Source organism: Enterococcus sp. MSG3299 (assembly GCF_050555765.1).
In the GTDB taxonomy this organism is placed as follows: Bacteria; Bacillota; Bacilli; order Lactobacillales; family Enterococcaceae; genus Enterococcus; species Enterococcus faecalis.
In genome coordinates this window covers 287,494-345,164 of record NZ_CP187869.1, presented here as the reverse complement: position 1 = coordinate 345,164, position 57,671 = coordinate 287,494, and the positions used below count along the sequence as shown (strand labels likewise).

At 38.0% G+C, this 57,671-nt stretch carries 50 protein-coding genes, 1 pseudogene and 1 other annotated feature (2 of these 52 only partly in view); of the genes and pseudogenes, 17 read left to right on the top strand and 34 right to left on the bottom strand.

Annotated features, from left to right (window positions below; genetic code table 11):
- Both IGL23_RS01845 and IGL23_RS01840 read right to left on the bottom strand, forming a co-directional pair.
- Positions 1–931, bottom strand: the 5' portion of a protein-coding gene (locus IGL23_RS01845; protein ID WP_002355267.1) for a DUF979 domain-containing protein. The gene continues 14 nt to the left of window position 1, outside the view; the window shows 931 of its 945 coding nt (coding positions 1–931); its start codon is at positions 929–931; its stop codon lies beyond the left edge, outside the window.
- Complete coding sequence (locus IGL23_RS01840) at positions 928–1,614, bottom strand: DUF969 domain-containing protein (protein WP_002355265.1); 687 nt, start codon at positions 1,612–1,614, stop codon at positions 928–930. The genes IGL23_RS01845 and IGL23_RS01840 overlap by 4 nt, the downstream gene beginning before the upstream one ends.
- Positions 1,615–1,806: 192 nt before the next feature.
- Here IGL23_RS01840 and IGL23_RS01835 point away from each other — a divergent pair, with 192 nt between their 5' ends.
- Together IGL23_RS01835 and IGL23_RS01830 are read left to right on the top strand one after the other, a co-directional pair.
- Positions 1,807–2,322, top strand: coding sequence for an HdeD family acid-resistance protein (locus tag IGL23_RS01835; RefSeq protein ID WP_002381189.1), 516 nt, complete (start codon positions 1,807–1,809; stop codon positions 2,320–2,322).
- Positions 2,323–2,337: 15 nt separating this feature from the next.
- Positions 2,338–3,522: an AI-2E family transporter gene (locus IGL23_RS01830; protein WP_002355262.1), complete on the top strand. Its 1,185-nt coding sequence runs from the start codon at positions 2,338–2,340 to the stop codon at positions 3,520–3,522.
- A 51-nt stretch (positions 3,523–3,573) separates the two neighbouring features.
- On the opposite strand, the gene IGL23_RS01825 is transcribed toward IGL23_RS01830, so the two are convergent.
- Positions 3,574–4,701 carry a 5-methyltetrahydropteroyltriglutamate--homocysteine S-methyltransferase gene (locus tag IGL23_RS01825; RefSeq protein ID WP_033594271.1) on the bottom strand — a complete coding sequence of 376 codons (1,128 nt, stop codon included), beginning with the start codon at positions 4,699–4,701 and terminating at the stop codon, positions 3,574–3,576.
- Positions 4,702–4,761: 60 nt separating this feature from the next.
- Positions 4,762–4,991 (bottom strand) — a binding site (T-box leader).
- 117 nt (positions 4,992–5,108) lie between these two features.
- Positions 5,109–6,476, bottom strand: a complete 1,368-nt coding sequence (locus tag IGL23_RS01820; protein ID WP_002410455.1) for a PcsB-like coiled-coil domain-containing protein — start codon at positions 6,474–6,476, stop codon at positions 5,109–5,111.
- Positions 6,477–6,661: 185 nt separating this feature from the next.
- Here IGL23_RS01820 and IGL23_RS01815 point away from each other — a divergent pair, with 185 nt between their 5' ends.
- Positions 6,662–6,841, top strand: coding sequence for a hypothetical protein (locus tag IGL23_RS01815; protein WP_016632398.1), 180 nt, complete (start codon positions 6,662–6,664; stop codon positions 6,839–6,841).
- A gap of 91 nt (positions 6,842–6,932) precedes the next feature.
- On the opposite strand, the pseudogene IGL23_RS01810 reads toward IGL23_RS01815, so the two are convergent.
- The 9 genes and pseudogenes from IGL23_RS01810 to fdrA form a co-directional block, all read right to left on the bottom strand.
- A pseudogene (locus IGL23_RS01810) lies at positions 6,933–9,226 on the bottom strand (WxL domain-containing protein).
- Between the two features lie 448 nt (positions 9,227–9,674).
- Positions 9,675–10,898, bottom strand: a complete 1,224-nt coding sequence (locus tag IGL23_RS01805; protein WP_033594272.1) for an amidohydrolase family protein — start codon at positions 10,896–10,898, stop codon at positions 9,675–9,677.
- Between the two features lie 24 nt (positions 10,899–10,922).
- Complete coding sequence (locus IGL23_RS01800) at positions 10,923–12,344, bottom strand: hypothetical protein (protein WP_002389832.1); 1,422 nt, start codon at positions 12,342–12,344, stop codon at positions 10,923–10,925.
- On the bottom strand, positions 12,344–13,405 hold the full coding sequence (allD, locus tag IGL23_RS01795; protein ID WP_033594273.1) for an ureidoglycolate dehydrogenase: 1,062 nt from the start codon (positions 13,403–13,405) through the stop codon (positions 12,344–12,346). Before allD ends, IGL23_RS01800 begins: the two co-directional genes overlap by 1 nt.
- A gap of 89 nt (positions 13,406–13,494) precedes the next feature.
- Positions 13,495–14,715 carry a dicarboxylate/amino acid:cation symporter gene (locus IGL23_RS01790; protein WP_033594274.1) on the bottom strand — a complete coding sequence of 407 codons (1,221 nt, stop codon included), beginning with the start codon at positions 14,713–14,715 and terminating at the stop codon, positions 13,495–13,497.
- A 6-nt stretch (positions 14,716–14,721) separates the two neighbouring features.
- Positions 14,722–15,660: a carbamate kinase gene (gene arcC, locus IGL23_RS01785; RefSeq protein ID WP_002355252.1), complete on the bottom strand. Its 939-nt coding sequence runs from the start codon at positions 15,658–15,660 to the stop codon at positions 14,722–14,724.
- A gap of 134 nt (positions 15,661–15,794) precedes the next feature.
- Entirely contained in the window at positions 15,795–17,048 is a 1,254-nt protein-coding gene (locus tag IGL23_RS01780; protein WP_002355251.1) for an MFS transporter, read from the bottom strand.
- Between the two features lie 9 nt (positions 17,049–17,057).
- Positions 17,058–17,891, bottom strand: coding sequence for a DUF2877 domain-containing protein (locus IGL23_RS01775; RefSeq protein WP_033594275.1), 834 nt, complete (start codon positions 17,889–17,891; stop codon positions 17,058–17,060).
- Positions 17,884–20,895, bottom strand: a complete 3,012-nt coding sequence (fdrA, locus tag IGL23_RS01770) for a DUF1116 domain-containing protein (protein ID WP_002355249.1) — start codon at positions 20,893–20,895, stop codon at positions 17,884–17,886. The genes IGL23_RS01775 and fdrA overlap by 8 nt, the downstream gene beginning before the upstream one ends.
- A gap of 122 nt (positions 20,896–21,017) precedes the next feature.
- Here fdrA and IGL23_RS01765 point away from each other — a divergent pair, with 122 nt between their 5' ends.
- Both IGL23_RS01765 and IGL23_RS01760 read left to right on the top strand, forming a co-directional pair.
- On the top strand, positions 21,018–22,610 hold the full coding sequence (locus tag IGL23_RS01765) for a PucR family transcriptional regulator (protein WP_002355248.1): 1,593 nt from the start codon (positions 21,018–21,020) through the stop codon (positions 22,608–22,610).
- Positions 22,585–23,397, top strand: coding sequence for an alpha/beta hydrolase (locus tag IGL23_RS01760; RefSeq protein ID WP_033594276.1), 813 nt, complete (start codon positions 22,585–22,587; stop codon positions 23,395–23,397). The genes IGL23_RS01765 and IGL23_RS01760 overlap by 26 nt, the downstream gene beginning before the upstream one ends.
- 38 nt (positions 23,398–23,435) lie before the next feature.
- On the opposite strand, the gene IGL23_RS01755 is transcribed toward IGL23_RS01760, so the two are convergent.
- The 5 genes from IGL23_RS01755 to IGL23_RS01735 form a co-directional block, all read right to left on the bottom strand.
- Positions 23,436–24,647 carry an amidohydrolase family protein gene (locus tag IGL23_RS01755; RefSeq protein WP_033594277.1) on the bottom strand — a complete coding sequence of 404 codons (1,212 nt, stop codon included), beginning with the start codon at positions 24,645–24,647 and terminating at the stop codon, positions 23,436–23,438.
- Positions 24,648–24,698: 51 nt separating this feature from the next.
- Positions 24,699–25,502: an ankyrin repeat domain-containing protein gene (locus tag IGL23_RS01750; RefSeq protein ID WP_033594278.1), complete on the bottom strand. Its 804-nt coding sequence runs from the start codon at positions 25,500–25,502 to the stop codon at positions 24,699–24,701.
- Positions 25,503–25,675: 173 nt separating this feature from the next.
- Positions 25,676–26,719 (bottom strand): DUF4822 domain-containing protein, encoded by a 1,044-nt coding sequence (locus IGL23_RS01745; RefSeq protein WP_033594279.1) that lies wholly within the window; start codon positions 26,717–26,719, stop codon positions 25,676–25,678.
- A 218-nt stretch (positions 26,720–26,937) separates the two neighbouring features.
- A complete protein-coding gene (locus tag IGL23_RS01740; protein WP_010821353.1) occupies positions 26,938–27,903 on the bottom strand; it encodes a DUF4822 domain-containing protein in 966 nt (321 codons plus the stop codon).
- Positions 27,904–28,087: 184 nt separating this feature from the next.
- The gene (locus tag IGL23_RS01735; RefSeq protein WP_002358366.1) at positions 28,088–29,065 is read right to left on the bottom strand and encodes a DUF4822 domain-containing protein; all 978 of its coding nucleotides are present in this window, start codon (positions 29,063–29,065) and stop codon (positions 28,088–28,090) included.
- Positions 29,066–29,388: 323 nt separating this feature from the next.
- On the opposite strand from IGL23_RS01735, the gene IGL23_RS01730 reads away from it, so the two are divergent.
- Entirely contained in the window at positions 29,389–30,732 is a 1,344-nt protein-coding gene (locus IGL23_RS01730) for a sensor histidine kinase (RefSeq protein ID WP_050443313.1), read from the top strand.
- Positions 30,729–31,421, top strand: coding sequence for a response regulator transcription factor (locus tag IGL23_RS01725; RefSeq protein WP_002355236.1), 693 nt, complete (start codon positions 30,729–30,731; stop codon positions 31,419–31,421). Before IGL23_RS01730 ends, IGL23_RS01725 begins: the two co-directional genes overlap by 4 nt.
- A gap of 51 nt (positions 31,422–31,472) precedes the next feature.
- Here IGL23_RS01725 and IGL23_RS01720 read toward each other — a convergent pair whose 3' ends face one another.
- The 3 genes from IGL23_RS01720 to IGL23_RS01710 all read right to left on the bottom strand — a co-directional run bounded on the left by IGL23_RS01720 (position 31,473) and on the right by IGL23_RS01710 (position 35,353).
- A complete protein-coding gene (locus IGL23_RS01720) occupies positions 31,473–32,618 on the bottom strand; it encodes a cysteine desulfurase family protein (protein ID WP_010777364.1) in 1,146 nt (381 codons plus the stop codon).
- A 126-nt stretch (positions 32,619–32,744) separates the two neighbouring features.
- On the bottom strand, positions 32,745–34,481 hold the full coding sequence (ezrA, locus tag IGL23_RS01715) for a septation ring formation regulator EzrA (RefSeq protein WP_002355233.1): 1,737 nt from the start codon (positions 34,479–34,481) through the stop codon (positions 32,745–32,747).
- Between the two features lie 185 nt (positions 34,482–34,666).
- Positions 34,667–35,353 (bottom strand): HAD family hydrolase, encoded by a 687-nt coding sequence (locus tag IGL23_RS01710; RefSeq protein ID WP_002355232.1) that lies wholly within the window; start codon positions 35,351–35,353, stop codon positions 34,667–34,669.
- A 186-nt stretch (positions 35,354–35,539) separates the two neighbouring features.
- Here IGL23_RS01710 and IGL23_RS01705 point away from each other — a divergent pair, with 186 nt between their 5' ends.
- Positions 35,540–36,892 (top strand): aspartate kinase, encoded by a 1,353-nt coding sequence (locus tag IGL23_RS01705; protein ID WP_002391510.1) that lies wholly within the window; start codon positions 35,540–35,542, stop codon positions 36,890–36,892.
- Between the two features lie 22 nt (positions 36,893–36,914).
- Here IGL23_RS01705 and IGL23_RS01700 read toward each other — a convergent pair whose 3' ends face one another.
- Genes IGL23_RS01700 through IGL23_RS01690 form a run of 3 tightly spaced genes read right to left on the bottom strand, consistent with a single transcriptional unit; the run spans position 36,915 to position 39,086 of the window.
- The gene (locus tag IGL23_RS01700) at positions 36,915–37,451 is read right to left on the bottom strand and encodes a cof family protein (protein WP_010709191.1); all 537 of its coding nucleotides are present in this window, start codon (positions 37,449–37,451) and stop codon (positions 36,915–36,917) included.
- Positions 37,452–37,467: 16 nt separating this feature from the next.
- Entirely contained in the window at positions 37,468–38,301 is an 834-nt protein-coding gene (locus tag IGL23_RS01695; protein WP_033594671.1) for a DUF72 domain-containing protein, read from the bottom strand.
- A 50-nt stretch (positions 38,302–38,351) separates the two neighbouring features.
- A complete protein-coding gene (locus IGL23_RS01690; RefSeq protein ID WP_002355227.1) occupies positions 38,352–39,086 on the bottom strand; it encodes an acyl-ACP thioesterase domain-containing protein in 735 nt (244 codons plus the stop codon).
- A gap of 274 nt (positions 39,087–39,360) precedes the next feature.
- On the opposite strand from IGL23_RS01690, the gene IGL23_RS01685 reads away from it, so the two are divergent.
- Both IGL23_RS01685 and IGL23_RS01680 read left to right on the top strand, forming a co-directional pair.
- Positions 39,361–39,945 (top strand): lytic polysaccharide monooxygenase, encoded by a 585-nt coding sequence (locus IGL23_RS01685; protein WP_002355225.1) that lies wholly within the window; start codon positions 39,361–39,363, stop codon positions 39,943–39,945.
- A 42-nt stretch (positions 39,946–39,987) separates the two neighbouring features.
- Complete coding sequence (locus IGL23_RS01680; protein WP_002364979.1) at positions 39,988–41,034, top strand: chitinase; 1,047 nt, start codon at positions 39,988–39,990, stop codon at positions 41,032–41,034.
- A 95-nt stretch (positions 41,035–41,129) separates the two neighbouring features.
- On the opposite strand, the gene IGL23_RS01675 is transcribed toward IGL23_RS01680, so the two are convergent.
- Both IGL23_RS01675 and IGL23_RS01670 read right to left on the bottom strand, forming a co-directional pair.
- Positions 41,130–41,441, bottom strand: a complete 312-nt coding sequence (locus IGL23_RS01675) for a DMT family transporter (protein WP_002361148.1) — start codon at positions 41,439–41,441, stop codon at positions 41,130–41,132.
- Positions 41,438–41,794 carry a DMT family transporter gene (locus IGL23_RS01670; RefSeq protein ID WP_016622053.1) on the bottom strand — a complete coding sequence of 119 codons (357 nt, stop codon included), beginning with the start codon at positions 41,792–41,794 and terminating at the stop codon, positions 41,438–41,440. Before IGL23_RS01670 ends, IGL23_RS01675 begins: the two co-directional genes overlap by 4 nt.
- A 265-nt stretch (positions 41,795–42,059) precedes the next feature.
- Here IGL23_RS01670 and IGL23_RS01665 point away from each other — a divergent pair, with 265 nt between their 5' ends.
- Positions 42,060–43,034: a ring-cleaving dioxygenase gene (locus IGL23_RS01665; protein ID WP_002355221.1), complete on the top strand. Its 975-nt coding sequence runs from the start codon at positions 42,060–42,062 to the stop codon at positions 43,032–43,034.
- Positions 43,035–43,055: 21 nt separating this feature from the next.
- Positions 43,056–43,676 (top strand): flavin reductase family protein, encoded by a 621-nt coding sequence (locus tag IGL23_RS01660; RefSeq protein ID WP_033594670.1) that lies wholly within the window; start codon positions 43,056–43,058, stop codon positions 43,674–43,676.
- A 44-nt stretch (positions 43,677–43,720) separates the two neighbouring features.
- Here the strand turns inward: IGL23_RS01660 and IGL23_RS01655 are convergent, their stop codons facing one another.
- On the bottom strand, positions 43,721–45,049 hold the full coding sequence (locus IGL23_RS01655) for an aminopeptidase C (RefSeq protein WP_033594669.1): 1,329 nt from the start codon (positions 45,047–45,049) through the stop codon (positions 43,721–43,723).
- Positions 45,050–45,198: 149 nt separating this feature from the next.
- On the opposite strand from IGL23_RS01655, the gene IGL23_RS01650 reads away from it, so the two are divergent.
- Both IGL23_RS01650 and IGL23_RS01645 read left to right on the top strand, forming a co-directional pair.
- Positions 45,199–45,588 (top strand): GntR family transcriptional regulator, encoded by a 390-nt coding sequence (locus IGL23_RS01650; protein ID WP_002358356.1) that lies wholly within the window; start codon positions 45,199–45,201, stop codon positions 45,586–45,588.
- Positions 45,588–46,958 (top strand): PH domain-containing protein, encoded by a 1,371-nt coding sequence (locus tag IGL23_RS01645; RefSeq protein ID WP_033594667.1) that lies wholly within the window; start codon positions 45,588–45,590, stop codon positions 46,956–46,958. The genes IGL23_RS01650 and IGL23_RS01645 overlap by 1 nt, the downstream gene beginning before the upstream one ends.
- Positions 46,959–47,002: 44 nt before the next feature.
- On the opposite strand, the gene IGL23_RS01640 is transcribed toward IGL23_RS01645, so the two are convergent.
- From IGL23_RS01640 to IGL23_RS01615, 6 genes are all read right to left on the bottom strand, one after another.
- Positions 47,003–47,209, bottom strand: a complete 207-nt coding sequence (locus tag IGL23_RS01640; protein ID WP_002355215.1) for a heavy-metal-associated domain-containing protein — start codon at positions 47,207–47,209, stop codon at positions 47,003–47,005.
- 21 nt (positions 47,210–47,230) lie between these two features.
- Entirely contained in the window at positions 47,231–49,717 is a 2,487-nt protein-coding gene (locus IGL23_RS01635; protein WP_033594665.1) for a heavy metal translocating P-type ATPase, read from the bottom strand.
- A gap of 15 nt (positions 49,718–49,732) precedes the next feature.
- A complete protein-coding gene (locus IGL23_RS01630) occupies positions 49,733–50,173 on the bottom strand; it encodes a CopY/TcrY family copper transport repressor (RefSeq protein ID WP_002379040.1) in 441 nt (146 codons plus the stop codon).
- A gap of 128 nt (positions 50,174–50,301) precedes the next feature.
- Complete coding sequence (locus tag IGL23_RS01625) at positions 50,302–51,465, bottom strand: cation:proton antiporter (protein ID WP_002355211.1); 1,164 nt, start codon at positions 51,463–51,465, stop codon at positions 50,302–50,304.
- Positions 51,466–51,485: 20 nt separating this feature from the next.
- The gene (locus IGL23_RS01620) at positions 51,486–52,853 is read right to left on the bottom strand and encodes a TrkH family potassium uptake protein (RefSeq protein ID WP_080279869.1); all 1,368 of its coding nucleotides are present in this window, start codon (positions 52,851–52,853) and stop codon (positions 51,486–51,488) included.
- Positions 52,854–52,984: 131 nt separating this feature from the next.
- Positions 52,985–53,575 carry a dihydrofolate reductase family protein gene (locus IGL23_RS01615; protein ID WP_002386047.1) on the bottom strand — a complete coding sequence of 197 codons (591 nt, stop codon included), beginning with the start codon at positions 53,573–53,575 and terminating at the stop codon, positions 52,985–52,987.
- A 198-nt stretch (positions 53,576–53,773) separates the two neighbouring features.
- Between IGL23_RS01615 and genR the strand changes: the two genes are divergently transcribed.
- The 3 genes from genR to genA all read left to right on the top strand — a co-directional run bounded on the left by genR (position 53,774) and on the right by genA (position 57,500).
- Positions 53,774–54,535, top strand: coding sequence for a MurR/RpiR family transcriptional regulator (gene genR / locus IGL23_RS01610; protein WP_002355208.1), 762 nt, complete (start codon positions 53,774–53,776; stop codon positions 54,533–54,535).
- A 173-nt stretch (positions 54,536–54,708) separates the two neighbouring features.
- The gene (gene genB / locus IGL23_RS01605; protein WP_375812644.1) at positions 54,709–56,043 is read left to right on the top strand and encodes a PTS sugar transporter subunit IIC; all 1,335 of its coding nucleotides are present in this window, start codon (positions 54,709–54,711) and stop codon (positions 56,041–56,043) included.
- 26 nt (positions 56,044–56,069) lie between these two features.
- Entirely contained in the window at positions 56,070–57,500 is a 1,431-nt protein-coding gene (gene genA / locus IGL23_RS01600) for a 6-phospho-beta-glucosidase GenA (protein WP_002364989.1), read from the top strand.
- 36 nt (positions 57,501–57,536) lie between these two features.
- Here genA and IGL23_RS01595 read toward each other — a convergent pair whose 3' ends face one another.
- Positions 57,537–57,671: the 3' end of a cystathionine gamma-synthase gene (locus IGL23_RS01595; RefSeq protein WP_002358342.1), read on the bottom strand. 1,002 nt of this gene lie beyond the right edge of the window; the window shows 135 of its 1,137 coding nt (coding positions 1,003–1,137); its start codon lies beyond the right edge, outside the window; it ends in the stop codon at positions 57,537–57,539.

Below are 57,671 nucleotides of genomic sequence, written 5' to 3'. Positions count from 1 at the left end.
TCATATAAACAATTTGGAAAATTAACATGAAAAGTGCAATCGGCAATTGATTTTTAATGACGCCGTACTTATCTTTCATTTCCAACATGGCTACAGGTACGATATTAAAGTTCGCAGCCATCGGTGTTAACAGTGTACCACAAAAACCACATGTTAAGGCAACCATCCCAACTAATGCGGGATCTGCACCTAAAGAAAAGACAAACGGCACACCAATTCCGACTGTCATCACGGTTATTGCTGCAAAGGCATTGCCCATGATAGCCGTAAAAATAACCATTCCCACAGCATAAATAATAATCCCTACATTGACATTTCCTGCTGGTACTACGGCACTAACCCCTTTTGAAATAATCTCACCAACACCAGCGCTAGTAAAAACAGCACCTAAACAAGCTAATAGCATTGGCAACGTACTAAGAGGACCGACTGTTTCTAACATTTCCGCCGCATCATCAAAAAATACTTTCGGCGTATTATTTTTAGAAAAGAACATCATGATGAAAATCGCTACAAAGACACCAACACCGACACCGACTAAAGCTCCTAAAGTAGTCAATGTGGCAAAAAGAATTGCAAAAACCCCGATACTTAGTGCGGGAATAAAAATCTTCATTCCTAATTTTTGAGACATTTTTTCCATGTATTCTTTCGAAGGTAAGCGACTTTCTCCTTTTGTCACTTTTTGAAGAATTGCCGGAATTGTCATCACAAAAATAAGTACGCCACAGGCAACTGGTGGGATAAACCGACCAAAACCGATTAAGATCCCTAAAATTCCCCAGAATAAACTAGTCCCATACGCATGTTGATTGGTTTTATCACGAAAACTACGAAAACTTGTATATAACAAGATAATCCCCATAAAAATATAAAGGACTTCCAATAACTTTGCACTCAAATCAATACTTGGATCTGTGAAAAAACTCATTTCAGTCCCTCCTGTCCATAATATTTTTTACGTAATCTTTTTTCTTTTAAAGTAAAGTAAATACTTGCCGAAATTAAGGCAACTAAGGCGACTGGTACTTCCACTAAAGCCAATTTACCTAATGTCACTTCATAGCCTAAATCTTTTAATGTTGATTGAACAAGTAATGCCCCAGCCCCACCAACAAACAGAACTTGACCAAAGAACCAACAGATATTTTCCATGGCTGAAGCCATCCCTTTTAGTTCTTCTTCATACTCTGGCACCATTGGTAAATTTTTTGATTCAATTGTTCCTAACGCCATTGGCAAAATAATCGGACGCACAAAACCTGCTACCCCACCGAAACTTACGTTAAAAGCGGCGAAGATAATCCGAAAGACACCATAAATGTCAATAATCACACCAGCAGATACCTTTTTGAATCGTTTAATCAACGTAGCCGCTGACTCTTTCAAGCCATTTCTTTCTAACGTTCCTGTTGCTAACATAATAATAATAAAGATAGCCATGCCTCGATTATTCACAAAGGTTGTTCCTAGTGTTTCTAGCATCGATGTCAAACCAAGTCCGCCAGTAAAAGCCGTCACTATTAAAGCAACCATCACAATCAAGATAGCATCAAATTTCAATGCGAAGCCGACAATGACGATCAATACGCCTAATAAAGGTAATAAATCCATCAAATCTCTCCTTCTTAAAATAAAATTTCACTTTCCATTATATGCCAATTTTCGCTCATTTGTAAGACTTTTTTAATTTTTAATGTTATTTTTTCTAAAGACACAGTTTCCAACACTTTTTAGAGCTACCACTCGCACTTTTTTCTTTTTTCCGCTAGAATAAAAGAAACAATAACATTGAGGAGGATTTTTATGTTCCAAACTTTTAGAGAAAATTTTCGGCGCCATACCCTATTGCGCGACGCCGTCTTTATCGTTATCGGAAGTGCCATTGTCTTTAATCCCGGTGCTTTCTTCCAGTTCGTCGGTTATTTAATTGCTGGTTATTTGATGCTTTTAGGGTTAATTAATATTTATGATGACTACAAAATAAAAAAACAAACGGGTAGCTGGGGACTTGGTTTCGTAACAGGTTTAATCTTTGTCGTCTTAGCAGTAGCCTTTTTATTTTTTGCACCGGTGATTGTTTCGATTCTGCCGTTTTTATTAGGGATTAGCATTGTTATAAACGGCCTCGTTCAATTGACTTTTGCTTTAAATACTCGTCAAACAGGCGCGCTTATCTACAGTATTCTGGTTTTAATCGCTGGAGCCGTTTTAGTTTTTAATCCCTTCAAAAGTCTCTTAGTTTTGATGCAAGTCTTTGGATTTATCCTGATTTTCATGGGTGTCATTGAAATTATTGGTCATTTTAGAAATAAAGCTTAACGAAAGGAGCAACTTATGGATAAAGAAAGTACCAAGTGGATCCGCTTTTTAGGTGGGAAAAATTTACTTTACACATTAACTATCCTTTGTCTAATTGCTGTAACTATCTTTTTATTCAACACTGTTTCATTTATCTTTAAACCAATTTTTGTTATTTTTAGTGCCGTCTTAGGCCCGGTACTTTTTGGTATTATTCTATTTTATTTGCTTAATCCAATGGTGAAACGCCTTGAGAAAAAAATTCCCCGTGTTTGGGCGATTGCGATTCTCTATGTCTTAATTATTGCATTACTAGTGTTAGCTGGACTGCAACTTTTCCCAATTATCCAAGACCAAACGGAAGAATTAATCAAACAATTCCCAAGTTTTTGGAAAAGCACGCTCCAAACAGTACAAGAATTTATGGCTAAAACACCTTTTGCAAAAGATTTAGAATCTGCTAATGAGTCGATTAATCAGCTCTGGGGCAAACTTGCAAACTCCTTTAAAGACTTTGCAGGGGATTACCTACAAACAGGCGCACAAGGTCTGGGAAGCGTCTTTTCTGCAGTCTCTTCTACTTTCCTAACCTTGTTTACAGGACCTATCATCGCCTTTTTCCTTTTAAAAGACAAAGAAAAGTTTTATCGCTTTGTAAAAGGCATCATTCCCCCAGCTTTTCGTCCTGATTTTGATGAATATAGCCAAATTGCCAACATTCAAATTGGCGATTATCTAAAAGGTCAAGTCATTGCTTCGTTGGTTTTAGGGATTATGTATTGGCCAGCTTTTCTATTAATTGGTTTACAATTTGGTAGCATTTTAGCTTTAGCTGCGGGTATTTTATGTATTATTCCTTATATCGGGCCATTTATTGCCTTTATTCCAGGATTGATTATTGCCTTTCAGGATTCCACATTTATGGTAGTAAAATTCGTTATCGTCTGGTTTGCCATCCAATTGATTCATGGTGATTTTGTTATTCCTCGTGTGATGGGCGATAAATTAAAAGTCCATCCGATTACTATTTTACTTGTCTTGTTAGTTATGGGTGAACTGTTTGGTTTAATGGGCGTTATCTTCGGGATTCCAATGTATTGCCTAGTTAAAGTGACAGTCATTTATTTATTCCGCAAATTCAAACAACGCTATAACCGCTTTTATGGTGACAACGGCGAGTATGAACACACGAATTTTACTAAAGATCAATATTTAAAATAATACAATGAAAAAACTGGGACATAAGCCGTTTAGACTTATGTCCCAGTTTTTTTACCATACTTCTCTAGCAATTTCTTGAAGTAATTGAACTTTGCGCCATTGTTCTTTCTCCGTCAAACGATTTCCTTCTTCCGTTGAAGCAAAACCGCATTGCGGACTAATACTTAAGTTTTCTAAAGGAACAAACTGTTGGGCTTCTTCAATTCGTGCTTTCACTTGTTCAGTCTCTTCTAATTCAGGAAACTTAGAAGTAACTAAACCTAAAACGACTTTGCTGCCATTATTTTGCCAATGTCTTAATGGTGAAAAGTCCCCTGCACGATCTGAGTCATATTCCAAGAAGAAACCATCATAATTCGTAGCAAATAATTCTTTTGCTATCGGTTCATAACCACCTGAAAATAACCAAGACGAAGCATGGTTCCCACGGCAAATGTGCGTGGTTACAGTTAAATCTTCTGGCTTACCAGCTAAGGCTTCATTAATAATCGTGGTACACACTTGTGCAATTTCTTCTGGCTGTATTCCTTTTGCTCGTAATTCTTCTTGTTTTGTCTGATCCGCTAGAAACGCCCAATTTGTATCATCAAATTGCAAATAACGGCAACCTCTCTCGTAAAAGGCCGCAATTGCATCTTTATATGTTTGTGCTAAATCCTTATAAAAATCACCAATCTCTGGATAAATTGTTTGAATGCGCGAGGTGCCGTCGTTGGATAAAATTTCTTGACGTAAAATCATGGTCGGACTAGGGATCGTTGCTTTGGCTACCGTGCCATCACCAACTTCCGCCACCTCTTTTAAAAATGAAAAGTCCTCTAAAAATGGATGTTGCGCAGGAAAAGATATTTTATCCACTACGCGGATATTATAGGCTGGAGCTGCTTTTCCATGAAAGGTTTGGTTATACCCCGTTTCTGGGATATAGCCTGTCACACCATTTAATCCTTCTAAGAAATCAATATGCCAAAAACCGCGACGAAATTCACCATCTGTGATTCCCCGTAAACCGCCAGCTTTTTGTTTTGCTACTAATGCTTTGATTTCCTCATCTTCAATAAGACGTAGCTCTGCTTGAGATAAAGCACCTGCTTGGACCTTTTTCCGTGCTTTCTTAATTGTTTCCGGACGTAAAAAACTTCCCACATGATCAACTGTAAAAGGAATCTGACTACTCATTTGCCTCACTCTTTCCTATTTTTATTTATAAAAAAACGCCCTTTTACTAGCCGTAACTAGTAAAAGGGCGATTATTATCGCGGTACCACCTTTTTTCGGAAAGATGACTCTTTCCCTTCAACTGACAATCATAATCAGCGGTCTTGTTAACGAAAGACATTACGTTTTTGCCTACGTTTCGACAAAAATTCCTCCTAGGCCATTTTTCGATACAGACATCTAACTTTTTTCACCAACCAAAGTCTCTCTACCAACTGTCTTGTATTTACTTTCCTATTCAACGGAAATTATTAGATTATAATTAGAATACCACGTTTAGCAAATTTGTCAACGGAGATGGATGAAATAGTAATGAAAAAAGCAGCTTCTTTTCAGAAGCTGCTTACGTCTATTTTTATCATTGCTGATTAGGCTGAGTGTCCTACGATTGTGCTACCTGAGTAACCAAAACCGACACGCGTAATACCTGGGTTAATTTCCCAATCACGGTGACCGCTTCCTGAAGCTGTTACCATGTTTGTTTCGTTGTACCACGCCATGATTACTGAGTTACCTGGCGCCCACATAATTGCGATAACTTCATCTCCACGAGACCAGTGATCATTTGGAATACCACCTGCTTCAACTTGTGCTGCACGAGCAGTTGCAGAAGCTGCTAAGCCTGCATCCCATACTACTGGACGTAAACCTAATGATTGACGTAGAACGTTCAATGCATTGATTGTTGGATCAGCAGAAGGCGCTGGTGTTGGTTGCTCTGGTTCTGGTGTTGGTGGTGTAACTGTTCCACCACCAGTTTGGCCACCATTATTTCCATTATCACTTGGTGTTGTAGGTTGTACTGGTTGTTCTGATGAAGAAGAGCCAGTATTTTCTGTTGCACTATTATCTGTACTTGGTGTAGTTGTTTCAGTTGTTTGTTGCGTGCTTGATTCAGTTGCTGAGCTTGAGCTTGCTGGTGCTTGCGCTTCTGTTGTTGAAGAAGAGGCAACTGGTGCTTCTGCTTTTACTTCAGCTTTAGCTTGAACTGGTTTTGCAGCAGCTTGTTTAGCTTTTTCAGCTGCAGCTTTTTGTTCAGCAGCTAAGCGTGCTTGCTCTGCTTCAGCAGCTGCTTTTTGTTTTTCTAAGCCAGCTTTAGAACTTTCAGCTGATGATTGTTCTAATGCTAATGAAGCTTTCATTACATTTAATTCAGATTGTTTAGAAAGTAAATCTTGACGTTTTGTTTCTAATTCAGCTTCTGTTGCTTCAAGTTGTTTCACTTTTTTCTCGTTTTCAGCTTTTTTATCAACAACCGCTTGTTTGTCTTCTTTTTGTTGTTGCATTAAGTCGTTGTTGGCACTTACGATTGTTGAAACAGCTTGAACACGGCTGATTGCATCTGCAACTGAGTCCGCATCTAAAACTGCATCTAGCATTGTTGTGCTTTGTCCATTAACTTGAACATCACGTGCTTGATTTTTGATTGCTTCGTTACGTTTTTCAATACGTTGATTCAAGTTTGTAATTTCTTGTTGTAATTGTTCTGATTTTGCTTTTAGTGTTTGCTTTTGTTCACGTAAAGCCATGCTTTCATCAAATACTGAAGATACTTCTGCTTCTAAAGAAGATACTTGTGAAGCTAAATCCCCTTGTTTTGCTTTTAATGATGAAATTTCTTGATTTTTTTCTTCAATTTTTTTATCAACATTGTCCGCCAAAGCGATGCTTGGGGTAGCAATTGCTGATAGCGTTAATGAACATAGTAATACTGATGCAAATAGACGTTTCTTCACTTGTCATTCCTCCGAATTAATTTCTAAAGTTTATTTAAAATATCTTAATCTTTTCTTACGACAAAAACATTCTACCACACCCATATTTCAATTAAGCAATAGAAATGTTACAAAAACATTTCAGATCACTCGTTCTTTCTCCATAATAGGTAAACTTACCTTTTGTAAGGCTTTTATGCCTTGTCATGACTGGTTTTCATGTGTTTTCAATTGTTAAACAATTCTTCGATTTTTTTTCATATTTTTTCTTTTTTTATTCAAATTTTGCTTCTTTTTTGTCGATATATGCTTTTTTTCGTAAAATTAATCATTTTTCCTTCTTTTTAGCAAACTTTTTTGTTACAAAATTCGTTATATTTTGGTAATGAATCAAGAAAAAGGCCGCTTCGTTGAGCCGCCTTTTATTATTTCTATGCAATGTTTTTGATCAAACTATTCAACTTATTTTTTATGGACTTATGGGCCTGTCACTAAATTCCAAGTCACCATTGCTTGATAAGTTTGATCTTTTCTACCTTGATTTGCTGGAATTTCTAATTTGATTTGATCAAAAGAAAAATCAAATTGATAAACATCACTTTCGTCAAACTGACCATTGGCAACAATATGGCTAGCTACACCGTTGGCAACTAATTGAATAGCGGTTGTTTTGCCAAGAGCAACTTTAGTTTCCGTTGGTTGATTGTACTGAATAAAACCTGAAACATTGGTTGTTCCTAACAATAACTTTGTCATTGATGATAGTTGATCCACTCTTCCTTCAAAGGGGGATAGTTCTGCAGTTAGTGCCCAATTGGGTTGTGATTTTTTCAAACGTAAATATGGATTTTCCTGACCATTTTCATAATAATCTGCTGCTTGCTTTAAACCATGTTGCTGCGTGTTGCTAGAAATGGCGACTTTACCAAAATCAAAAGTTGGTGTGCTGATAAAACCTTCCTCATCTGGTGCCACAATTTCTTGATTTTTAGGTTGGATTCTGACAGTATCAGCTGCGTGAACAGCAGAAAAATTTCCATTCATTTCAACAGCCGCTTGTAACACTTGATCTGGTTCACCTGTAGCAATTGTTGTCATCATAATAGTTGCTGTCTGACCAATAGGCACTTCCGTATTTAAAGCAATGCCAACTCGCCAATTTTCATCAGTAATAGGAACAATTTTGTTTGGTTCAGATCCAACACGAATCGTGACTTGGATTGGCCGAGCTAGACCTGGTGACCAACCAATTGCTGGCTTTAAGTTTATTTTTTTAACGGTACTTCTCCCACTTTTGTAAGCATAATCTGCCAAATTTGTATATAACCACTTGGCATGACTTTGACTAGTCCTTCTATTTGCATTTCAGCTTTTGCAGTTATTTCCTTATACACTGCTGTAATAGCGTTCATTTCATTAAAAACAGGGGAGTTTATGGGTCGCTTCGTTTTTTCTAAGCTCTCTTGTTTTGTTTTATCTTGATACCAACCTTGATATAAATAAGTTTTACCGTTAACGCTGTATTGTTGTGGCAGTTTTTTTCCAGCTAAATAGCGAAAGCCATCCGTAGTTATTGGTTGTTGGTGATCCTGAATAAAATCAGATGGTGGTGCAATTTCAACACCATTGACATCCTCAAATGTATAATTTTTTTGAGGTATCTCCTTATAGACAACAGTTAAATCATCATTGTCGTCATAGGTAATATCATAACTGGGCGTTACGCTTTTTTCTAAATTTTCAGGTTTCGTTTTCCCTTTATACCATCCTTGAAATTGATACGTTTTTGAGTCAATTTCATAGCTACTTGGCAAAAGACCTTTCTGTTTAAAGGCGTAAGGGTCACGCTCAATAAGCGTTTGCTTTCCTTGTCTAAACCCCGGTGGTGGAGGGATTGGTTTCCCTTGAGTATCCACAAAATGTTCTGTCACTATGCGATTGGTAACATGATAATAAACCGGCCCTGAAAATTTAAAGTAATTCAATAGCCCAGATTGATTCGATGAATCAACCTTCACTTGGTTGTACAAAGGAACGATTAGTTTTTGGCTCTCGCTAATGTTAAACGTTACTCCTGTTTTCTGACTATATTGTTGTGCAGACATTTTTTCCAATTCAAATTGCGAAATTGTTGTTGGATATTGGTTTCCTGATGCGTCGGAAATAGTTGGCAGCGGATAATTGGGATCAATTTCCCCTTTCTTATTGTATAAGCTTAAAGAAGTATAATATCTTGGTAAAAAAAATGTTTGATTACTCGCTGCAAGCACCGTTGACATGTCGGAATAGACGGCTACTTTCTCACTTGGAATTACCACTTCTTTTAAATTAGCCACTGTAGATGCTGTCACTGGTTGACTTTCACCTTCCCACACATTTATGCCATTTGGGGAATTGCCTTGCCAACTATGATACTGTAGAAGGATCTCATTGGCGTTTACTGGCTGCCCCTCTTCATTAATAAATCCATAACGATAAGTTAGGTTAGGCGTCTCAATTCTTTCTCTAATCGTTTGACTTGTAACATTAGCCCCATTATCGATTAACTCACTTTTTGGCAATGCTAGTGGTTCTTCATCATGTAGTTTATCCTTTGTCTGTGGTTGTTCACTTTCGGCTTTTTCTGCTGTTAATGAATGATTGGTTCCTTCTCTTACTTGTTTTGTACTTGGTAATGTTTCTGCAAAAACAGTTGTCTGTATTAGTATGGGGAATACTAATATATGGCAGATGCCCGTTACTATCAATTCTTTCCATTTACTTCGCTTCATATTGTCCCTTCTTTCTAAAGAACAATCCAACAATTCTTAGTTTAACTAAACATTAAGACACTAAACTTAGCAGAATGATCACTTACCATTTTCAGCAACAGTCTTGTCTTGTGGTATCGGTTTCATTTTTCTTTATACTTTGGATCATTCACTTGTTTCAGCGCTATTCGTCCAATACTTCTTTTTACTAACCAGTTATAACTAGTTTAGCAAAAAAGAATAATTTCTGAAATTCCGAATTTTAAACAGACAGGAGCATTTCCTGAAGATTCTATATATATCAAGGAAAATCGACCAAAAATAAACTGAAAATAAACTTTTCAATAGAGAATCATAGCTAAAACAGGATAAATTAATCATATTTTCACCTTCCTAGCTTTACCTTTATCAAAAAAAGCTCAAAATGTTAGTTTTGACAACTAACATTTTGAGCTTTTTGTTTTTTTTCTTAACGAATGATTTCGACTTTTTTGTCTGTCTTGACTGTAACACGGCCGTTTTTAATAACATATAACCGTTCTGGAATATCAATAATCGCATGTTCAACCACTTTTGTATCTAATAGGACTAAATCTGCTTTATTCCCAACTGCGACACCGTATCCTTCTAGTCCCATCGCACGAGCAGGACTTGTTGTTACCATTGGTAGCACTGCTTTTAAGTCATCCGCTCCACCTAGGTGTCCAACAGGAATGGCTAGCATCGCTGTTTGAACAATATCCCCTGTGCCATATGGTGTAAAAGCATTGCGAATATTATTTGTAGCAATACAGACATTCACGCCACCATCGCGTAATTTACGGATTGGCGTAACCGCACGTCGAACATTGTACTGATCACCACGAGCCCCTAAATGTAAATCCGTTGCTGGTAAAGCCATCACGCTAATATTTGCTTCCGCCATTTTTGCAATAATAGGCGCCAATTCTGCTTCAGGTAAGGCATGCAATGCCGTTAAGTGGCCCACTGAAACACGGCCTTGGTAGCCTTCAGCGATGGTTTTTTCACATAAATATTCAATACTCATATCATCAGCTTCATCGGCAAAATCTTGGTGTAAATCTACATCTTTATCATATTTTTTAGCAATTTCAAACACTAAATCAATATGTTCTTTCGCTGGTGCATCATTATAAGGAATACCGCCGACAACGTCTGCGCCCATATCCATTGCTTCATACATCATTTGTTCTGTTCCAGGGGCTTTAAAAATTCCTTCTTGCGGAAACGCAACTACTTGCATGTCAATTAACTCTTTGTATTCTTCTTTCAAACGCATAATTGTTTTGAAGCCAGTAAAACCTTGCGCTGGGTCAAATTCTGCATGCGTTCTTAACGCCGTGGTTCCATGAACGATTAACATTTCTAAAGCACGTTTGGCACGGTCGTAAATGTCTTCTTCGGTAAATGTTGGTTTTAATTCTGCGGTTACTTCAATTGCTTCTTTCAACGTACCTGATTTATTTGGTTTACGATCAGCGATTAATGCCTTGTCCAAATGTAAATGGCTTTCTACAAAACCTGGGATTAAAACACGACCATCTGCTTCGATGACTTCTTTGGCATCGCCAGTAATAACTGGGGCGATTTCAATGATTTTTCCTTCTTTAATAGCTACATCTTGTAATGCTTCACCGTCTTGAAGACGAACTTGTTTAATTAATAAATCCATGTTTTCCACTCCCTAAATTGTTTTTTATCCAAAGATTAAACCGATAACTAATAATAGTACAGAGGCAATACTTAACCATTTCACGTTTCCTTTAACAACATCCAAAATTGGAATTTGGAAGCCTGAAGATAAAGCTTGCATAGTAATATTAACGAAACTCATTTGACTACCTAAACCAACACCCATTGCTACAAAACCTAATGCTAACGGCGGGAAGTTCAACGATACAGCAACTGGTAGCACTAAAGTTAAAACAGAACCTACGTAGGCCCCAGCTGGAATCCCAATTAAAATCCCTGTTAAAATAGCAACTGGCACGACAATAAAGGCTGGTGCATTTTCAGCAACACCTGCGATTACAGCAAACGTTCCTGTTTCCGCAATAACATTAATAAAGGCTAAGAAAATCCCTACTTGGAATAAACGAGTCAAAATATATGTAGACCCATCTACCATCGCTTCGACAGATTTGTTCATTGAGAAATCTGTACATAAGAAAATTAAAACTAATGTTAAAATCATGTATACAAGTGGCGTAAAGAAGGCAAAACCAATTAAATCATTCACAATTGGTCCAAAAATTACAGCAAACAATAAGAAAATGGCTGGCAAGGTAATTTTAAATAATTCACCATTGCTCTTTTTATCAAATTCATCATCTGCCGACTCTTTAAAGCCAACATTTCTATGTTTCGTTCCCCAAAAGGCTAACACAATCGCTAATGCTACGAAGAATAACCAGTAAGGTCGCATGGTTGAAACATATGAACCGACACTGATATCGCCTAATTTTGAAACAATACTTGATTCTAATGAAGCGGGTGATGTTGTAAATGATACCGCAGCAGCTAAAGACATTGCTGCAATTAATTCAGGAACAACGCCAACTGCAGCAAAGGCCAATGGTGCAATAACCATCGCACTTCCGCCACCAATTCCTGACATATATGTGGCTGCGGCTAATAAGATAACAATAAAAGCTGAAACATACTCGACTTTTCCTTTTGTGCCTCGTTTGGCTAAAGTTAATGCAGCTGAATAACTACCTGCTTTAAAGACCGCCATCGCAACAGCTGAATTAATGATGGGAACGGTAATTCCTAACATCATTGGGATAGCTTCCAACATCTGTTTATTCGCTTCTTCTAGTCCAATGCCGCCAATCAGCATCGCTAAGACGCCACCAATTAAACCAGCGATAATCATATCGACTTTCATAAACAATAGAACCAAAACAACAATCAATGGAATAATCACAACTAATGCCATGATTCCTGTCGGGGCAACTACATCCCCAATCTCATCAGCAAAGGCCGCAACTGGCACAAAAATACTAACTAAAAATGCAAAAATAAGTGCTACTTTTGACGATTTTTTCATTTTACTTTCCTCCAATAGAAAGAAGGCGAGAGCAACGCAGTAGCGAATACTCTCTGCGCTCCTCATTATTTGGCAAAGGCACCTTGCCCGCCATATTTATCGTAATGTACAATCTCACTAACTAAATAATCATAAATACTTTGTGGAATTTCAATGCCTTCTGACATGGCTTTTTGATAGTTTAGCTGACCAAATTCTCCTGGATAGTAAACTTGTTGAAACCCTTCTGCTGTAGGCACACTATGAAGTTCTTCCACCATTTGATTAATATTTTCTTTAAATCGTTCAGAATCTGTAAAGCGGCTTGGATCAATGACTAAAAACATCTGACCCAGATTCCGTTTCTCCGTTAAATCCGCATACATGGAACTGACATGTTTACCAAAAGGTAAGCCTAACAACGAACCAGCTAAGACATCGACCATCATCATTAGTCCATATCCTTTTGGTCCTGAAATCGGCAATAAACCTCGTACTTCATAAGGATCAGTCGTTGGCTGGCCTTTTTCGTCTACTGCCCACGTGTCGGGAATTTCAACATCTCTTGAACGTGCATCTAAAATTTTCCCCCACGCCTGTACTGTCGTAGCCATATCAAACACGACTGGTTCATGACCTGCTCTAGGTGCTGCAAAAGCGATTGGATTTGTTCCAAAATAATTGCTTGTACCACCAAACGGTACCACCATTGGATCAGATTGACACATCGAAAGAGCAACCATGCCTTGTTCCGCTGCTTTTTTAACATAATACGATAACGTCCCGCTATGACTCGTTTGAGAAACGCCAACATATGCTAACCCTGATTCTTTGGCTAGGTCAACTGCAGCAGCTAATGCTTCGTTACAAACAAATTGACCCACGCCATTATCGCCATGAAAAATGGCAGTGGACGGTCCAGTTTTTTCAAATGATAATTCGGGATCAATCGTGATCCCGCCTTTTGCAATCCGTTCCGCATAATAATCCATGCGAACCGCCCCATGTGAATGAATACCGCTAGCATCTGCAAAAGTTAAATGTCGAGCAACTTCTTCGGCATGTTCAGAATGTAAACCAGCAGCTTCTAATTTTTGTTTCATCAGCTTTTCTAATTTTTCCGGTGTAACGACAACCATTTCTTCCATTGCGCTTGCTCCTTTATCATTAATCTTAAAAAAGGGAAAGAAAACAAGTGATTTTCTTCTTCGTCCTTGCATTTCCTCCCCTTTTTTCACTACTTATTGCTACTGTTAAAGACAGTATAGTCAATTTCATCCACTGATTTTGCAACTAGGATAGCAGAGTAAACATCTGAATTGACATTTAAAATTGTTCGTAACATGCCAACAAACCATTCGACGCCTGCAAAAATTGCAATACTCTCAATGGGTAAACCCATTTGCGGAACAATCACTGCCAGTGAGACTAAGCCCGCACCGGGAACAACTGCGTTTGCTAGTGAGACAAACGTTGCTGTAATTGCTAAGTAAATCATTTTCGTAATATCAAACTCTAGCTGATACATCTGAGCGATAGTCATTACAGTAAAAGCCATATGCATCGCTGAGCCGTTACTGTTTAATGACATACCTAACGGCAACACTAAGTTAGTAATTCGCTTACTTAAACCTAATTTTGTTTCTGTTTCTTCCAAAGCTACTGGTAAAGTAATTGCTGAAGAAGTTGTCGCCAAGGCCATCACAGACATATTTTTCATGTTTGTAATTAAACGTAGTGGACTTACTTTACAGTACAATGTGATAACCAAAATCCAGATGCCCAAAAATAAAATAGTTCCTAATCCATAGACCAATAGATACTTCACTAACGGTAAAATAATTTGAAGGCCTAAGTGACTAATTGTTGAAGCAATTAAAGCAAAAATCCCCAGAGGTGCTAGATACATGACGTATCGAATGACTGTAATGATAACTTCATTAAAGTCCACAATTATTTGGAAGAGTTGCGTCTCTGGATGGCTTTGTAAGTATTTATTCAGTGCTAAACCAAAAAATAATGCAAAGACAATAATTTGAATAATCGATCCTTGAGTCAGTGAATCAAAAATATTTTTCGGAACGAAATTTAAAATCGTATCAGTGATTGAGATTTCTTGCGCTTTAATAGAAGCATCTTGGAAGCCAGTCATTTTAACACCGTATCCTGGATTAAAAATGACTGCCATTAGGACGCCCCATAAAGCGGCAGCTAAGGAGGAAATCCCGAAAACAGCGATTGTTCTACCCCCAAGGCTCGTTAATTCTTTTGGATTAATACTGCCAACTGCTTGGACAATTTGCCCTAAGATCAAGATAGGAATAGCCATTTGCATCAGTCGCAAAAAGACATCTCCAACTATTTTCAAGTAATTGCCGCTAGCAGGAATCAAGAGTCCTACGAGGATTCCTACGACAACAGCAATTGCAATTTGGGTGATCATGGACAGTTTTTTCATGGTAAACTACCCCTTTTGACTGATCACAGTTCCTGCTTCTTTATCGATGTTTTCTAAGTTTTCGATAGAAGTAATGATTGCTTTCCGTTTGTCATCACCTTTTACGAAGTCTAAGGCAGCTTCGATTTTTGGTAGCATACTACCAGCAGCAAAGTGACCTTCTTTAATGTATTCTTCTGCTTCGGCTACACTGATTTGTTCTAATGCTTTTTGATCTGGTTGATTGTAATTAATGTAGATGTTATCAACGCCTGTCAAAATAATCAAACGGTCTGCATCAACGTTTTCAGCTAAAACACGTGCAGAGAAATCTTTGTCGTTAACCGCTTCCACACCTACGTATTGTCCGTCTTCTGCTACGACCGGAATGCCCCCGCCACCAGAACAGATAGTTAAAACGTCCGCCTCTACTAAAGCACGAACCGCCTCTTTTTCAACAATTTCTTTAGGCATTGGTGATGGAACAACTTTTCGGTAGCCACGGCCAGCATCTTCCACATACGTAGAGCCATCTTTGGCTGCTTCCGCGTCAGCTTCTTCTTTTGTATAGAATGGACCAATTGGTTTGGATGGTTTTTTAAACGAAGGATCTTCTTTGTCCACACGTACTTGCGTAACTACAGAGATAACTGGTTTAGCAATGTTACGTTTTTCAAACTCATTAGTTAAAGCATTTTGTAACCAGTAACCGATGCTTCCTTGTGTCATCGCAACACAAGTATCCAATTTCAACGCTGGATTTTTTTCACTTTCGCCTGCTTTTTGTTGTAAAAGCAAATTCCCTACTTGTGGTCCGTTTCCGTGACAGACAATGACTTGTTCCCCTTTAGCAACAAATTCTGCAATATATTTGGCCGCGTGATTAACGACGGCTTTTTGGCCTTCATCTGTTGGATCCGTATCTAAAATAGCATTCCCACCTAGGGCAATTACGTTTAAACTCATTGATTGATTCGCTCCTTTTTAGTAAAGCAAAGACAAAATCTTTTCAGTATCGACGGATAAGAAATAATTTGTTTACGAAATGAAAGATTTTGTCTTGCTCATTTTGATTGTTTCAGTCATTATCGAAGGGATAATTAACCTAATTTCGGTTTACTCTCATCTTTAGCTAAGAAAGCAAAAGCTAGTAAACCAATAACTAATAGTACACAAGAAAGATAGAAGCCAACTTGCATTGAGCCTGCTGTATCTGCTAAATATCCTGTGACATACGGTGCTAGGATTGACCCTGACATCCCGATAAAATTATAGGCACTTAACGTTGTTCCTAAGGCCGCTTTTGGTGCATGTTTGGTAACAAAAGTCACCATAATTGGATCTAACGCTAATTTCCCTGTTAACCCATAAAGAATTAAAACAGAAATTAACAATGTCCGATTTGTTACAAAAGCAATCGCAAAGACAGATAGGATTGCTAAAGGTACTAATGTAAAGACTAATTTTTTCGTCGCACCTGTTTTATCATTCAAACGAGCGAAGATTAAGGCGCCTGGAATAGAGGCCCATGGTACAAGTGATGAAATGAAACCAACGCTCGCTCCTGTAAAGCCACGTTCAGCAATTAAAAATTGTGGCAACCAAGTAATAATGACAAAGTTTGCATAAATACTTGTGAAACATAAAATAAATGCGGCTAATAAATTACGATTTGAGAAAATTTCTTTTAATGAGATCTTTTCTTGCGGTCCTTCTTCAGCAGCTGCTCGTGCAGCTTCTTCACCAGGACGAATCACTTTTTCTTTCAAAATTGTATAGAAAAGAATTCCTACGATAAACGTTGGAATCGCCATGATAAAGAATGGTTTGCTCCAATGTTCACCATTTTCTAAAACCAACTTACTTGAAAGTAAGTACCCACCTGATGTACCGAAGGCCATCCCACTATTGATGATGGCATTACCGATGGTCCGTTTACTTGCTGGAATCGCTTCTGTCGATAGCGCATATTGCGGGCCATAGTAAGCGCCTTGACCAATACCAGCAATTGCACGAATGACTAAAAACATAACAAAGGTTGTCGCTAATCCACTAAAATAAGTAGAAATAGCAAGAACGATAAACCCAACAGCAATGACTAATTTCCGCCCAATTTTATCGCCAATCATCCCAAAAGGAATCTGTGCAACAGCATAGGTTAGAAAGAAGATACTATTGGCTAAACCAAGTTGTGTGTTACTTAGACCAAATTGTTCTCCAATGACCCCCATCACTGGATTAAAAATAGTTCGTGTTGCGTACATTAAAATCCAGCCTACGAAGAAAATGGCTACGACTTTAATCCAGTAACTATTGCTCACTTGCACTGCTTGATTTTTTTTACTATTCTCCATGTCTTCTCCTCACTTCTCATCTAACTCTACAGATTGTAAAGCTAGTAACATTCCAAATGACATATCTTTACCAGAGGAATGTCCGATTTGTATAATTCTGTCAATATTTTCGTCAACTCTATTATCCCGATGGTTCTCCAAATCCAAGAGTAACTGATACAACAATGAATTTACATATCCTTTAGCCGAGCTTGCAATATAGCCTTTACTAACATCTGTTGTGGATAAATTTGCTGCCGAAAGAGTAGCGGCTAACGCCGCAACTCTTTCATCAGCAAGTATGAACAGAATTGTTTGATACGCTACTAAAATGTCATCACCACTCGGGGTTAACCCTTTGCCCCGACCAATCAGATAATTCGTTACTTCTTGCCATTCCGATAGTGTCCAAACTTTTTGTTTTTGGCTCATTTTTTTGAAAATATGCTTTGCTCGTTCGTCTAAAGGCAGGCCAATTCTACGTTCTAAGTTTCTCGCTAATAAGCGGTCTCGCAACAAGCGTAATTGGTCTTTTTCTAACTTGAAATGAGTAATGTTTAAAGAAACGACCTCGGCAGGTGTGAGTTGGATCGTTTTCACGCCGACTGTACTGTAAAAGGTCAACTGATTTTCTGTGATTTTGACTTTATTACCTTGTTGTACATACGGAAAGATTTCTTGAAACAATTGATCTGGCAAAAACATACCAAAGCTTGATAAATAATTATGGAAGTTTGCAACATTGATTAATTGATCCTGGACTTTCAGATTAAATGAACGTTCAAAAACACTGTGAATGGTTCCCATCTTGCCATATTGGTGGATAGGAAAAATGTAGTCACTAATGACTAGTTGGTTATTCAACCGTAATGCCTAGTTTCTCAGCATACGCTTCTAGGGCTTTTTCAAAACAGCCTAGAGGTGCTCTAACTGTCCCTGCACCAATTTGACCAACACCGGCATTTTTGTGTGCAATCCCTGTATTGATGATTGGTGTAATTCCTAATTCCACCACTTTACGGATATCAATTCCTAAACAAGTTCCTTGGAAATCCCAAGTTGGAATTGAGAATGTTGGGTTGTGTCCTTCACAGATTTTTGCCATTTCATTTGAGGTTGCTAACGCATCTTCAAAGCCACCTGCACCAACAAACCGTGTTACGCCAGGTGCAGCTACCATAGCCATTGCTCCAACGCCTACTGTTTCAGTAATTGCACTATCCCCGACATCAGGATTTCCGTCTTCTTCGCTGAAACCAGTGAAGTAAAGACCTTTTGGTGTATTTACTGGTGCGGTATGCCATTGATCGCCTGTTTCTGCAATCCGAACCCCAAAGTTCACGCCGTTACGAGTCATAGTTGTGACAATCGTTCCGTTGGTATCTTTACGGGCACCATCAACAATTGCTTTTCCAGTTGCCATCATGACATTTAAGAAGAATTGATCTGTGTCAGCTAAGAATTTGATTACTTCGTATTTTTGATCTTCTGGAATATCTGTTTTGATAATTAATGGAGACAATTCTTTTAAGAAGTTCAAAGATGCGGCAATATTTCTTTGGTGGAACTCGTCACCCATTGTAATAGAGCGCGCAATCAATACGTTTAAGTTCAAGCCTTCTTCAGAAAGTTTCAAGGCTTTCGCAATAGTTGGTCCTAAAACATCTTTAATCCAATCTAAACGATCAACTACTTCTTGTGAATAAGCACCAAAACGCAATACTTTACCGATACCTTCATTCAAGATACAGTATGCTTCGTTACCTTCTAAGCGATTTTCTACAACAAAGACTGGCATATTACCAGAAGTAATACCGCCCATTGGTCCAACTGCTTTTACATGGTGACAAGGAATGAAACGTACTTCGCCAGCTTCAAAAATCTTCAAAGCATCTTCTTCATTGTCTGCCCAACGTTCGAATAATGCAGCTCCGATACAAGCACCTTTCATTGGTCCAGTCATTTCAGACCATTGGATTGGTGGTCCAGCATGAAGTAATGTTTTTTGTGCATCATCATTTAATTCTGGAATCACTGATTTCGCAGGTACCACATCTACTAAGAATGGTTGTGCATTTTTAATTTTGTCTGTTACTTTGTGATTTTCAGCTTCGATTTGTTCACTGTAATCTTCCAAAGCATCCAAAATTTTAATCATTTTTTTATTGCCGTTAGCACGTGGACGCCAGTTAAATTGAACGGTTTCGCCACCGTAATCAACGATTGATTCTGTAAAGCTTTGCAACCCAACGTTAATAATTCTTGGTTTGGTTGTTAATAGTTCCATTACTTTTTCGCCTGGTTTTGGTACATCGACAGTTGGTCCGTTGTAAGCAACCACTTCTTTATCGTCTTCTGAAATTTCGATTCCTTTTAGCAATAGAGCTAATTGAACAGCTTTAGCATTGCTTTCTGCAACTAAAACGCCGCCTTCTTTCAAACGATCAACCGACGATTGGTAATTTTGCGGATCTTTCGTAGTCCCACAAACAGTTGCAACAAAGTAAAGATCACGTCCGGCTTCTTTGGCTGTGGCACGCGCTTCTTCAATTGCTGGTAACAATGCACCAACCATGTCTTCATGAGCACCGTAGCCTAACACCACATCGAATAAGATAATCCCAGTTTTTTCATCTTGTGCGTATTCACGAATTTTTTCGATACGAACATCTGGGTCAATCATTGGGTGCGGACGACCTTGTGTATACATATCATCGCCTAAGTCAATGACTTCATAACCGTGAGATTTCAAGACATAACCTTCTGCTTTCACTAAACCGCCAAGATCTAAAGCTTCAGAAATTAACATACCTGCTTCAGAAGCTAATGTACCACCTGAATATAAGCCTTTTACAACTTTATCTTCTGGTAATGTTGGTACAGCTGGTTTTGCTAATGCTTCAAAGTAATTTTTCTTCACGGCCACATCATTTGCTAAATCAACAGCAATTTTAGCTGTTTCTTCTAATGTATGAGCTAGATAAACTTTGCCTTCGTGACTTGTTGGTTTTTCTCCTAAGAAAATCGCAACGACTGGTTTTGAAATACTTTGTAATAATTCAACCACTTCATCACGAACTTCTTTTGCAGGTGGTTTAGAAATAACTGTAATCACATCGGTTGGTTCGTGATTTTCTAAAGCCACAATAGCATCTTTCACTGTGATAGCGCCTACTTTGTCGCTTAAGTCACGACCACCAGTACCAATGGCGTGAACAACTCCGCCACCTAAGCGGTCAATAATCGTTGTAACTTCTTGAATCCCTGTTCCTGAAGCACCAACAACGCCAATGTTTCCTGGAGAAACAACATTTGTAAAGGCGATTGGAATACTTGAGATAATACCAGTTCCACAGTCAGGGCCCATCATTAGTAAGCCTTTTTCATGCGCTAATTTTTTCAAACGTACTTCATCTTCAATTGACACATTATCCGTGAAAGAGAACACGTGTAAATCATTTTTTAAGGCACGTTCCATTTCTGGCGCACCATATTCACCAGGAATACTGAATAGCGCTACATTCGCCTCTGGTAAAAGATCAAACGCTTCTGACCAAGAAGTTGCTGCTTGTGCTTCTTCACTAGTTCCCTTTGCTGATAAATCATCTAAGAATTCATCAATCGCTGGCATAACTTCTTCCATGATGTTTTCTTTTTCGCTGTCAACCACAATCATCATGTCGTTTGCAGACGCACTATTGGCCTCATCCGTTAACAAGTTTGTGTTGTTAAGGATGTCTTTGTTGGCATCTGTTCCCATCATGATTTGACTCATGGTTACACCATCTAATGCATTGATTTTATTGGTCAATAACATTAAGTTGATGGAGTCTTGGTAATTGTTTTTCAAAATTACTGTGTGTAACATTGTTCATCCTCCTATCTATTCCTTACAATGCTATTGTATCGAAACGAGAAAGTGTTTTCATCGGACATAATTCTAAAAAAATGGTATAATTTTTATCCATAAGAGGAAAAAAGGAGAAAACGATGAAATTAAGAGAGTTATTATCGATAGGTGACTTAAAAAAAGGTAAAATTTTGACGAAAGAGATTGGTTTAGACAATGAAGTTGACTCGGCAATGGTCTTAGAAGCGATTGACATTGAGAACTGGAGTAGAAAGAATCAGTTAATTTTGACTTCTTTCTACGCATTGCATGATCTACCCGAAAAAGAGTTGGAAAATTTTTTCGTAAAGATGCGCCGAATTGGCATCAGCGGCTTAATTTTGAAAACAGATCGATTCATTAAAATGATTCCAGAGTGGTTTATCGAATTATGTTTCAATTATGAAATTCCTTTAATTAAAATCACACAAGACATTAGCTATGAAAAAATTCTATTTACGATTTACGAGCCTTTGTTGAATTATCAGTCGCATGTCTTACGTACGTATTACGATGTGCGCCAACGTTTCACCAAATTAGAGCGCCACTACCCAACGGTTGAGACGATTATGCAAGAATTTTATGACATCATTAAATTACCCTTCGCTTTAAAAATGTTGGATAAACATCTGGAAATTAGCGATGGTGACTTACCCCATGATGCGATTGTGCTCTCAAGAGAAAAACTAAAAAACAGTGAGTTCACTAAAAATGATTACTCTCTTTTAACACTTTATTCTCATGCCAACCCCAAAAAACAGTTGGCACTAGAAGTTTCTATTTTCAATAGTTATTCCACTAATTGTTTACTTCTGGTTTATTTACAAGATGAAAAGGTTAAAGAAACGGATTTAGTGATTATCGAAAATGCGATTGATGTCTTACAAGAAAAATTCAATACCGAAAATTTGTTAAAAAAAGAACGGTATACTCGTTTGAACAACTTAGCGGATGCTATTTTACAAAATACACCGCAAAATCCTGACGAGCTAAACAGTTTGCTTCGTGAAGTGCAAATGCAAGAGCTAGATTCTTACCAAGCGATTGCTTTTTCTACCAAAGACACCAATACACAACTCATGAAAGAACGAATTATTGCCTTACTTCGTACCCTGCGTGTGAAATCCATCTTCTTTGATCAGCTAAATTATTCGGCGGTCCTTTTTAACTTCAATGAAAGTGATGGAAAAATTACAAAGCTGCAATTAAGTCGTTTATTAGCTGAACTTTTAGAAGAAAACGACACGCTTACCGTCGCCGTCAGCAGTTTAAAATCACGAGAAGGGATTAAAGAGCTACTGATTGAATGTCTGGACATTCTGCGCTTTAATGAAACTTTTTATAACGGACCAATTGTCACCTTAGCCGATATCGGGGTATTTAAAAATTTTATCCGCGAAGACCAATTGGAAAATTTAGACGAATTAATTCCTCGCGCACTTTATCAATTAGCCGAAAATAACTACGATTTGTTTGAAACCTTGTACAGTTTTTTCCAAAATAATCGCAATTATAAACAGACCTCTGAAGCGATGTTCCTTCATTCAAAAACGATTCGTTATCGTTTAAACAAAGTGGAACAACTTCTTGATATTGACTTAGCCAATCCCTTGCAATTGTTAAATTATGAAATTGCCACATACATTATAAAGATGAGGAGACGTGCACTTGAAAAACAATCAAACACTCGCTAATGGCGCAACAGTTACTATCTACCCCGCTACGACTGAATCAACGAACTATGTCGTCTATTTACACGGTGGCGGGATGATTTATGGAACCAAAAGTGATTTACCAGAAGAACTGAAGGAGCTGTTTACAAGCAATGGCTATACCGTTTTAGCACTGGACTATTTGTTGGCTCCAAATACAAAAATCGATCACATCTTAGGGACACTAACAGAAACCTTCCAATTGCTAAACGAAGCGATTATTCAAAACCAGCCCTTTGGTTTGTGCGGACGTTCCGCTGGCGGTTATTTAATGTTACAGTTAACCAAACAATTACAAACATTAAATTTGACGCCACAATTTTTAGTCAATTTTTACGGCTATACAGATTTAGAATTTATTAAAGAGCCACGGAAATTATTAAAGCAAGCCATTTCCGCTAAAGAAATAGCTGCTATCGACCAAACGAAGCCTGTTTGGGATGATCCTTTTCTTTCTCGCTATCTGCTGTATCATTACAGTATTCAGCAAGCGCTATTGCCGCACTTTTACGGATTACCAGAAAATGGGGACTGGTCTGCTTACGCACTGTCAGACGAAACATTAAAAACTTTTCCACCTTGTTTCAGTACAGCTAGCAGCTCAGACGAAGAAGTGCCGTTCCGCTATAGCAAAAAAATCGGACGGACCATTCCTAAGAGTACCTTTAAAGCGGTTTACTATTTAGAACATGATTTTTTAAAACAAACCAAAGATCCTTCGGTCATCACTTTATTTGAGCAATTGGATAGCTGGCTGAAGGAACGATAAGCATAACAAAAAGAAGCGAGAAATCTCGCTTCTTTTTGTTATTTTTGATAAAGTGTGGTTCCTTTTACCACACTGATTTCCACCGGTGTCTGACGAGCGACAAAAGCCGCCGCACATTCTGCTTCAGTGAGTAAGTAAGTTGCTTCAGCACCAACTTGCGGCCAATTTGCTTGCCCTTGTTCGTCTAAAGTTGTGACACCATCTGTCACTAAGCCCAATAATTGGGTTAAAGCATCTTGATCTTTCACATTAAAAAGTTCACCTAAACGAGCCAATTTTTCTTGTAATGAACCATCACCATAGGGAGACCAGCAATCGTAGATATTGTCACAACCAAGATGGACATTGACTCCATGACGTAACAATTCCATAATTGGCGGAATCGTATTAGGTGTGATTGGCACGCTGGAATTAATATGAATTTTTTCTGCTGCTAAAGCATCATAAGCTTCGGCACGTTCTTCACCAATGAAATCATTTAACCCGAAGGCATGGCTGATAAATACTTTGTCTTGTAGGCCATATTCTTTCGTTAAACGGATAATTTCTTTAATCGTTGTTGTCCCAGCTTCGTGACGGTCATGTAAATGAATATCCACACCGACACCATGTTTATCTGCTAAGCGGAATGTTTCAGCCAATGATTTTTTGTAATCACCATCTAGTGAATAAGGATCCACGCCACCAATAAAATCGGCACCTTTTGCCAATGCTTGATCAACTAATTCAACGGAATCTGAACGTAGTAAGCCGTGCTGTGGAAAGACGACAATTTCTACCGCAAATGGTTTCGTTTGGGCCAACGCTTGGACTTCATCAAAATAACGTAAGTCTGTCATCGGTTCCACGTCGACATGTGTTCTGAAGGCTGTCGCGCCATGTGGTAATTCTAAGTCAATTAAATGATTGGCGCGTTCTGTTAAAGAAAGTTCTAAACTATCTAAATAAGGGATTTCTGCTTCGACACGTTCCACAATTGACTTCGCTGGCGTCACCGGATACCACGGAACACCTAGTTTACTTTTATCAAAGTGACAATGTTTTTCAATCAAACCTGGTAAAATCAATTGATGGTGACCATCAATAATTGTCAACCCAGGTTCTTCTACCAATTCTTCATTGGGGATGATTTTCGTAAATACTCCATCTGTTACTTCAATTGCCACTTCTTTGGTTACTGTCCCAGATAACCAGTCACCTTCTTTTTGATACCCTGTTTCAATTCGAACATTTTTTAACCAATAATTCATGCTTTCCTTCACTCCTACCTGTATTTATTCCTTCCCGAAAGGACACAATACTTAGTTGTACTGTGCTAAAATTTTACTAATTTCCGTATAACCTTTTTGATTGGCATAGTCCATTGCTGTTCGACCAGAATTGTCTTTAATGGATTGATCCGCACCATTTTCCATTAACAATTTTACAATATCTTGGTAAAGTTGGTTCCCTTCACGTAACCCCACTGCCTCAATCAATGCTGTATAGCCAAAGTCATTTTGGAAATCTATGTCTTCTCGTCCATCTTCTAACAAGAGCTTCACATTGTCAATATGTCCTTTTTCAGCTGCCGGAATTAACGCATTGCCACCGTAACGGTTATGCTTATTTAAATCTAGGGTCGCATTTTTTAACATATACGCTAAAATCTCCGTACGTCCTTGCGCTCCCGCATAAAGATAGGGACTATCACTAATGATATTTTGCAGATTAATATCGGCACCCCGATCAATCAACGCTTTTGCAATCTCAATGTCATTATTGTGAACAGCGATATTGAGCGGTGTGTTGCCTTCTGTGTCGACTTCATCCACTTGATAAGTAGTATTTTGTAAAATTTCCTTGACCTTCTTCGTATCTCGTTGATTGGCTGCTTCTAAAAGCGCACCCACTTCATAGGTCTTCATCGGTTCTTTCACTTCCTCTTTTGATGTTGTTTGAGCCACCGAACGGGTTGTACTGGTGCTTTCAGTTTTTGCACTACTTTGAGTAGTCACCGTTTGACTATTTTTTGACGCTGCGGAGGGTGTTTCTCCTCCTTGACACGCAGCAAGTAATGGAATGGTCATGACACTTAATAGCCCCATTAAAATTTTTTTGTTCATTGTGCTCAACTTCCTTTCCTCGAGAGAAATATGAGATTTTTCTCCAGTGGTTCTAATCTAACGAATCTTTTTTTATTTGTCGATTAAAACGCTTTCTCTGTTTTTCTATTTTAAAAAGAGAGAAACCAAAAGAAGTCGAAACTTTTTTTGGTTTCCATTCGTATGTTTTGTTCTTAAAAGGTAAATTCAGGATTAAAAGTTCCTTGGTATGGTTCATGTTCCACATAGACTTGGATATCGTTTCCTTCGTTATCTTTACCCATTCGTGTGTACGTAAAACGATTATCATTCAATTCTGTTAATTCTAAGACAGCGCCATAGCGATTGGTTCCAATGGACACATGGGCACGGAATTTATTTTGATTTCCTACTTTAAAGTAGCCATAGTCGCCACGAGTTTCACCAGTTTGTAAATTGAAAAATTCATATTTGCTGCTGTCTTGGTCAAATTTCGCTAAGCTGATAAAGTTTTGGTTGGCCGAAGTTACGTCATTGCCATCTTTATCCACTACTTTTGTGCCATTCCAAAGAAGTTGCGGTGTCCCATCAAAGGAAGTTTTACCAATAATTTCATCCCCTTGTCGATTTACATCAATCTGGCCTGTTTGTTCTGTCATGGCACGGCGTCCATTCGTGAATTCTAGTGTTCTGGGACGATTATTGGGGTATGGCTGCGGACGACCATAAACTGGACCTGAGGTTGCTTTGTTTTCTACGAAAACTTCAATATCATTTCCGTTTTTATCTTTACCCATCTGTCTATACGTAAAAGTATCTTGGTATAAAGTTCTAAGTGGGTATACACCTTGATAATTTTTGGTTTCAGAAATAATTACAAGACGGGAAACATCTGTAATACCAGCGGTCATAAAGAAGGTTCCTTCATCTCCTGTTGATTCTCCAGTCTCTTTATCAAAAAATTCATAGAAACTAGTGGTTGCATCAAACTTAATTGCATGTAATAAATCCTGATTTTCAGCGGTTAAGTCGGTCCCATTTTTATCATAGACACGTTGACCTGCCCAATCTTTTTCCGATAACATTTCATCTTGCCGAATACCAACTGAACGTAAATACTCAGGTAAATCCCCTAAATTATTGGGATTGTCTACGCTTTGAGGAACGTATGCTTCTGCCGTCAAAGCCCCTCCTGCTCCACCAACTAATAACGCACTTAAAGCCAACAACGTAATTGTACCAACGATTTTTTTCTTCATAAACGACTACTCCCTTTCCTTTTGATAATTTAAGGATAGCAAGTAGTTATTAACTCCACCTGTCCATAACATGAACAAATTATTAAATAATAATCATTATAATTATCTTAATAATAATATTTAATTATAACTAATAACAATTTATTTATAGAGGAAGAGAAAACAAAAGAACGTTGGGGGACGTTCTTTTGTTAAATAAGAGAGAAGACAAGAGACTTTTAGAAAGTAAAGGCTGGATGATATGTGCCTTGGTAAGGTTCATGTTCCACGAACACTTGAATATCATTCCCAGCATTATCTTTACCCATTCGAGTATACGTAAATCGATCATTGTTTAGTTCCGTTAATTCTAGCGCCGCACCGTAACGATTCGTCCCAATAGATACATGGGCCCGAATCTTGTTATTGTCCACCACTTGGAAGTACCCAAAATCGCCGCGGGTTTCACCTGTTTGTAAATTGAAAAATTCATATTTACTTGTGTTTGGATCAAATTTCGCTAAACTAATGAAATTTTGATTGGCCGCTGTCACATCATTACCGTTTTTATCTACGACTTTTGTGCCATTCCACAAGGTTGTTCCTAAAATTTTATCCCCTGATTTATTTGTCACAATTTTGCCAGTTTGATTGGTTAATGCTTCACGTCCATTTGTAAAAGCTAATTTTTTCCCATGATAAGGGATGTGTTCCACGTAAACTTCAACATCATTCCCCAGTTTATCTTTCCCTAAACGCTTGTAAGTAAATTTGTCTTTACTCACTTCGGTTAAATCCACTACGGCTTGATAATTTTGTGTCCGCGAAATTAAAATTCGTTTTGTGCCATCACCTGTCACAAAAAATGTTCCTTCGTCACCACGGGTTTCCCCAGTGTTTTTGTCGAAAAACTCGTAAAAACCGGTTTCACCATCATATTTTGCTAACCCAATAAAATTAGCATTTTCTGCCGTTAAATCATTACCTGCAGCATCATAAACTCGGGTTCCTTGCCAGTCCGTGCCAGATAAAATCTTAGTCACCTTATCGCCTTTTGTTTGGCCATTGTTTTGATGTTTGCCTAAATTTGCTGTAGCACTATTTGGATTGGCTGCATGACCTGCAAATGCTGGACTTGCATAACCTGCTATAAGTAACGTACTTAATGTTACTAAAGTAATCGAACTTAATACTTTCTTTTTCATAAAGCATCGCTCCTTTTCTTTGATAAACCTATCTTAACAAACGATTCTAAACTACCACTGTCAGAAAAATGAACAATTTATAAACGATTAAAAACAACTATAAACTATTTTTTTGTTAAAAATGAAGCGGTCAAAAGAATCCTTTACTTCCTTTTGACCGCTTCATCCACTCGTGATTGACCAATTAGAACGTGAAGTCTGGCGTAAAGTCTCCTTCATATGGTTCATGTTCTACAAAGACTTTAATTTCTTTGCCATTGTTGTCTTTACCCATTCGTGTATACGTAAAACGTTTATCATTTAATTCTGTTAATTCTAACGCAGCTCCATATTTATTGTCACCAATTGAAACGTGGGCCCGGATTTTGTTATTATCAATTACTTGGAAGTAACCAAAATCTCCACGGGTTTTACCCGTTTCTAAATCAAAGAATTCATATTTACTTGTTTTATTATCAAATTTCGCTAAACTAATAAACATTTTATTTGCTTCAGTAACATCGTTACCGTCTTCATCTAAAACTTTCGTGCCATTCCATAATGTAGCCCCTAAAATGTCATCCCCAGGTTCACTGGTAACAATCTTGCCAGTTTCTGTTTCTAAATCTTTACGGCCATTCGTAAAGGTTAATTTCTCGTCAGAATAAGGGATATGTTCTACAAAGACTTCTACATCTTTCCCGTCTTTATCTTTACCCATTCGCTTATAGGTAAATTTATCTTTCGTCACTTCCGTTAAATCGACCACCGCTTGATAGTTTTGTGTATCCGAAATTAAGATACGCTTTTCGCCATCGTCTGTCACAAAGAATGTGCCTTCATCGCCACGGGTTTCACCTGTTTCTTTGTCGAAAAATTCATAAAAACCTGTTTCACCATCATATTTTGCTAAACCAATAAAATTAGCATTTTCTGCTGTTAAATCATTATTATTTTTGTCGTAAACTTTTGTGCCTTGCCAATCAGTACTGGATAAAATTTCTGTTAATTCTTGTCCTTTTGATTGCTCTTTAGCTGCTTCTGCTGAACTAGAGACTGCAGTGCTTGAGCTAGCTGCACTTGATTTATCTGTTGCAGAGTTGGCTCCGCCAGCACAGCCTGCAATCAACAACGTACTAAAGGTTAATAAGGTAAGCGCACTAAAAACTTTTTTCTTTTTCATGATTGGTAATCCCCTTTTTCTTTTTGATATATTTAGAATAGCAAAGCCTTATAAACTCCTACTTGCCGAAAAATGAACAAATTATAAACAAATGAAAAAAAGTTAATAACAATACTAGCTTTTTTTTGTTCACTTGTAATACACTATAAGTAAGAAATAGATTAAAACCACTAGGAGGGACGCTTTTGACCATTAAACGCCGCTTTTTTATTTCTTATATTAGTGCCATCATTATTACTTTAGCCTCTGTTTTAGCTGTTTTATCCTTAGCTTCTTACATCACGTTAGGAACTGTCCCCAGTTTGCCCCAAGCTTACCGAATGATGAATAAGCAACGACCATTGACCGCTAACGAAGAAGAAAGTTATTTGGCCTTAGATCAATTGTTAAAAAAGTCACCGAAATTACTAGATACGCCTTTAAGTAAAGAATTAAAGGAAACGATTCAAACAATTGAGGCAAAAGGATTAAGTGTGATTATTCGAAAGAATGCACGGTTTCCTTATTATTCGGATAATTTAGTAGAAAAATCTTTGTCTGTACATATTCCAAACTACGAAATGAATAATATTATGCCAACTGGCACACTGGATAATGCAGGGCGTCTATATCATTATATCAAATCCGATTTTCATTATTTAGATGGTTCTAACGGGAGCTTTATTGTCTTGAAACGCGAAAGCAGCCTTTTTGAGTTCTTCACACGCTGGATTATCTGGATGATTTTGTTAATTATCCTTGTAGCAATTGCGGCAGCTTGGCTCATTAATAAGCGCTTAACCAAAACTACTATCGAGCCATTAGAAGCATTAGAAAAAGCGACTAAAACATTGGGTAAGGATGCCCAAAAAGAAAATCCATTTACACCAACTAGCCACCAAACCGTCTCAACAGAAGTCAAACAGCTCCAACTTAGTTTTGAACAAATGTGGCAAGATTTAGAAGAAGCCAATGCGGAACGCGAAAAATATGAAGCTAATCGGAAAGAATTAATTGCAAATATTTCTCATGACTTAAAAACACCAATTACTTCTATTATTGGTTACGTTGAAGGTTTGATGGATGGCGTTGCCAATACTGAAGAAAAAAAACAGCGCTATTTAACGGTCATTCATGAAAAAAGTTTAGGCCTCAATGATTTAATTGAAGAATTATTTTTGTATTCTAAATTAGACCTAGATCGTGCTGTCTTTACAATGGAAAAGACCAATTTCACTCGTTTTATTGCACATATTCTTGAAGAATACCGTTTGGAACAAGAACTCGTGATCACTTCTGTACTTCCCACCGAAGCTTTATACGTTCAAATGGATCCCACGCAGATGAATCGCGTGATTACCAATCTAATTCAAAATAGCATTAAATTTGCGGATCCCACTAAAGAACAACTAGCCTTTACGATTTCTTTAACGCATAATCAAACAGACTTAGTTTTAACCATTACAGATAACGGCATTGGTATCGATAAAAAAGAATTACCTTATTTATTCGAACGCTTCTATCGTGTAGACAAATCTCGAACCCCAACAGTTAAAGGAAGCGGCTTGGGATTAAGTATTGTCAAACAAATTATTGACTATCATCAGGGAACAATCACTGTCACAAGTAAAAAAGGAGACGGCACCAACGTGATAATTACGCTGCCGTTGTTGGAGGATGAAAAATGAAACCACATGTATTAATTATTGAAGATGATCCAAGCATTGCTGATTTGCAAAAAGATTATTTAGAAATTAACGATATGACTGTCACAATTGAACATGATGGAAAAAAAGGATTGGAAGCAGCTTTAAATGAGCCCTTTGATTTAATTATTTTAGATGTGATGCTGCCAACTATGGATGGTTTTGAAATCTGTCGTGCAATTCGAAAAAAAAAGCAAACGCCGATCATGATTGTTTCGGCTAAAAAAGAAGATATTGATAAAATTCGTGGGCTTGGCTTAGGTGCGGATGATTATATAATCAAGCCGTTTAGTCCCAATGAATTAGTCGCTCGAGCAAAAGCCCATATGAACCGTTATCAATTGTTAAGCAAAGCAGAACAACCACCACAATTACTAAAAATCAATGAAATCGCTGTCGACACTGCCGCCCACAAAGTGTTTGTTTTAGAAAATGAAGTTATTTTTACAAGCAAAGAATACAAATTGCTGGTTTTCTTGATGGAACATCCTAACCGTGTGTGGAATAAAGAAGAACTTTTTGAAAGTGTCTGGGGGTTTGATGCCTTAGATACTGAGGTTTCGACTGTCGTTGTTCATATTAAACGGATTCGGGAAAAATTAAAAAAAGCCAATCTTTCTGACTCTCCAATTGAAACACTCTGGGGTAGTGGCTACCGCTTCAATCGATAAAGAGAGCAAAAATAAGTCGGAGCCTATTTCTAGGCTCCAACTTATTTTTTATTAATTTACACGAGAAAATTTTTGATAAAGTTGGTTAAAAACAATCATAAATTGTTCAATTTCTGCCATTGTATTGCTTTCATCTAAACTAATGCGCACAGCGGAAGTCGCCAATTCCCCAGGCACATGCATGGCATACAAGGTGCTACTAGCCATTTTTTTTCGGCTAGAACAAGCACTCGTAGTCGAAATATAAATCTGTTTTTCTTCCAATGCATGGACTAGCACTTCGCCGCGAATCCCTTTCAAAGCAAAACATAAAATGTGTGGCGCAAAATGTTCATTATCTTGTGAAAAAACAGTCACATTTTGAAATTCTTCTAGCGCCTTTAATAAATAACTCCGTAATGTCGCCACATGTTGCGGCCGTTGTTGTTCGTTCTCTAAATGCAAGCGTAACGCTTTGGCCATTGCCACAATTGCTGGTACGTTTTCTGTCCCACTGCGTTGGTTGTTTTCTTGCCCGCCTCCTGTTAAAAGCGGCGCTAAACGTTTTCCTTGTTTCCAATACATAAAACCAATGCCTCGTGGTCCATGAAATTTATGTGCAGAAAACGTTGCAAAATCCACCCGATCCGTTAACCACTCTGAGTAATTAACTTTCCCAATTGCTTGAACCGCGTCTACATGAAAATGAATTTTAGGAAACTCCGCTAAAACCTCGCTGATTTCTTTAATTGGTTGAATCGTTCCCACTTCATTGTTCACTGCCATAACAGAAACCAAAATCGTTTCTTTTCTAATTAATTTCTGTAATTCCTCGACTTTTACACGACCTTCTTTATCCACTGGCGCATAAGAAAGTTCAAAACCTAGTTCGACTAATTGTTCCGCTGTTTCTGTAACTGCTGGATGTTCCACTGCAGAAATAATAATATGATTACCAAATTCTCGTTTTTCGATTGCCGTTCCTTTTAAAACCCAGTTATCTCCTTCAGTTCCGCCACTTGTAAAATAGATTTCATTTGCTGAAACATCGATTAGCTCCGCAATCTGCTTCCGTGCTTGTTGTAAGAGCCGATTCGCTTGGCTGCCTAAGTCATGTAGGCTAGACGGATTGCCAATAATCCGCTGACTGGTTTTTACATATGTATCTAAAGCCTGGGAGTAAATCGGTGTAGTTGCACTATTATCAAAATAAATCATTTGTCACCCTTCTTTTTTAAAATTCTTTCCCATTATATACTTTCTAAAGTATCACTTCAAGTCACCCCCACGCCATAAAAAACAGAGGCTTGTCTGTCGACAAACCTCTGTTTAGTGATTGTTTAATTAAATTGCTGTTAAATTAGGGTTATTGATATTTTTAAAATAAAAATCTTCGATTCGTTTGAACGCTCCTGGCTCAACAGCTTCCAATGCCGTTCCAATTTCATCTAATGCATCTTGATAACGGAATTCTGTCGAGAATAAATACATGCTTTTATCTAAAGCCGCTCGGATGTTCTCGTGAGTATGACGATAGCGGTTTGCATATTGCATCATTTGTTCTGTCAGAGCTGCTGCATTGACTAAATCTTTTGTTTTCTTATCTAATAACTCTAAATCATCTTCGCATAAGTCACACAAACGATTGATTTCATCCATGTTAATGCGCATTTTATTTAAGGCTCGGCTTAAATCTTCAATTCGATCCGTTGCCACATAGAAAAATTCTAAGTAATCAGCAGACAAACCTGGTAATCGTTGCTTTTCAACATATCGTTTGATACTCCGTAAACGGAATTCGTATTCGTCGACTTTTTCTTGGGCGACTTTTTCGCCTTTTCTTAGTTCTTTCAATGAAGCATCGATTTCTAATTGTTGATTTTCAATATCATCTAAAATCTTATAGCATTCTTTATAGAACGCTTGAATTTCAGAGTAAGGAACGGTATGTTCTTTCATTCGAGGTTCCAAGTCTTTTTGACGGCGGATAATTTCTTCAATTTCCGTTTGGAAGCCACGACTACGTCCTAGCTCGTTGTTGTTTAAGGTGTAGCTTTGTGATACATGGTCCAATTCAATCATTAATTGACGGTTATTTTTTAAGGAATGAGAAATATAATCGTCAATAATTTTTTGATTGGTCACGACATATTTCTTCGCTTCAATTTCACGTTCCATCACTTCATATAATGCATCAATCGCCGTTGCTGTGTCGCGATTTGCGACCTCTACTGCAGCAATCTCTGTTTTCTCTAAATCAGCCATTGAATTCTCGACACGTTTTTTCGCATGTTGAATTTCTTCAGCAAAGTTTTGTTCAGGGAACACATAATCGTCAGCTAATAATTGGTTGTAGCCTTCTTCGATTTCTTTTAATTGATCTGGGAAAGTTTCATTTAATTCTTCATACATTGGTGGAATCCGTTTCATTAAGTCTTCCAATTCATACGTATGACGTTCCGCATCTTCTAGGACTTCTCGAGCCTCAATTGGGTCCCCCGATGTATTTAGTGTGACAAATTGTGTGAATTCAATTTCGACGTTTCTTAATTGTTTTTGGATTTCGGAGTAAGCTGGACCAAAGCTAGCTTTATCATCTTTTAGTGATTTACTTAATTCTTCATAGACATCCAAAGCTTTTTGAACTTCTAATGAATTGCGCTCTTCACTTTCACGTAATTCTTTCAAGCCATTACGAATGACTTCCACTTCGGCTTCCATTTCGGTCATCGTTTCATTCGCTTCCACGACTGCTTTCTTCGCTTTCATGAAACGGAAAATTTCATTTTGATTTTCGACTTCATAAATTTGACTCTCTAGTTCGGCGAAAGAACGCGTCGATAGTTCTACCCAGCGTTGATTCCATTCACGGAAACTATTTTGACTCTGTCCAACTAGATGCATTTTTTTAATGTCATCGATTTCTTCAAAGACTGGCAAGTCAAACAGGGCTTCTTTACGAACTTCTAATTCATCTAATTGTTCTTGATTTTTTTTGCGCATAAAATAACCAATTAAGTATAGCACCGCAGCAATAATAACGATTACTAGTACTAAAATGATAATCCAATTATTCTTCATTTTGGCTCCTCCGATAATTTTTCTATAATAAAAGAAAGGTTGTTTGTTCTCTTCACACGGTTATCTATTGTTCCTGACCCTTGAAAAAGGGCATTCTTGCAGAAATACCTATAGAAAATTATAGCACAAACTGTATATTCATTCACTAGTTATAACAAACTTTTTTAAGAAAACCCGCGATCTTCTTACGAAGGGGTTGATTCACTGCTTTCATCGATCCGATTTTCACTAATTTTTTTACAAATATCACTTAGTTGTGTTAAGAAGGCATCCGCTTGACTTTGATCCATCCCAAAGTGTTCATCGCGCATCGCCCAAACTTCTAGCCCAGCTTCTTTGGCAGAGGCAATGCCTTTTTCTGAATCTTCAATGGCTATACATTCCTGTGGCGCAACAGCTAATTCTTGTAACGTGTGCAGATAAATATCCGGCGCCGGTTTACTTTCTTCGAAATCTTCCCCACTCACGACCGCATCAAAATAACTACTTAATTGCCCCACTGTCAAAACCTCTTCAATTGCGTCTTTTGTGGAAGAAGAAGCTAATCCGATTTTATAGCCTTGTCTTTTTAAAAATTGTAAAACACGTTTCGCATTTTCATCAAGCACAGCTAAATAATCTATCGGATGCGCTTTTTTATAGGCTATGTATTGTTCATTTAAAAAAGCAATATCTAGCTCTTTTTTGTTGACTTGTTCAATCTTTTGCCATAATGAACGCATATCCGCACCGACTAATTCTGGCAAGGTTAGGCCCTCAATGGTCAAATCAAATTCCGCTAAAAATGCTTTACGTCGCTCATAATAATAAGCTTCGCTATCTACTAGGACACCGTCCATATCAAAAATAATGGCAGTTTTGGATTCTGTCATACTATTTAACTCCTTCGTTACGACTCATATCTTTACAGTTTAACAAAATTTTAAGGAAAAATGAAGAACAAATATTTTCATGATTTCCTAACTTTCTGAAAATAAGTGGTTGCTTTTCTAAATGTTTTTCGGTATCCTTTTACTAATCTACAAATGAGAAAATAATTAAAAACAGGAGTGATAAACGTGAACGTAGTTAAATTCGGCGGTAGCTCGCTAGCATCAGCACCACAGTTACAGAAAGTCTTACAAATCGTCAAGGAAGAGCCGCGCCGAACGTTTGTCGTTGTATCCGCTCCTGGAAAGCGAACCCCGCAAGATATTAAAGTGACTGATTTATTGATTCAATACTATCAGCGCTACTTAAATAATGAGGAAATTGAATCGACAATCTCTGCCATCATTCGTCGTTATGAAGATCTTTTCGATGAATTACACTTGGATAAAGCAGTTTTAGCTGATATTGCTATTTCGATTCGCCAATTAGCCACTTTACCAAAAGAAAACAATGCTTTTTTATTTGACTATTTTTTAGCTAGCGGCGAGGACAATAATGCAAAAGTTGTTGCCAGTTTTTTCAAGCAAAATGGCTTAGATGCTCGCTACATTAGTCCAAAAGAATTAGGTCTCCTAGTGACACCTGAGCCAGGCAATGCCCGCATTTTACCAAAAGCTTTAGAGAAAATTAGTGTTTATCGTGAGACTCAACAAATCTTGGTTATTCCAGGTTTCTTTGGTTATACAGAAGCCGGCGAAATTTGTACTTTTTCTCGTGGCGGTTCCGATATCACAGGGTCCATTGTTGCCGCAGGTGTTCAAGCAGATTTGTATGAAAACTTTACCGATGTGGACGGAATTTATGTCGCCCATCCTGGAATTATTGAACAACCTCAAACGATTCAAGAATTGACCTACAGAGAAATGCGGGAGTTAGCTTATGCAGGATTTGCCGTCCTCCACGACGAAGCCTTAATGCCTGCCTATCGCGCAAATATTCCAGTCGTTATCAAAAATACTAACAACCCACATCATCCTGGCACCCTAATTACCACTTCTCGCAAAGTGAAGCATGCCCCTGTTGTAGGAATTGCTAGTGATCAAGGGTTCGCAAGTATTTACATTAGTAAGTATTTAATGAATAGAGAGTTAGGTTTTGGGCGACGGCTTTTAGAAGTACTAGAAAAATTAGCCTTAAGCTATGAGCATATGCCCTCAGGAATTGATGACATCACGATTGTTTTAAGAGAAGACCAGTTAACAACTGAAATTGAAAATCGACTGATGGCTCAACTCCAAGAAGTTTTAGCGCCTGATGAGTTACGCATCACGCATCACCTTTCCATGATTATGATTGTCGGGGAAGGCATGCGCCAACGAATTGGGGTTACTGCTGAAAGTACAATGGCGTTAGCCAAAGAAAAAATCAACTTAGAAATGATTAACCAAGGATCTTCGGAAGTAAGTATTATGTTTGGTATCAAAAAAGAACAAGAGGAAAAAGCCATCAAAGCCTTATATCGGACGTTCTTCCATGATTAATAAAAAAGACGAATGAGTTTTCTCATTCGTCTTTTTTATTGGTCTCAGTAATTTTCAATTGGCGTTGAATTTCCGCTTTAATTTTAGCTTCTGGCGCAAAATCTTGTTCCCAATTTTCAGGTTTTAATACTTTATTTGTTTCCGGATCATAATGTGGCTGTCCATCTGGAAATAATTTTCCCATATTGGCTTGATGAACGATTTTAATAATTTTTGTTGGATTGACGCCCATTAAGCAAAACGAACCATAAGTAAAATACAATAAATCAACTAGTGCATCCACTTCCTCCACTAAAGGATCAGATACTGGTTTGCCTTTCGCCAAGACTTTCTGCTCTGCTTTATCGACAGATTTTTTTAATCCGTTGACCAATTGTTGAAAAAGCACTTGGTCATTATTAGCAGCACTATATAAAAATTCCACAAGTTCTTCGACTTTAAACTCTGCTCGTCGACTGGCTAGCTCTGGCGAAAAAGCAGTTGGTTGCTCTGGTTGTTGTGGATTAAAAACCTCGTGGAAGGCACAAGCCATTTCATAAGGGGATTGCTTTTCAGACATTCAGCTACCTTCTTTCTCAAAATAAATCTAATTGTTTTGGATTCAAATCATCGTAACTCAAATTCAAGACTTTTTGCATCTGTAGAGCGTTTTCTGCGGCATCGCCGCCAGAATTATTATTAAAAATTACGCCCACTTCTTTAGCTTCTTGCGACATTTTTAAAACAGCTTCGCTTAAATCAGCGATTTCCTGCGTATTATAATAATAGAGGGTTCTTTTTTTACGCCACTCTGCATCATTGGCTAACCAGCCAGCCGCATTACGTCCGTGAAACCGGAAGAGCACGAGATTAGGATTCGTTACATACGGATAAAAGGGCACTGGATTTGTAGGAATCTGCGGTTCATCTACAATCACAAGTGAAAATTGATTTTCTTTCATAAATTGCAACATTTGTTTTACAAAGTTTGGTTGATACCATGAATTATTTCGTAATTCAATGGCGATAGGTAGGTCTTTAAACCAGTGACGAATTTTTTGCAAGTAAGCGACATTTTCTTTCGTACAACCAAATGTTCCTGAAAATTGTACCAGAAAGGCAAATAATTTTTTACTTTCAATTAATGGGGCCATACTTTCTAAAAAAGCGGTGATCATTTCTTCTTCACTTGCATAATAGGTTTGCCACTCACCTTGACAACTGATTCCACTATAAACTTTCATGACAAAGCGAAAGTTTTCGGGAACTGCTTTGACCCATTCAGCTACTCGTTCTTTGGGAGGAATCCCGTAATACGCCGTGTCCATTTCAACTAGCGGTAAATGACTGGCATATTCATAAAGCGTGGCCCGTTTTTTTCCAGTTAAATAGTCGTGTTCACTAAAAGATGTTAATCCTAAGCGAATCATGTCCTTCCTCCTCTGCGTCACTTTTTATTTTTCTAAACCGTCATCTCAACTTAGTTGGTCCAATCGATATTCGCTTCACAATAGGTTTGACCATCAATCCGAATCTCATGGCGCGTTTTCAACTGATTTTCTTGTTCGACAATTTCGTAATGACTTTCGACTTCTTGGCCATATTCTACTTCTTTATCAAATTTCACAAGAATTTTTTTCGGTTGATGCGTTGTCAAAAAGTCATACCCTAACACATCCAATAACCAATTAAAGTAAATCGCATTATTAACATGTTGATTGCCATCAATATCAAAAAAACGCACACGATAAGGTAAAAAGTTCCCCTCTGTGACTTTTTCAATTTTTTCATGGCGATAAATTTTAGTGATTTTTTCAGAATCAAAAGGTGCAATAATTTCTGGTAGCACACTACTGATTTTCCGATTTTTTTGATCCATTAAGACAAAGGTTGATTTCACAAAGACACATTCATTGCCTTCTTCATCATGAACCCAAAAGTTACGATAACAAAAATATTTGTTATAACTCATAGCTTGCGTTGTAATTGCTACTTTTTCACCAACTTTTGGTAAGCGGTGAATCTCTATTTCATAATTGGTGATGACCCAGCCTAGGCCAAATTGAGCGACATAAGCCGCATCTCTTCCTAGTAATTCTGTTTGTTCTTCTGATACTTTAATGACAACCGCTAACAAAGCCGGTATCTTCATTGCACCAGTAAAATCGCCGTCATAGTAGGCAACTTCATAAGAGGATGTATGTTTTTTTCCCACGAAATAATCTCCTTTTTCCAATGGCTACTTTCGTGTCATTGTTTCTTCTTAAAAGTATACCACGTGATTTCTTCAATTGCGATTCCGAATGAAAAATTAACAAAACTTTGAAAAACACTATTATTTATATTATTTAAAAACATTCTTAATATTACTTAAAAAATATTGTTTTATTTTTAAAAATAACATTTCTTATTATTTGTATCCGAAAGATTATTATGTTATATTCCTATCTGTAAGCGCATACAAAATAATTTTTTAGGAGGTTTTTTTCGTGAAAAAGAGTTTATTAACAATCGTCCTGGCTTTTAGTTTTGTTTTAGGTGGCGCTGCATTGGCCCCTACTGTTTCAGAGGCTCATGGTTACGTAGCAAGTCCTGGAAGTCGTGCTTTCTTTGGTAGTTCTGCTGGTGGTAACTTAAATACAAATGTTGGTCGTGCACAATGGGAACCTCAAAGTATCGAAGCGCCCAAAAATACGTTTATTACTGGTAAATTAGCCAGTGCAGGTGTCTCAGGTTTTGAACCTTTGGATGAACAAACAGCTACTCGTTGGCACAAAACAAACATTACAACAGGTCCCCTTGACATCACTTGGAACTTAACTGCCCAACATAGAACTGCTTCTTGGGATTACTATATTACTAAAAATGGCTGGAATCCCAATCAACCATTAGACATTAAAAACTTCGACAAAATTGCTTCAATTGACGGCAAACAAGAAGTTCCTAATAAAGTTGTTAAACAAACAATTAATATTCCGACAGACCGCAAAGGTTATCATGTCATTTACGCTGTCTGGGGCATTGGTGATACGGTGAACGCCTTTTACCAAGCGATTGATGTGAACATTCAGTAAAAATACTCACATCTTAAACTAAATTAAAGGAGTTCTCAAAAAATGAAGCTAAAAAAAATAATTCCTGCTTTTCTCCTTCTTTCAACCGTTGCAGTTGGCTTGTGGTTAACGCCTACTCAAGCTTCTGCAGATGCTGCGGATACGATGGTAGATATCTCTGGCAAAAAAGTGTTGGTTGGATATTGGCATAACTGGGCCTCAAAAGGACGCGATGGTTACAAACAAGGAACATCAGCATCACTGAACCTTTCAGAAGTAAATCAAGCCTACAATGTCGTACCGGTTTCCTTCATGAAAAGCGATGGTACGACACGGATTCCTACGTTCAAACCTTATAACCAAACGGACACTGCCTTCCGACAAGAAGTCGCACAATTAAATAGTCAAGGTCGCGCAGTTTTATTGGCACTTGGTGGAGCAGATGCACATATCCAATTAGTCAAAGGCGATGAACAAGCCTTTGCGAATGAAATCATTCGTCAAGTGGAAACATACGGCTTTGATGGTTTAGACATCGACTTAGAGCAATTGGCGATTACTGCTGGCGACAACCAAACCGTCATCCCTGCTGCGTTGAAAATAGTCAAAGACCATTATCGAGCACAAGGAAAAAATTTCATCATTACGATGGCGCCAGAATTCCCTTATTTAAAACCTGGTGCCGCTTATGAAACATACATTACTTCCCTAAATGGTTATTATGATTACATTGCCCCACAATTATATAACCAAGGCGGCGACGGTGTCTGGGTTGATGAAATCATGACTTGGGTTGCTCAAAGCAACGATGCTCTAAAATACGAGTTCCTCTATTATATGTCTGATTCATTAATCCATGGCACGCGCGGCTATCTACAGATACCAAACGATAAATTAGTCCTTGGTTTACCAGCAAATCGGGATGCGGCTGGTAGCGGCTATGTCGTTGAGGCTACCCCTGTAGCCAAAACTTTTGATCAGTTAGCAAAAGACGGTAATCCTATCCGTGGCTTAATGACTTGGTCTGCAAATTGGGACGTTGGTCAAGATGTCAACGGCAAGTCCTACAACAATGAATTTGCGACACGTTATAGTAACCTCGTAAAATAAAAGCTATTTTGAGACAGAACACCGCATTTGGTTCTGTCTCTTTTTAAATTTTACTCACCGATCTTTCATTAATCCAAACAATGTTCTCTCGCTTTCTAACCAATTAATTTTAAACCAATCACAGAAACAATGATTAAAAAAATAAAAAATATCCGGCGTGGGTCTTTTGATTCACCTAAGAGCATTCCTAAAATAGCGCCTCCTGCTGTACCAATTCCTGTCCAAACTGCATAAGAAACGCCCATCGGTAGTTGTCTCATCCCTAAATATAAAAATAAAAAACTACCACTAAACGCTAGAATTAAAATTAACAATGAACGTAAGTCTTTTTTTGTTGTAAATAATTTAATTGAACCTACGCCAAAGATTTCAAAACAGCCTGCAATAACTAAGTATAACCAACTCATCTTGTTTCCTCCTCTTTATTTCCAGTTACCATTTTTAAGCCAATTACACCTATTAATAACAGCAACAGAAAAAGACCTTTTCCTATGCCCAATGGTGTGTGGAATAAAAAATGATCTGTTACAATAGTTCCAGCACTACCTAAGCCGACAAATACAGCATAGGCTGTGCCGACTGGCAATTCCTCTCCTGCTTTAATCAGCGCATAAAAACTGATAAAGATTGCGATTACTGTCCCTAAAATCTCCCACCATGTTGTACTATGCTTCATGCCAATGACCCAAATCACTTCACAAAAAGCGCCAAAAATAACTTTTAACCAAGCTTTACTCATCTTGTTTTCCTTCCCTTCCAAACAAAAAAAGTGCCAACAAACAGTTCAGCTATGGCCTAAGAACTGTTCATTAACACTTTAGTCGCAAGCATCCGGCGATGTTTACGAAAGTTTATGTATTAAAATATCTCAGGCTATTATATTCTTATTTTTAAAAAAAATCAACTAAAAAATAATAGTTCGAATTCGAGACATTTCTTTTGCATTTTTAGGACTAATCATTTAAACTTACTTTTAGTAAGTTAGTTAATTAAAAAATTATTTTTCTTTTAGGAGGATTTTTATTATGAATACACAAATTTTAGGTTTACACCACGTCACTGCCATGACTTCAAGTGCTGAAAAAATTTATCACTTTTTCACCGATATTTTAGGTCTACGTTTAATTAAGAAGACTGTCAACCAAGACGATATTGAAACATATCATTTATTTTTTGCTGATGATGCCGGCTCTCCCGGAACAGACATGACTTTCTTTGACTTCCCAGGCTTACCTAAAGGAACCAAAGGAACCAATACAATTTCTCGTACTTCCTTCCGTGTAAAAGATGATGCTGCTTTGGATTACTGGGTATCACGCTTTAATGAATATGCAATTGATCATGGAGAAATTCAAGAACGTTTTGGTAAAAAGTATTTAGAATTTGAAGATTTTGACAATCAACGTTACCAACTTATTTCTGATGAAAAGAACCAAGGTGTTGCAGCCGGCACGCCTTGGAAAAAATCTAACGTTCCTAGTGAACATGCTTTAATCGGCTTAGGACCAGCCTTTGTAACTGTCGAAAATTACGAACATCTGCAACTAGTTTTAACTGAAGTTTTAGGGTTCAAATTGATTGATGCTGAAGGTAGTTTCCATTTATTTGAAGTTGGCGAAGGTGGGAATGGTGCCAGCATTATCGTAGAGCATCGAGAAGATTTGCCAGCGGCCCAAGAAGGCTACGGCAATGTCCATCACTTAGCCTTGCGCGTTGCCGATGAGGAAGCACTACGTTTCTGGATTGAAAAAATTAATCGTTTGGAATTTCCTAATTCTGGCTTTGTGGAACGTTTTTACTTTAAATCTGAATATTTCTTGGCAGCAACACATGTTTTATTTGAACTGGCAACCGATGGTCCTGGATTTTTAGAGGATGAAACCTATGAACACGCTGGCGAAAAATTATCATTACCGCCATTTTTAGAACCAAAACGGGCAGGGATTGAAGAATTTGTGCGTCCTTTCGATACTTCAGATGCGAATGTTCAAAGAAATTAGTATTTTTTCTAGGAGGCTCCTATGATTCATTACAATAGTAACGAGTTATCTGCAAAAACAGCGTATAAATTTTTATCAGGAAGTATTATTCCTCGGCCAATCGCTTGGGTTACGACACAAGATACAGCCACAGGTATCGTCAACGCTGCCCCCTTTAGTTTCTTTAATGCAGCGGCAGCTGAAATTCCTTTAGCAACGTTATCCATTTTACGACCAGACAAAGAGCCTAAAGATACGGCACGAAACATCTTGGCTACTAAAGAACTTGTCATCCATTTCGTTAACGAAGACGTTCTTACTCAAATGAATCAGACTTCGGCGTCTTTAGCAGCAGAGATCAGTGAAATTGACACATTCGGTATTGAAACCATTGCCAGCCAGACTGTTGCTGTTCCAGCAATCAAAGCCGCGCCGATTCGGATGGAAGCTCGCTTACATCAATATGTACCTATTGCTAACCATGAAGGTCAAATTATTACGGATTTATTCATTGTAGAAATTACCGATTTCTATTTTGATTCAACCGTTTTCGATGAAGAACATCAGTACATTTTACCTGAAAAACTCCAACCGATTGCTCGTTTAGCAGGCAATGATTATACAACATTGGGCGAAATCCGTGAAATTCGCCGCCCAACGTAAAAAGAAGGCCCCCGCCCTGACGGCGGGGGCCTTCTTTTTCTGTTTTATGCTAATGCTCCCATTGGATCCCAAGGTGCCAAAACAGTTGGCGCTTGTTCCCAAGCTTTTTTCTGTTCATCAGTTAATAAATCTTTGTGCACAACGATTTGATAAGTGTATTCGTCCATCCACGCATCGCTCATAACGAAGAAGCCATTTTCACCGACTTTTTCGCCCCAGCTATTTTCCACTTTCCATTTTGTTGTTTGACCATCAACGATATCAACACCTGTTAAAACCATGGCGTGTGTCATTAAGCTTTCACCAAAGTCTAAACGTTCTGCTTTAGTCATCGTAAAATCAATATCAAAAAGATCGTTCATATCGTAAACGTCTAATGCCATAATTCCTGTGTCACGTGTTGAAGATTGTCCGACATCACAACCAAACCAAACAGATTCGCCTTGTTCCAATTGTGCAGCAGCTAATTTTTTGAAAGCAGCCATTTCTACATTTAAATATTTAACTTCTTTGCCGCCGACAACATTCCCTAACATTTCAACAGTGTATGTTTTGTTGAATGGTTTATCTTCTGTAGGAGCATTAATAATACTTACATAATCATGTAAATTAATGCCAACGTATTTTTCAAAGAATGTTTGCGGTGTTAGATTTTGATCCAAATGATAATTTTTTTCTTCGTCACGGTATTCAAAATCAAAGGTTTCTGGCGGCGTTCCTAAAGAGATTGCTAAGAAATTATAAATTTCTTGTAACATTGCTTCTTTGTTTTTTTGGACTTCTTCAGCAGAAGCGCCTTTTTCAATTAAACTACGTAAAATTGTTGCATCTTTGCGTAATTTTTTATTTAAATAGTTGTTTAAATCACGTGAATTGGAACTGTTGCTGCTTTCAGGCATTGCCGTTTTAGGCACTACGCCATATTTATCAAAAATTGAAACGATCATATCCCATTGCCCACCATCTTGTTGTGGTGTCGCTAATAAAAAGGCCACTTTACGACTAGTCAACGGTTGATCGGCTGTTGCAATAATATTTTCATAGAAATAGTTTGATTTTTCATATTTATCCCAGAAAAATGTATAGTTTTGTGATAATTCAAAATCTTTTAATTGAAACGCATTTAACATTCTATGTCTAAATGTATTTAATGCCGCAAACATCCAGCAGCGACCGCTTTGTTTTTGATTGGCCACTTTTCCAGTAGCTAAGTCGACTGAAAAGACGGGTACGTTATTCACGGCTCCTTGTACAGATTCACCTGAAGCGCTGATACCATTTTTTACTACACTACGTTGTAAGGCATTTTGTTTATTATTGTTCAAGAAATCTTGATGGAATTTCTCTGTTAATTTTGGTTCAATTGCTGTCATATTTTCATCGTCCTTTCATTTTACGTTCTTCTTCATTATATGCTTCTCTTTAAACAGAAACAACCATTTACTCTAAATTCCTTGCTTTCCAACTCTTTTTGTATTAGTATATATAATACAGATAGCACAAATAAGACAGGAGTGATTCGATGCTTTTAGAAATAGATGAACAAAGCGAACAGCCCATCTATCAGCAACTCATTGATCAAATCATTGTAGGCATTGCCAAAGGTGAACTGGTTCCCAATGAAAGTTTGCCTTCTATCCGACAATTGGCGGACGAAATCGGGGTCAATATGATGACTGTTTCAAAAGCTTATAATAAGTTAAAACAATCAGGTTATATTGTGACTGACCGTCGTAACGGCACCAAAATTGCCGCAAAGTTACCTGCTACCGCTGTTTGGCAACAGCAATTGCATGAGCGTTTAGAACTTCTGTTGGCTGAAAGTTTTTTACATCAGCAATCCGAAGCAGAAATCCAAGCACTTATTCAGAAAATTTATCAAAATTTTGATTCGAAAGGGCGTGCATTATAATGGCGGTATTCTTTTATTTCATCCTAGTTTCTGTCGCTTTTTTTATGGCATTTACTATGGGGATTTATGCAAATCCTCACAAAAATATTATTTTGGAAAACACTTTACCAGAAGATAAACTACAAGATCCTAGCGTTCAAGCAATCCGAAAACGTTATAAAAAACGCTTGGTTCAACTAGCAGCCGTTTTTAGTGTTCTTAGTTTACCTTTGTTATTTATTCCTTATGATTCGATTTTGTTGTTTCTTTTTCTGTTACTTTTATTTAGTTTTATTGGCAGTGGCTACTATCTGCAAATCGTTTATATTCGCAAAATGGCCGCTTTAAAAATGCAAAACGGCTGGTTGCTACCTAAGCGTCCTCTCTTAATCGATACGCAATTAGTTTTAAATAAAAACCAGAAACTTATTTCATTTTGGTGGTTTTTACCTGCGATTATTCTTACTTTTGCTGGGGGCTTTTATTCCTTGCAAACGGCGATTGGTTCCTGGATTCTTTTCTTAATTACTGTTTTGATGTTAAGTTTGTTCATTGGCGGCTATTATTTTATTTCGCGCTTACCTGTCAAACCGCTAACTAGTGACTCAAAAATTAATCAGCAAATCAATGATTTATTTCGGCATCATTGGTCTGTTTTAATGGTTTTATCCGCCTTAGTTTTTGCACCGCTAACCATTTTACCAACTTTCACAATTGTAATTGATTATACGGTTGCGATGGCCCTTACTTTTTGTTATTTTATTCTTTTGTTTGTTTATGTAGGCTTTCTCTTCTACTACCTATTTTCAATGCGCAAAAAACAAGATCAATTCGTTTTACAGGCTGGCGATTATCGCTATGGGGATGATGATCAATATTGGCGGTATGGGATTTATATCAATCCAAAGGACCCCAAAATCATGGTTCCTGATCGCATTGGTATGAATTTATCCATTAACCTAGGACGGCCTGCTGGGAAAATTATTCTATCCGCTACTGGTATTTTAACGATTGCGGTGCTGTTCTTTGCCACAGTGCCGATGTTTATAAATGATTTTTCTAGTCATGCCTTTCAAGCAACTATTGAAAAGAAACAAATTGAGTTATCTGCCCCATTAGCAAAAACAAGGTCAATTCCTTTTAACCAAATCACTGCTGTTTCTTTGATTGATGACTTACCTCAAGAACGCATCCGCACAATGGGTGCTGCGACAGATAGTTACTTAACAGGAGAATTTAAAGTCGCGGGAAAACCTGCTTATTTACTAATTTATACAAAAAGTCATCCGATTCTGAAAATAGAAACGCGGGAAAAAGTTTATTATTATACTGCGCGTGATGGTCAAGAAACGACTAAGATTTATCAGGAAATCAAAGCAAAACTTCCATAACAAAAAAACAGGGCCTACTCATGATGGTAGGCCCTGTTTTTTTGTTATTCGCTGACAACCTTGAATTTTGTATCTGCCAACGTGGTATTCAGTTCATCCTGGCTTACTTCACGATCTGCTGTCACAACGGCTGTTTGATCTGCCAAGTGAACCGCAACATTCGTTACGCCGTCAATTCCACTAAATTTTTCAGTGACCGCTTGAACACAGCCATCACATTTCATCCCATCAATTTTTACTGTTTTTTCCATTTCACTTCATCCTTTTCAATTTTATTTTTGACTTCCACTAGTTCTTTTCACCGTCGAAGGTTTAAATCCTTTCAATCGTAAGGCGTTTAGTAAGACAGAGACTGAACTAAAACTCATAGCTGCTGCTGCAATCATCGGACTTAACAAAGGTCCATCAAATAAGTGTAACACACCCATAGCCACTGGAATACCTAATGTATTATAAGCAAATGCCCAGAAAAGATTTTCTTTGATGTTTTTGATGGTCGCTTTACTTAATTCAACTGCTGTAGGCACATCCATTAAATCACTACGCATTAGCACAATGTCGGCCGATTCCATTGCAACATCTGTACCTGAACCAATAGCAATCCCCACATCCGCTTGGGCAAGTGCTGGTGCATCATTAATACCGTCACCCACCATCGCAACTTTTTTGCCTTCTGCTTGTAGTTTTTTCACTTCTAACGCTTTATCTTCTGGTAAAACTTCACTTAAGACACGATCGATACCTACTTGTTTTGCAATCGCCTCGGCAGTACGCTTGTTGTCTCCTGTAATCATCACGGCTTCGATCCCCATTTTATGCAAACGTGCAATGGCTGTTTGACTGCTATCCTTCACAGTATCTGCTACCGCAATGATACCCGCAAACGAACCATCTTTTGCCACAAACATTGGGGTTTTCCCTTCTTCTGCCAAACGATCCGCTTGTTGAACAAATGTTGATAGCTCGATGGCTTCTTCTTTCATTAATTTTATATTACCCAAAAGTAGGACTCGTTTGTTGATTGTCACACGGATGCCGTGACCTGGAATCGCTGAAAAATCGCTTCCTTCTGCTAATGGCAATTGACGTTCTTTAGCCGCCCCCACAATTGCTTCACCTAGAGGATGTTCTGATCCTTGTTCTGCAGAAGCTGCTAATGTTAGTAACTCAGCTTCTGAAAGTGCTGAATCAGCAACTAAAATATCTGTAACCACCGGTTTTCCTTCTGTAATAGTCCCTGTTTTATCAAACACGATTGTTTGAATTTTGTGAGTGGTTTCTAAAGCATCCCCACTTTTAATTAAAACGCCATTTTCAGCGCCCTTACCTGTCCCCACCATAATCGCAGTCGGCGTTGCCAAGCCGAGCGCACAAGGACAAGCAATCACTAACACAGAAATGGTAATTGTCAAAGCAAAAATCCATGACTCTTGTCCTAAAAAGAACCAAGCCAAGCCAGAAAGAACAGCCAAACCAATGACGATTGGGACAAAAACACCCGAAATTTTATCAGCTAATTGTGCAATCGGCGCTTTTGAGCCTTGCGCATCTTCCACTAATTGAATGATTTGGGCAAGGGCCGTCTCTTTTCCCACTTTTGTCGCCTTGAATTGAAAGCTGCCATTTTTATTGATGCTAGCACCAATTACTGCATCACCGACTTTCTTTTCAACAGGCAAACTTTCGCCCGTTAACATGGCTTCATCCACAGAACTACTGCCTGAAACAATCACTCCATCAACAGGGATTTTATCTCCTGGGCGAACAATCACAATGTCATCCAACTGAACAGCATCAACTGGCACTTCAATTTCTGCGCCATCACGTAAAATATGAGCAGTTTTCGGCGCCAAACCCATTAATTTTTTTATCGCATCTGAGGTTTTCCCTTTTGAAACAGCTTCGAAATATTTTCCTAATGTAATTAAAGTTAAAATAACACCCGCTGATTCATAATAAAGAGCCATTGTAAAACTTGTATCTCCTAAGAATATCATGACTGTGCCATATAAACTATACACAAAAGCAGCACTGGTTCCTAAAGCTACCAAAGAAAACATATTCGGATGCCCTTTAAATAATGCTTTAAAACCAACTGTGAAAAATTCTCTGCCGACATATAGAACGGGTAACGTCAAAATCAATTGAACCATTGCAAAGGTCGTCGCATGTGTCATTGGATTCAAAAAAGCCGGCAATGGTAAGCCTACCATGTGTCCCATCGCAATATAAAGAAGTGGCACTGTAAACACCGCTGAGATCCAAAAACGTTGCCACATCTCAGCAATATGTTTTTGTTTCTTTTCACGATCTTGGTCCGCTGTTGCACCGGCAGCGACTTCTTCTGTCGCCTGATAACCTGCATCCGTAACTGCTTTGATAATTTCAGCACTCGTTACTTGATGGTCGTCATAACTAACCACCAGTTTTTCCGTGGCTAAATTAACAATCGCTTGTTGAACACCAGATAATTGGTTCACAGCTTTTTCAATCGTTTGGGCACAGGAAGCACAACTCATTCCTTCAATCGTAAACGTTCGTTGCTTGGCTGGGCTAATCGCCTTGTAGCCAGCATCTGACACAGCTTCCTTAATTTCTTCTTCTGTGACTTCCGTCTGATCATACGTGACACTTAATTTTTCCGTAGCTAAATTGACACTTGCCTTTGCCATCCCAGGTAACTTCGCCGTAGCCTTTTCAATCGTTTGGGCACAGGAAGCACAGCTCATCCCTTCAATATCAAACATTTTACTTTCCATTTTTTTCACTCCTTTTTAAATTAAATGACATTGGCATTGACCAGGAATACAGTTACAAGGGACAGATTCAACCGCCGTCTTGCGCTTCTCTTTCAAGAGTTCCTCTAATCGATCCAAATCGTCATAACTCAACTGACTCTCTGTCAAAATTGTTTCTACCACGGAACCAACTTTACGGCTGCACACCTTGGCCAAAAGTTCATCTGCCACCGTTTCAACGCTCTGACGTTCTTCTACTAGCGGATAATAAATATATTTATTGCCTGCTTTCTCCGTTCCAACTAACCCTTTATCTGTTAAACGACTTAGTAACGTCTTGACGGTCGTTGATTTCCATTCTTTCTTCTCATTTAAAAGTGTATGCACTTCACGACTCGTGGTCTTGCCTTGGGTCCAAATAACCCGCATGACTTCCCACTCTGCATCAGTAATTGTCGCTAATTTATCTTTTGCCATACTCGTTAAATTCCTCCTTCATCAATAAAAAAAGAGCTCAAGGTTACCGACTACAAACGTAGTCGTTTATCTTGAACTCATCATATAGCTATTTTATTTTTTTGTCAACAACTTCTGCTCATCTTTTTTTATTGCAACGCAGATTCTTGTTTTTTAACAAAGTATTTCAATAAGAACGGTGCAACTAAGGTCGTTAAGATAATTACCACAATCATGCTCGTATAATACGCTTCTGAAAGTAATTTAGATTGGTAGCCAATTTGCGCAATGATTAATGCCATTTCCCCACGCGAAACCATCCCAGCACCGACCATTAAAGAACTTGTATTGGAGAAACCAACCATTTTCGCTCCCCAGGCGCCGCCCAGTAATTTCGTTAAAATCGCCATAATCGTCATTACCAAAATAAAAGGTAAATCTTTTCCTAACGTGTTAAATGTCACTGATAAGCCAATGCTGGCAAAGAAGACGGGAATAAACACGGCATAGCCAATAGCTTCAATATTGAAATCAATTTCTGTTTTTGCATCCGTTTGTCCCACAGCAATCCCTGCAAAAAAGGCACCTACGACAGAACTTAAACCAACTAAATCAGCCAAATAAGCCATGCCCAAACAGATAATCAATGACATGATAATAACAGACGACCCAATGTTCATTTTTTGACTTAAACGTAGTAAATAGGGAGCAATAAAGCGGACCAAAAAGAAAATCCCAATAAAGAATAAGCCTTGTTCAATTAACTTAACAATAAAGCTGACTTCTGTATTGCCGCCTGTACTTGCACCAATCATGCCGACAGCGACACTTAAAATAATCACGACCACGATATCGTCAACGACGGAAGCCCCAAGAATCGTTGCACCTTCTTTACTACTTAAAACATTCAACTCTCTTAATACTTCTACTGAAATGCTGACCGACGTTGCTGCTAAAACTAACCCAAGGAAAAAAGCTTCTTTCCAAGAAAAAGCAAACAGCTGACCAATCAACATAGTAAAACCAACCGGTAAAACGATGCCCAAAATAGCGACCATGACACTAGGTTTCGCATATTTTTTCAATAATTCCAATTCACATTCCATTCCAGCAATAAACATCAGCATAATGACACCAATTTCTGAAAAGTCATGCACAAACACATCTTGATGCACAATATTTAACATCGCTGGACCTAACACAATCCCTACTAGCAATTGCCCAATTACCGCAGGAATTCCTACTCTTTTACAAGCAACACCTGCTAAAGTCGTTGTAATTAAAATCAAACATAAAATACCTAAAAATTCCATTCTATTTCCCTCTTTCTCTATTAACCAATCATCACTGATTCTTTTGGATATTGAACTTTCGACTGACTTTCCAAGCCTTTCTTAATTAATGACAATAACACCGTGTACACACCCACACGACCGACGAACATTAGAAAAATAATCACTAGTTTACCAAAAACAGTTAAATCTGGTGTTAACCCCATTGTTAAACCGACCGTTCCAAATGCAGAAATCACTTCAAAAACAATATACTCAATCCCGTTTTTTAAAGGTAATGTTTCTGTAAACGAGAGAATAACCGAAGCAGTTACACATAAAAAAGTTGCCAAGAAGAACAAAGTAAACGCTTGGAGCACTACTCGCTCAGGAATTGTGCGTTCATGGAATTCCACTCGCTGTTTCCCTTTAAAAATTGCACGAAATTGTAAAAATAACACACCAAACGTAGTGGTTTTCAAGCCGCCAGCGGTTGATCCTGAAGTGCCACCAATAAACATCCACAAAATCGTGACAATCAGGCCTGGATTACTCATTTTCAAATAATCAACCGAATAAAAGCCAGCCGTTCTTGGTGTAACCGACAAGAACCAACTGTTGACAAGACGCTGCCAAAAAGACATGTCAGCTGGAAAATGGCGATATTCTGAAATGTAAAAAATAACGGTCCCTAAGACTAAAAAGGTAGCGGTCACCGTTAAAGCAAGGCGTGTATGAATACTAACACGGTGCTTAATTTTATTTTTATAGCCTTTAATCATTGCAAAAATATCGCGCCACACAATAAATCCTAAGCCGCCAGCTATAATTAAAAAGCTAATGACTAGTAAAAGATAAGGCGAATTTTGATAAGGAACCATACTATCCCCTAGCAAATCAAAGCCAGCATTACAAAATGCCGAAACGGCATGGAAGAGACTAAAAAACAACCCTTTTTTCCACCCAAATGTTGGCACAAATTGAAAGGACAACAAGAAGGCTCCAAGTAATTGAATAATGGCCGCAAACTTCATAATATATTTCATTAAACGAAAAACTCCGGAAACTTCACTAACATTTAACGCTTCTTGATACAACATCCGTACACTTAGTGACGCTTTTTTCCGCAGCAAACTAAAGAAAATCGTGGCAACGGTTAAAAAGCCTAAGCCGCCTAATTCAATCAAAATCATAATAATAACTTGCCCGATAGGACTCCAATGTTCCGCCGTATTCAAAGGCGAAAGCCCTGTAACACAGACGGCGGAAGTTGCCACGAAAAAAGCATCAATCCATTGCGTTTTTTGTCCAGATTGTGCAGAAAAAGGCATCATTAATAAGATTGTGCCTACAACAATTAATAAAAAAAAGCCTAAGACAATTGTTTGAACAGGTGAAATATACAACCTTTTTTTGATCTGATGTTTCATTTTTTTCTCCTCTACCATTTCTTTGTTAATCAAAAACAACACAAACGGCTAGACAACTGTTGCTTTGTTCCTCTCGCCCTATGAGAAACTCAAAACCTTGAAAGCAACTTGCCCAACCGAATAATTATTTTTTAATTTTTGTTTTCACGTTGATAAATCGAATAAACCAACTCATTTTTTTGATAAACCTGTTTTAAACGAACTGGGATTGATTGAGCCATTGTCTCGTATAGAGCAATGCCCTCACCCAGAAACAGTGGTATTGTCGTCAAAATGAAGGTATCAATTAAATCAGCTGCCAAAAGCGGTTGAACCACTTTTGGGCCTCCAACAATCCAAATTCCCGCGCCGTCTTCTTCTTTGAGACGACGAATTAATGTGACGGGATCTTCTTTGGTAAAAGTTCTTGAAGCAGTTGATGGTTCTGGATGAGAGGTAATGATATAAGAATGCTTGTCTTCATAAAAATACACATCTGGAGACAATTCTTGTGTCACTTGATCATAAGTAGTCCGCCCCATTACCACAGTGTCTATTTTTTCATACATTTCATCGTAACTACGATCTTCTTCATCGCCACGAATATTTTCTTCTAACCAAGCAACACCGCCCGCTTTATCCGCAATGAAACCATCAATACTCGCTGCAATAAATAAAATTACTTCCCGTGCCACATCAACGCCTCCTTTTCTCTTCTTATCTATTTTAGCTTGTTTTCTCAAAAAACTCTAGGGGTGCGCATTGTTATTTTTAAAAGAAAAAAGAGAAAAACTAGGATAATTGGGCTACTTTTTGTAAAATAGGAAATAAGAAACTTTTTATTGAGTTATTTTACATTTTTTTCAAGAAAAATAAGAATTGGTTTATTTGATTTACACAAAAAAATAACATATTCAGTTTTTATATAAAGGAGGATTACTTTGTTTGATTTAGAGAAGGTTCAGACCTTGAATGAATTAGAAATGCTCGTTTACCATTATGTATTGGAACACCTGCACCAAATCCCTCAACAGACCATTCGCCAACTGGCTACTTCCTGTCATGTCTCCACCTCAACGATTCTACGATTTTGTAACAAAATGGGCTATGCTGGTTTTTCCGAATTAAAATATGCAGTGAAAGAAGAAGCCAAACAAACACAAACGTTTGAAAATTTTTATGATGCCACAGTTCACGTCGATGCTTTTTTGAAAAAATTAAACCAAGAAACCTATTACGAAATGCTTCGTCCAGCAATTCAAATGATTGTTCAAGCACGTCACGTTGCCTTTACTGGCATTGGTACTAGCGGAATTTTAGGTAGTTATGGCAGTCGTTATTTTGCCAACTTAAATATCAATTCTTACAGTATTGCTGACCCCTTTACGCCTATCCCCAAGCGCGGATTTGAAAATACATTAGCCTTGATTCTGTCTGTATCTGGGGAAACCAATGAAATGATTAAACAAATGACCGATTTTAAAACAGCTGGTGCCAAAGTGCTAAGCATTACCAACAATCAACATTCAACTATTGCCCGCTTGGCTGACTACAACATCTCCTATTATATGCCCGACGAACGTTCTCCATTTGCAGATAAATCAGTTAATACAACCACTCAAATCCCTGTCATTGCTTTAATTGAACTCCTAGCTCATCAAGCAAGTCAACTTTTAAAGGAACTAGATGAAACACCTTTCTAGTTGTTTTTCAAAAAAGCTCATGCTGTCTAAAACAGCATGAGCTTTTTTGTTTTTTTTCTTGGTACATGTTTCTCATTCAAGCAAAAGTCTATTTTTTCTTCAAATAAGCTTATATAGTAAATATGTAAACGGATACATTTGCATTTATATTATTCTTCAAAGGAGAGATTTTTATGAACGAATGGATTAACGAGAAATTATTACCTCCAGTACTAAAATTCGTCAATACCAAAGCAATTACTGCCTTACGGAACGGGATGCTTTACACGATGCCTTTTACCATTGTTGGTTCCGTGTTTCTTCTATTAGCGAATTTCCCAGTTACAGCTATTTCTGAATGGGTTAACGCAAGTGGTCTGGCTGTTTATTTCAATCAAGCATATGGTGCATCTTTTGCGATTATGTCGTTATTTGCGGTCATCGGTATTGCCTACTCGTATGTAAAAAGCGAGGGATTTGAAGGCCTCCCAGCGGGCATGATTGCCATGGTGGTTTTCATTTTGTTTATGTCATCTGAAGTCAAAGATGCGGTTTCTGGCGCAGTAGTTGGCAATGTCATCAACAAAGATTGGACAGCTGGCAAAGGGATGATTACAGCTATTATTGTTGGTTTGTTAGTCGGCGTTGTATATAGTTGGTTTTTACGTCATGATATTCGTATCAAATTACCAGAAGCTGTACCAGAAAATGTGGCCAATTCCTTTACTGCGTTAATTCCTGCCAGCGTCATTGTAACTGGTGCAATGCTAATTTTCATTCTTCTAGATAAAGTCTTCAATACGACATTCTTTGACTTTATTTACGAAGTGCTACAATCACCACTTCAAGGAGTCACAGATTCACTAGGTGGCGCATTACTATTAGGTTTTGTCATTCCGCTCTTTTGGTTTTTCGGTGTTCACGGGTCAACAATCGTTGGCGGCATCATGGGTCCTATTTTACAAGCAAACTCTTTAGAAAACACCGAAATTTTGAAATCTGGAAAAGACTTAACACTGGCTAATGGTGGCCATATTGTTACACAACAATTTTTAGATCAATTTTTAACGGTCACTGGTGCGGGCATGACAATCGGGTTAGTCGTGTTCATGGTTTTCTTTGCCAAATCAGCTCAGTTTAAGAAATTAGGTCGGCTTTCAATTGGGCCAGCTGTTTTCAATATTAACGAGCCAATTGTCTTTGCTACACCTATCGTGATGAACCCAATCATGGCTGTGCCATTCATTATCACACCGATTGTTTCTTCTGTTGTGACATATTTTGCCTTGTACACAGGACTGGTTCCTCTCTTTACTGCGGTACAAGTTCCCTGGACTACTCCTCCAATCATTTCTGGACTTTTAGTTGGTGGTTGGCAAGCAGCGTTGCTTCAAGTAGTGGTACTGACGATGAGTTTCTTTATCTATTTACCGTTTGCTAAAAAAATGGATGCACTTAACTACGCAGAAGAAACCAATCAACCGATTACTGAAGAAACCCTTGAAAAAGTCGAAGCACAAAACGTATAAAAATTTGAACAAAGGACTGAAACGATATGTCAATTTTGAAAAATGATTTTCTTTGGGGCGGCGCTGTCGCTGCTCATCAATTAGAAGGAGGCTGGGACCAAGGCGGTAAAGGGGTGAGCGTGGCGGATGTAATGACTGCCGGTGCACATGGCGTCCCTCGTAAAATTACCGCAGGCGTTTTACCAGATGAACACTATCCTAACCATGAAGCGATTGATTTTTACCATCGCTATCAAGAAGATATTCAACTATTCAAAGAACTTGGTTTAAATTGTTTCCGAACCTCTATTGCTTGGACACGAATTTTTCCTAACGGAGATGAAGAAACGCCCAATGAAGAAGGCCTTCGTTTTTATGATGCACTTTTTGACGAGTGTTTGAAAAATGGCATTGAGCCAGTCGTGACACTGTCTCACTTTGAAATGCCTTATCATTTAGTCACAAAATATGGCGGCTTTCGCAATCGCCAGGTCATTGATTTTTTTGTCAAATTTGCTGAAGTCTGTTTCACTCGTTACCAGAAAAAAGTCAAATATTGGATGACCTTTAACGAAATTAACAACCAAGCCAATTATGAAGAAGATTTTGCACCTTTTACTAACTCTGGTATTGCTTACCAGGAAGGAGAAGACCGCGAAGCAATTATGTATCAGGCTGCTCATTATGAACTAGTCGCTAGCGCACGTGCAGTGAAAATTGGCCACGCTATCAATCCCGACTTCCAAATTGGCTGTATGATTGCGATGGTGCCTATTTATCCTTATTCTTGTAATCCTGAGGATATGATGATGAGTGTTAGCGCAATGCAAAAACGTTATTGGTTTACCGATGTTCATGTCCGCGGTCATTATCCAAGTGCAATTCAATGCTATTTGAAACGAAAAAACATTTCATTAGATGTCACAGAAGAAGATTTAACTGATTTGGCTAATGGCTGTGTTGATTATATTGGCTTTAGCTATTACATGTCGTTTGCTGTGAAAGGTGCAGAAAAGGCCCCTACTTTTGACTACAATGAAGCAAAAGACTTGGTGCGAAATCCTTATATAGCAACATCTGATTGGGGCTGGCAAATCGATCCTATGGGCTTGCGCTATGCAATGAATTGGTTCAATGATCGGTATGAATTACCACTCTTTATTGTTGAAAATGGCTTTGGTGCTATTGATGAGCTAGAATCAGACGGAACGATTAACGACACTTACCGAATCGCTTATTTACGTGAACATATTGAGATGATGAAAGAAGCCGTTGCGTATGACGGCATTGATTTGATGGGCTACACACCTTGGGGATTCATCGATTTAGTGAGCGCTAGTACAGGCGAAATGAAGAAACGGTATGGCTTCATTTATGTAGATAAAGACAACGATGGTCACGGAACGTTGGAGCGGCGAAAGAAAAAATCGTTTGCTTGGTATCAACAAGTGATTGCTACGAATGGGGAAGAATTATAAACAAAAGGCCTTCGTCTAAAGACGAGGGCCTTTTGTTTATGCTTGTAATCCCTTTTCTAAATCAGCCAATAAATCTTCGACTGCTTCAATTCCTACAGATAAACGAATGAGTCCATCTTTAATTCCCACAGCTTCACGATTTTCTTTGGGAATAGATGCGTGAGTCATAAT

Excerpts from the sequence above, each read along its gene's own strand:
- IGL23_RS01840 (WP_002355265.1), bottom strand. The coding sequence starts at position 1,614 with ATGGATTTATTACCTTTATTAGGCGTATTGATCGTCATTGTCGGCTTC.
- IGL23_RS01835 (WP_002381189.1), top strand. The coding sequence starts at position 1,807 with ATGTTCCAAACTTTTAGAGAAAATTTTCGGCGCCATACCCTATTGCGC.
- IGL23_RS01830 (WP_002355262.1), top strand. The coding sequence starts at position 2,338 with ATGGATAAAGAAAGTACCAAGTGGATCCGCTTTTTAGGTGGGAAAAAT.
- IGL23_RS01825 (WP_033594271.1), bottom strand. The coding sequence starts at position 4,701 with ATGAGTAGTCAGATTCCTTTTACAGTTGATCATGTGGGAAGTTTTTTA.
- IGL23_RS01815 (WP_016632398.1), top strand. The coding sequence starts at position 6,662 with ATGACTGGTTTTCATGTGTTTTCAATTGTTAAACAATTCTTCGATTTT.
- IGL23_RS01805 (WP_033594272.1), bottom strand. The coding sequence starts at position 10,898 with ATGGATTTATTAATTAAACAAGTTCGTCTTCAAGACGGTGAAGCATTA.
- IGL23_RS01800 (WP_002389832.1), bottom strand. The coding sequence starts at position 12,344 with ATGAGGAGCGCAGAGAGTATTCGCTACTGCGTTGCTCTCGCCTTCTTT.
- allD (WP_033594273.1), bottom strand. The coding sequence starts at position 13,405 with ATGGAAGAAATGGTTGTCGTTACACCGGAAAAATTAGAAAAGCTGATG.
- IGL23_RS01790 (WP_033594274.1), bottom strand. The coding sequence starts at position 14,715 with ATGAAAAAACTGTCCATGATCACCCAAATTGCAATTGCTGTTGTCGTA.
- arcC (WP_002355252.1), bottom strand. The coding sequence starts at position 15,660 with ATGAGTTTAAACGTAATTGCCCTAGGTGGGAATGCTATTTTAGATACG.
- IGL23_RS01780 (WP_002355251.1), bottom strand. The coding sequence starts at position 17,048 with ATGGAGAATAGTAAAAAAAATCAAGCAGTGCAAGTGAGCAATAGTTAC.
- fdrA (WP_002355249.1), bottom strand. The coding sequence starts at position 20,895 with ATGTTACACACAGTAATTTTGAAAAACAATTACCAAGACTCCATCAAC.
- IGL23_RS01765 (WP_002355248.1), top strand. The coding sequence starts at position 21,018 with ATGAAATTAAGAGAGTTATTATCGATAGGTGACTTAAAAAAAGGTAAA.
- IGL23_RS01755 (WP_033594277.1), bottom strand. The coding sequence starts at position 24,647 with ATGAATTATTGGTTAAAAAATGTTCGAATTGAAACAGGGTATCAAAAA.
- IGL23_RS01750 (WP_033594278.1), bottom strand. The coding sequence starts at position 25,502 with ATGAACAAAAAAATTTTAATGGGGCTATTAAGTGTCATGACCATTCCA.
- IGL23_RS01745 (WP_033594279.1), bottom strand. The coding sequence starts at position 26,719 with ATGAAGAAAAAAATCGTTGGTACAATTACGTTGTTGGCTTTAAGTGCG.
- IGL23_RS01740 (WP_010821353.1), bottom strand. The coding sequence starts at position 27,903 with ATGAAAAAGAAAGTATTAAGTTCGATTACTTTAGTAACATTAAGTACG.
- IGL23_RS01735 (WP_002358366.1), bottom strand. The coding sequence starts at position 29,065 with ATGAAAAAGAAAAAAGTTTTTAGTGCGCTTACCTTATTAACCTTTAGT.
- IGL23_RS01730 (WP_050443313.1), top strand. The coding sequence starts at position 29,389 with ATGAATAAGCAACGACCATTGACCGCTAACGAAGAAGAAAGTTATTTG.
- IGL23_RS01725 (WP_002355236.1), top strand. The coding sequence starts at position 30,729 with ATGAAACCACATGTATTAATTATTGAAGATGATCCAAGCATTGCTGAT.
- IGL23_RS01720 (WP_010777364.1), bottom strand. The coding sequence starts at position 32,618 with ATGATTTATTTTGATAATAGTGCAACTACACCGATTTACTCCCAGGCT.
- ezrA (WP_002355233.1), bottom strand. The coding sequence starts at position 34,481 with ATGAAGAATAATTGGATTATCATTTTAGTACTAGTAATCGTTATTATT.
- IGL23_RS01710 (WP_002355232.1), bottom strand. The coding sequence starts at position 35,353 with ATGACAGAATCCAAAACTGCCATTATTTTTGATATGGACGGTGTCCTA.
- IGL23_RS01700 (WP_010709191.1), bottom strand. The coding sequence starts at position 37,451 with ATGTCTGAAAAGCAATCCCCTTATGAAATGGCTTGTGCCTTCCACGAG.
- IGL23_RS01695 (WP_033594671.1), bottom strand. The coding sequence starts at position 38,301 with ATGATTCGCTTAGGATTAACATCTTTTAGTGAACACGACTATTTAACT.
- IGL23_RS01680 (WP_002364979.1), top strand. The coding sequence starts at position 39,988 with ATGAAGCTAAAAAAAATAATTCCTGCTTTTCTCCTTCTTTCAACCGTT.
- IGL23_RS01675 (WP_002361148.1), bottom strand. The coding sequence starts at position 41,441 with ATGAGTTGGTTATACTTAGTTATTGCAGGCTGTTTTGAAATCTTTGGC.
- IGL23_RS01665 (WP_002355221.1), top strand. The coding sequence starts at position 42,060 with ATGAATACACAAATTTTAGGTTTACACCACGTCACTGCCATGACTTCA.
- IGL23_RS01660 (WP_033594670.1), top strand. The coding sequence starts at position 43,056 with ATGATTCATTACAATAGTAACGAGTTATCTGCAAAAACAGCGTATAAA.
- IGL23_RS01655 (WP_033594669.1), bottom strand. The coding sequence starts at position 45,049 with ATGACAGCAATTGAACCAAAATTAACAGAGAAATTCCATCAAGATTTC.
- IGL23_RS01650 (WP_002358356.1), top strand. The coding sequence starts at position 45,199 with ATGCTTTTAGAAATAGATGAACAAAGCGAACAGCCCATCTATCAGCAA.
- IGL23_RS01645 (WP_033594667.1), top strand. The coding sequence starts at position 45,588 with ATGGCGGTATTCTTTTATTTCATCCTAGTTTCTGTCGCTTTTTTTATG.
- IGL23_RS01640 (WP_002355215.1), bottom strand. The coding sequence starts at position 47,209 with ATGGAAAAAACAGTAAAAATTGATGGGATGAAATGTGATGGCTGTGTT.
- IGL23_RS01635 (WP_033594665.1), bottom strand. The coding sequence starts at position 49,717 with ATGGAAAGTAAAATGTTTGATATTGAAGGGATGAGCTGTGCTTCCTGT.
- IGL23_RS01630 (WP_002379040.1), bottom strand. The coding sequence starts at position 50,173 with ATGGCAAAAGATAAATTAGCGACAATTACTGATGCAGAGTGGGAAGTC.
- IGL23_RS01625 (WP_002355211.1), bottom strand. The coding sequence starts at position 51,465 with ATGGAATTTTTAGGTATTTTATGTTTGATTTTAATTACAACGACTTTA.
- IGL23_RS01620 (WP_080279869.1), bottom strand. The coding sequence starts at position 52,853 with ATGAAACATCAGATCAAAAAAAGGTTGTATATTTCACCTGTTCAAACA.
- genB (WP_375812644.1), top strand. The coding sequence starts at position 54,709 with ATGAACGAATGGATTAACGAGAAATTATTACCTCCAGTACTAAAATTC.
- genA (WP_002364989.1), top strand. The coding sequence starts at position 56,070 with ATGTCAATTTTGAAAAATGATTTTCTTTGGGGCGGCGCTGTCGCTGCT.